This is a genomic window from Actinotignum urematis (genome assembly GCF_051264595.1).
GTDB lineage: Bacteria > Actinomycetota > Actinomycetes > Actinomycetales > Actinomycetaceae > Actinotignum > Actinotignum timonense_A.
Genome location: NZ_JBOZBG010000003.1, coordinates 115344 through 170519, shown reverse-complemented (window position 1 = coordinate 170519; position 55176 = coordinate 115344). Strand labels below are relative to the sequence as shown.

Below are 55176 nucleotides of genomic sequence, written 5' to 3'. Positions count from 1 at the left end.
CCCCCCCCCCCCCCCCGCTGCGGGGCACCCGCTACCGGGTAACCCATCACTACTGAGGTGGATATATCAGTACTGGGTGGATGTACCGATAATGGTGGATTTACTTGTTATCGGAGAGGTTGTCCTTGACGTCCTCGAACTTTTCCTTGGCGGCATCACCAGCATCGGAAGCGGCATCCTTGACCTTTTCGCCAGCATCCTTCGCCTTGTCACCGGCTTCGGAGGCCTTCTCCTCAGCCTTATCGCCGTGGTCCTTGTCCGTCAGTTCGTCCTTGACTTCCTCGAACTTTTCCTTCGCAGCATCGCCCAGCTGGCCCGCCTTATCAGCGGCCTTCTGGCCGAATTCCTTGGCCCGATCAAAAGCCTCGGTTGCGCCTTCCTTAATCTTGTCCACAAATTCGTTCGCCATGGCGACTCCTTTCCATTGATTAATGAAACAAGTCGATCATAGCAAAGTGGTGGCCATCACTTCATATTAAGGTAGTTAAACACTTGGCCGTGCGCGAACGTATCGCGCACGGCCAAATTCTCAGTTCCGGGTAGTTCGTTGCAGAGCCGCACTCCAGTTCCAGAGCGGTACTCCGGCCACGGACTAGTACCCGTTACTTGGGCGTGTTTCCTTACTTCGCGGTGGTCCCGCTCAGCTTGGAGGTATCCACCCGGAAGGCCCGAGCCGGAATCGTGGTCACGAGGGCTTCGGACACCTCGAGGGCTTCATCCAGCTCCAGGCGATGTTCGGCCACCATCCGTGCCAGGTAAACCGAGTCCATCCGGCGGGCGACGTCGTGCCGTGCGGGAATGGAGGCGAAGGCGCGGGTATCGTCGATCATCCCGGAGGTCTTGTAGAAGGTGCCGTAGGGGGTGACCTGTTCGCGGTAGCGCAGGATCGCATCCGGCTCATCGATGAACCACCACGGGGCACCCACGTACACGCTCGGGTAGTACCCGGCCAGCGGGGCCAGTTCACGCTGGTAGACATCCTGATCGATGGTGAAGAAAACAACCTGGAAGTTCGGGTTGTCTCCGTATTCGGAGAGCATGGGCTGCACGTTATTCGTGAATTCCACGGCCATGGGCACATCGCCCCCAACGTCCGCACCCAGGCGCTCGAAGGCCGCCTGGTGATGGTTGCGGTACACGGCCGGATGGAAGGTCATAACCAGACCGTCCTCGCAGGCCAGGCGCGCCTGGTCGTTGAGCATATGCCGGCGCAGGGCCGCGCCATCTTCCGGCGAAATCTTGCCGGCCAGGGCCAGCTTGTAGAGTTCGGCCGCCCGCGCTTCGGGCAGGCGTGCCGTACCCGGATCGCGATGCGAGTGATCGGAGGATACCGCGCCCATCTCCTTGAAGAAGAGGCGGCGCTTGCGCATGGCTTCCACGTAGCCTTCATAGGTGGACACATCCTGGTCAGCTGCCTGGCCGAGCGCCTCCACATTGGCCTTGAAGTCCGGGGTGGCCGGTTCGAGGTACTTATCGGGGCGGAAGGTAGGCGGAATATAGCCTTCCCAGGTGGGATCATCCAGGAGCTGCTTGTGGTAGCGCAGGTCCGAAACCGGATCATCGGTGGTGGCCATCATCGCCAGGTTGAAACGCTTGTACAGCGAGCGGGGGAGGAATTCTTCCGTCTTGAGCAGTGCGTTGATGTGATCGTAGATCTCATCGGCCGTTTCTTCGGAGGGGCGCACATGCACATCGAAGACGTCCACGAATTCGGATTCAAACCAACCCTGCACCGCGGTACCGCGCAAGGTCCACCAGTTCTTGCAGAACAGGCGCCAGGCCGCGCGAGACTTTTCAGGGGAGAGCGGGCTTCCTACCGGCACGCCCAGATCGGCCAGATCCACCCGGCCCACCGCGTGCAGGAGGCGATTGGTGTAGTGATCCGGGGTGAGGAGCATGCTCGTAGGATCGCTGAAGGGAGTATTGAGAGCGAGCCATTCGGGGGGAACATGGCCGTGCGGGGAAATAATGGGATGCTTCTTGGTGACCTCGAAAATTTCGCGCGCCAGTTTCCGCTGCGTCGGATCTGCCGGGAAAAGCCGGTCCGGGTTGAGAGTGAGGGGCGTCGACATTGAATCCTCCTATTTTCGAGCCGGGCGCGGGGCTTTCCCTCGCCTCGGCTTGCTTCTTTTAAGGTACTCCACCCCGCCCGGGGGCACGCGGGCACGGAGACCGGGTGCGTAGCCAACGGCGACGACGCCGCGGCCCGCTCTCTCACTTTACGCGAAAACATGCGGTTTTCGGGAGAGTATTTGAGAGCTAGAAACGGGAATTTCTAAATGTGAAAAATATCATGGTGGCGGAGGGAGGGTGCGCGTCAGCGCCGTCGTCGTGCTAAAAACCGCGAGAATCCGCGGTTTTCAGAGAATCTCCCCGGCGGCACGTTCCTCGTCCACGATACGAACGGGGAGCTAGGTAACTGCTGGAAAGCCGCGGAAACTTATAAGCTTTTGATGCGAAAGAGCGGTAGTGATAGCTTCGCGGCAGTGTAGCGCGGTAACAGCTCGCGCGGGCACAGAAGCCGAGCGTGAGCGCGGTAAGAGTCGATGGCGAACCACAACCGTTCCTCCTTTCACAGAAAGACAAAAGAAAAATGGGAACACACAATAGCGGCGCCCTCGACGCCGATAAGCGCAGTGAGCTGGAGAAGCTCTCTAAGCTGCGCGTGTACACCGCCAAGCCGATCACCATTGGTCGCGGTATTTGTTTCGGGCTGGTGGACCTCATGGGTGGTGGGTGGAATACCATCATCTCCGGTCTGCTGCTCTACTTCTTCACGAACTACGGCGGGGTCACGGCCACTCAGGGTGGTCTGATCCTCGGTATTGCTCGTATCGTTGACGCCCTTATCTCGGTGTTTATTGGTCCGCTCACGGACGGTTTCTACCGCACGAAGCTGGGGCGGCGTTTCGGCCGGCGCCACTTCTTCCTCATGATCGGCGCGCCCCTGCTGCTCATTATTTTCCCGCTGCTGTGGATTCCCTTCGGCGGATTCTGGTACTACCTCGTCATCTACCTGCTGATCGAGGTTATTATCGCGATCATCCTCATTCCGTGGGAAACCCTGCCTACCGAAATGACACGCAAGTACGAGGAACGCACCACGCTCTCCTCGATGCGTATGTTCTGCTCGGCCACCGGTACCTTCGTGGTGTTCTTCATCCCGGCGCTGGTGCGCGGTAACGTCTCCAACCCCTGGGCCTACCTGGGAATCGGCGGCGCCTTCGCGGTGCTCTTCGCCATCGGTGTATTCACCACCTACGCCACCACCTGGGAGCGCCCGCTCACCCCGGAATTCGTGGAAGAACTCGACGCCATGCCGAAGATGAACGGCTTCCAGATGCTCAAGCACACCGCGAAGGAATTCACCTCGGTATTCCGCAACTCTTCGTACAACAAGCACCTGACGGTCTACCTCTTCTCCTTCACCGGGAAGGATGTGTACGCTTCGGCGCTGACCTTCTTCGCGGTCTACGCGGTGGGAATGAGCGAATCCCAGGGCTTCTGGCTGCAGGCCGTGTCCATCGTGGGTATCCCCATGACGATCTGGGCCATGTTCCTCATGCTCTCGCACGGGCCGCGCTTCCTGTGGGCCTTCTCCTTCACCCTGATCCTCGCCTCGCTGGCGGGTGTGGGCGCGATCTACCTCATCGGGCCGGAAAGCAACGCCTTCATCTACCTGCTGGCCACCGCGGTCATTTACCAGTGCGGGCGCGCGCTGCTCGAATACACCCCGTGGAATGTGTACCCCTTCATCCCGGACGTTGATTACATCATGACCCGCGAAGATCGCGCCGGCATCTACGCCGCCGTTATGACCTTCGGGCGTAAGTCCACCGGTGCGCTGGGAACCTTCCTCGTGGGCTGGTTCATGGACCTGGGCGGCTTCGTCAACCCGCTGGAAAAGGGCACGAACCTCGCGGCCTCCGGCTACACCCCGCTGCACGAAGGTGCCTGCAAGGTGGATGCCTCCGGCGCACTGGAAAGCTCCTGCCAGGTGGTTCAGTCCGCCGGCGCTTCCCATATGATCGCCTTCGTGACGGTCATCCTTCCCGCGATCCTCATCGGGGTGGCGCTGCTGGTGTCCCGCTTCGTCAAGCTGGATAAGCGCACCCACGCCATCCTCATGGATGAGATCCACCGCCTGGAAGCGGGCGGGGCGAAGGAAGATGCCACTCCCGAAGCTCGCAAGGTTGCCGAAGACCTCACCGGGCATTCCTGGGACAAGCTCTGGCCTGAGGTTCCCCTCAGCCAGCGCTAAATTCTAGGAACGACGCCGGCGCCGCGTACCGCGGCGCAAGAGCGCTACCAGTAACCTCACAGCGGGGCCGAGTCCATCTCGGCCCCGCTGTTACGCACTTTCGGCGAGTTTGACTAGAATTGACATGGTTAACAACAAGAAAGGCAGCTATGTCCTCACAGCTCAGTCCCCTGGACGAAGCGGGAGTGCAGGCGGCCGTCGCGCAGGCATGTAGCGCTTTTGCGGCGGCCACCACCCTCGAGGAGTTGAAAGCCGCGCGGTTGGCGCACAGCGGTGATAATGCTCCGATCACTCACGCGAATATGCAGATCCGGAACCTCGCCAAAGAAGAAAAGCCCATCGCCGGCAAACTTCTGGGCGCGGCCCGCAAGGAAATCCAGGCGGCCCTCGCCAGCGCCACCGCTCGTATTGAGGAAGCGGAAGCGGCCGCGGCCCTGGCCACCGAAACGGTGGATGTTACCGTGCCGACCAACCGCTTTCCGCGCGGGGCACGCCACCCGCTCACGGTTCTCAGTGAGGACATTGCTGACTTCTTTATTGCCATGGGTTGGGAGATCGCCGAAGGCCCCGAAGTGGAGCACGAGTGGTTCAACTTCGACTCCCTGAATTTCGGGCCTGACCACCCGGCACGCCAGATGCAAGATACCTTCTACGTATCGGGCGTCGTCGGCCCCGATGGTGAGGTTACCGAGGAACGCAACCTGGTGCTGCGCACCCACACCTCGCCCGTGCAATCCCACGCGCTGCTGCGCCGCGGCGCCCCGCTCTACATCGCCTGCCCGGGCAAGGTATTCCGCACCGATGCGCTGGATGCCACCCACACCCCGGTTTTCCACCAGGTGGAAGGTCTGGCAGTGGATAAGGGCCTGACCATGGCCCACCTCAAGGGCACCCTGGATCACTTCGCCCGCCATATGTTCGGGCCGGAAGCGAAGGCGCGGCTGCGCCCCTCCTTCTTCCCCTTCACCGAACCGAGTGCCGAAATGGACCTGTGGTTCCCGCAGAAGAAGGGCGGTCCGGGCTGGATCGAATGGGGCGGCTGCGGGATGGTCAATCCGGAAGTGCTGCGTAATAACGGCATTGACCCGGATGTTTATACCGGCTTCGCCTTCGGAATGGGCCTGGAGCGCACCCTGATGCTGCGTAATTCCATCGCTGATATGCGTGACATGGTGGAAGGCGATGTGCGCTTCTCCATGCAATTCGGAACCACCGGGAGGGGAAACTAATGCCACTGATTCCGCAGGAATGGCTGGGCTCGCACGTGGAGCTGCCCGAGGATCTCAGCCCCGCGCAGCTGGCGGCCGCGCTGGTAAAAGTCGGCCTGGAAGAAGAAACAATCCACCCCGGCGCGGTCACCGGCCCGCTGGTCTTCGGCCGGGTCCTCAGCCGCGAACCGAAGAAACAAAGCAACGGCAAGATCATTAACTACTGCCGCGTGGACGTAGGGCAGTACAATGACGAACCCGGAACCGGGCGGGAACCTTCCGAGCTGCCTTCGCGCGGCATTATTTGCGGTGCCCATAATTTCGAGGAGGGCGATACCGTGGTGGTGTCCCTCCCCGGCGCCGTGCTGCCGGGCGGTTTTGAGATCGCGGCCCGCAAAACTTACGGCCATATTTCCGACGGCATGATGTGTTCGGAACGTGAACTCGGGCTGTCAGATGAAAGCGCGGGCATTATTGTTCTCGACGACGCAGCCGCGGCCAGTGTAGAACTCGGAAGTGACGCCCGGCAATTCCTGGGCCTACCGGGGGAGACCCTGGAAATTAACGTGACCCCGGATCGCGGGTACTGCTTCTCCATGCGCGGGGTAGCCCGCGAATACCACCACTCCACCGGGGCTCGCTTCACCGACCCGGGCCTGGCGGACGCTCCGCTCCCGGAAGCAACTCCCACCGGGTTCCCGGTGCGCGTGGAAGATAACGCCCCGATTCACGGCCAGCCCGGATGCGATCTGTTCGTCACCCGGGTGGTGCGCGGGGTAGACCCGGCAGCGCCCTCCCCGGCCTGGATGGCACGCCGTCTCCAGCAAGCCGGCCAGCGCTCCATCTCCCTGGCGGTAGACGCCACCAATTACGTGATGCTGGACCTGGGCCAACCCCTGCACGCCTACGATCTGGACAAGATCCGCGGCGGCGGGCTGGTGGTGCGCCGGGCCCAAGCCGGCGAAAAACTCACCACCCTCGATGATGTGGAACGCAGCCTCGATCCGGAAGATCTACTTATTACGGATAACGGGGGAGAGCGCGTGCTCGGCCTGGCCGGCGTGATGGGCGGAGCCGATACAGAGATCACCGCGGAAACCAGCAGTGTGCTGGTGGAAGCAGCGCATTTTGATGCGGTATCGGTGGCGCGCAGCGCCCGGCGCCATAAGCTCCCCACCGAAGCCTCCAAGCGTTTCGAACGCGGGGTGGATCCCGCGGTGGCGGCGGTGGCCGCGCAGCGCGTCGTCGACCTTTTGGTGGAATACGGCGGGGGAGAAGCAACCGATGAGGTCTTTGTGTACGGCCAGGTACACCAGTTGCCCGCGCTCGCTTTCCCGGTTGCGGATGTGGAACGCCTGACCTCTTTGCAGTTGAGCGAGGATCGTATCGCGGATATCCTCACGGATATTGGCTGCACGGTGGAACGCGGCGGTGCGGTGTGGAGCGTGCAGCCTCCCACCTGGCGCCCGGATCTGGTGGGCTCGGCTCATCTGGTGGAGGAAATCGCGCGCCTGGAAGGCTATGATGCGATTCCCACCGCCGTTCCGGCAGCTCCGGCCGGGAGGGGGCTGAGCCCCGCGCAGCGTCAGCGCCGCGATATTGCGCGCACTCTGGCGGAAACCGGGTGGGTGCAGGTGCTGACCTATCCTTTCATTCCGGCCGCGCGTTTCGATGAGCTCGGCTACGCCGCCGATGATGAGCGGCGCACCGCTATCGCGCTGGCCAATCCGCTGCAGGATGAGGCCAATCTACTGCGCACCTCCCTGCTCGATACCCTCATTCCGGTGGCCTCGCTCAACGTCAAGCGCGGTAATCCGGCGGTGGCGGTCTTTGAGATGGGCACGGTGAGCCGGCCGGCCGGTATCAGCCCGGCCCCGATTCCGGCGGCGGGTCAGCGGCCCTCGGAGGAAGAGATTGCCGCCCTGCACGCAGCGATTCCTGCTCAGCCCCACCACGTGGCCGGGGTGGCCTGCGGGCCGCGCACCGCAGCTCGGGCCGGTTACCCGGTGGAAACCTGGGATTGGCGGGATGCGGTAGAAGCCGGGCGGCGCGCAGCCGGGATGCTCGCCGAGGTTTCGGTGCGGGCTGCGGACCAGGCACCCTGGCACCCGGGGCGCTGCGCGGCCATCCTCAGCGGAGACCGCGTTGTTGGCTACGCCGGGGAACTCGCGCCGGCGGTGTGCAAGGCCTTGGATATTCCGGCGCGCTCGGTTGCTTTCGAAGTGAATACCGACGCCGCGCTTCCGGAAACCGTGGAACCCGCCGCGGTCAAGCCGGTGTGGACGAGCCCGGTTGCTAAGGAAGATCTTGCCTTTATTGTTGATGCCGATGTGATTGCCGGTGATGTGCGGGCCGCCATCGTGGCGGCCGCGGGGGAGGCCCTCGAAGACATTGAGCTTTTCGATGTATTCACGGGTGATCCCGTTCCGGAAGGGAAGAAGTCGCTGGCATTCGCGCTGCGCTTCCGCACCGATCACACCCTGACCGCTGAGGAAACTGCCCAGGTGCGCCACCGGGTGGCACGCCGGATGCGCAAGGAATTCGGTGCGGAGCTGAGGGCCTAATGGCACAGCAGGAGGTGGAGCGCGTGGATGCCGGTGAACAGGTGACCGGGCAGCAGGTTACCGCGCAGCAAGGGACCGCGCAGCAAGTTAGCGCACCGCAGGAATCGGAAGGACTCGCACCGGCCCGCAGGATTCTCATTACCGGGGCTTCCCGGGGCGTGGGTAAGGAGCTCGCTATCGGCTTAGCGGCGCCCGGACGCACCCTCATTTTGCTGGCGACCAAGCTATCCAATTTGGATGGCACCGCCACCGAATGTGAGATCCGGGGTGCCCAGGTTATTACCCTCGGGTGTGACCTGGCCAAAGAATCCTCGATCCGCGAGATGCTGCGTATCCTCCTCGAGGAAGGCGCCCCCGATATGGTGCTTAACTCTGCCGGGGTGTACGGGGAAGAAGAACTTCCCTGGGATACCAGCCTGGAGGATTTCCAGCGAACCATCGCGATTAACGTGGAAGCCCCGTTCCAGCTGGCCCAAACTTTGGTGCCTATTATGCTCGAGCGCGGCGGCGGGAGAATCCTAGATCTGTCCGCCACCGCGGCATCCCACGATTCCGCGGACGCGGTATCCTATTACACCTCAAAAACAGCGCTATTGCGCCTGGCAGCATCTTTGCATTTGGCCGGTTACCAGCGCGGTTTGCGGGTGCTTTCTCTCAATCCTGGCGCGGTGAAAACCGATATGACGGCGTCTATGAAACGCTATCGGGACCGCACCGAATGGGTACCGCTCGGCGAATCTGTGGCTATCGCCCAGGCTTTCGCGGCCGGTGAGCTCGATGGACTCTCCGGCACCCAGGTGCGGGCCGGAACCGACTCCCTGGAGAAGCTCCGCGAACTCTCCGCGCGCGGGGTCTCCGGGCGGGCGCGCCGCCTGCGGCTCACCGGATGGGATGCCTAAAACCCAGAGTGCGTAAGCAGCGTGCATAAGCACAGCGGACTAAGGGCGGGAGCCTCCTGTATGGAGACTCCCGCCCTTACTCATCTGCTTTTTATCTGCGGTACAGGCTTATCTGCAACACAGACTATCCGCGGCGTACAAAGTGCGCGCCAGGAACACGATCAGCAATTAATTATGTATCGAGACTCGCATCCTCTGCCGGCAGCCGGCCCAATGATTACTGGGTATTAGCCCCGAACTTTTCCCCGCAGACTTTGGCTGCTTCGCCCATAATCGCCTGGTCTTCCTGCGAGAGCAAAAGGATCTGCGCGGCGATATTACGCTGGCCCTGCTCGGATAGGCCACGGCTGAGCCCTTCATCGACCGTGCACTCCACGAGCTTGGGGAGCAGCGCCTTTTGAGCTTCCGGGATATCCTGGGTGTTCTTGAGCAGCTCGGACGTAGCGGCAAGCATGCCGGCGCTCACCTCATCGCGGGTAGGGGCCGGGCCGTCCGTTGCAATAGCTGCCGGGCCCTTATCGGTGATCGGCGCGGAAGGCTGAGCGGGGCTCGCATCCGCTGCCGAGGGAGCCGCCGGCGCCGAAGCGACCGAAGTTTCCGAAGCTGGCGAAGCCGATTCCGACTTATCGCTATTACCCGAGCAGGCAGCCAGGCTCACCGCGAGACATGCCACAGCTGCTGCACCTAAAAGTTTACGCATCTTCACTCATTTCCAGGCGGAATAAAACAAGTAGATACTATCAGTTGCGCGGCTTTCGCCCGGGGGATGCCCGCGTGAGATCCACCGCCTTGCCTAGCCCCGCGGGAGTTGCGCAGCCCCTGGGGTTGTCACGCAATCCCACGGGTGTCGCGTAACTTCGCGGGCGTTTGAGTGAAGATGCGTCACGAGCTGGGCCGTCTCCCCGTTGGGCAGGGTACGACCCGGTGGCTCTTCCCGATGAGTATTACCCCTGGGGCTGCCCGACGAGCTTCGTGGCGCAATTCTCCGTTACCTTTTGGAGGATATCGTTGTCTTCTTTAGAGACTTCATCGAATTTCTTTACGTCACCGTTGGCAATAATCTTGAGGCCTTCTACGGAGACACCTTGTTCGATAGCACCATCGGCCATGCACTCAACGAATCCGGTAACAATGGATTCGTGAAGTCCGGCTGGGAGCTTGTTACCCGCCTCCTCAATAGCGGAATTGAATCCCTTGTTAAGCCCGGCCACAACCTCATCACGCGAGGGGGCGGCATCCTTTCCGGAACCGTTCGAGCAGGCCGTCAGAGTGAATGCGGTGCAGATAGCTGCAAGACCGGCAACAAGTTTACGCATGGAATTCTCCTCGGAAGAGCGGTGATGGATGAAAGATTATCCACCCACGCGCACCCTACCGGGAGATGGTTACCAGCGCGTGAACACCGGGAAGCCTAAACTATGAACGCCGCCACCCGCGCCCGCCGCGGCGCTCTCCGCGGTCATGCCGATCATGGCGCCGATCCGAGCGCCGCTCAGAGCGGTAATCCGAACCGTAATCGCCCTCATCGCCACGGTTGAAAGAACCGCGGCCACGCCCGCGCCGGTCTCCGCGTGCGCCCCGATCCGAACGCCCCGCGCGATCCGAACGGCTGTGGCCGCCGCGGCGCGCGGCGGGAGCGCCACTGTCTTCAGAAATCCGCAGGGCACGCCCGGAAACCTGGGCCTCGGAAATACGCCGGCGGGCTTCCGGAGAAAGCGGCACCCCAATTTCCACCAGGGAGAAGGTGGGGTAAATATCGATATGGCCCAGGTCTGAGCCGCGCAGCCCGCCTTCGTGGGTGAGCGCGCCAACAATCGCGCCCGGCCGTACCCGGTCCTTGTGCCCGACCTCGATGCGGTAACGCTTCCCGCCCTTGAATTCGCGAGCTTCGCGGCGCTTCTTCTTGAAGGAATCGCGGCTGTCCTCCCCGGTGAAGCTTTCCTCTTCATCCGCGGAAGGCCCGGGATCGCGCACCCCCAAGGCCAGCAGCGCCACGATAATATCCTCGAGGCTCATCGGTGCGGGAGCTTCGGTCGCAGCCTCGTTTTCCGCACCGGTTTCTGTCTTGACATCGGTATTGTTTCCGGTACCGGTTTCGTTCTCGAAGCCTTCTACAGTATCGGTAACGACGGCGCCTTCCGAGTCAGCCGGAACCGAGCTTGCTGCCTCAGCAACGCCCTCGTCAAGCGGGAGGATAGCGGTGGAGGCTGCGGCGTCGTCGTTCTTATTCTGCTGCGCCTCCTGCTGGGCGGCCAGGAATTGCTCGAGGACCTCGCGGTAGACCCCGAGGCGCCCGGCGTCGAAACGGGTGCGGGCCTGCTCCATGAGTTTGGCGGCGCGCAGCTTCGAGACTTCGGCCGGGGTGGGAAGATCGATTTCTTCCATCTTCGATTTGGTGGTTTTCGCGATGCGGCGCAGGCGCGGCAGTTCCTTCGGTGTCACGAAGGTGAGCGAGCGGCCCTCGCGCCCGGCGCGGCCGGTGCGGCCGATGCGGTGCACGTAAGTATCGGCTTCGCGCGGCACATCAAAATTGACGACCAGCCCAATGCGTTCCACGTCCAGGCCGCGCGCGGCCACGTCGGTGGCAATCAGAACATCCAGGGTGCCGTCGCGCAGGCGCGAGACCAGGCGTTCGCGATCCTTTTGGGCGACGTCGCCCGAAAGCGCCGCGGTGGCCACCCCGCGGGTACCCAGCTCAATCGCCAAATCCTCCGCGGTGGCGCGAGTGCGCACGAATACAAGGGCGGCGTCGGCCTCAGAAACCGCGAGAACCCGGGCGAGGGCACCCACCTTGCGGCGGGCCGGAACCACCGCGAATTCCTGGGTAATATTCGCAACCGTGGAGGCCGGCGGGGTGACGGTAATCTCCTCCGGATCATTCAGATGAGAGTCGGCTACGCGGCGAATCGCCGGGGGCATGGTGGCGGAGAAAAGTGCCGAGACGCGCTCGGCGGGCAGATCGGAGGCGATCTTTTCCACGTCCTCCGCGAAGCCCATGCGCAGCATTTCATCCGCTTCGTCCAAAACGAAATAAGAAACGTGGTCGAGCACGAGCGCACCGCGATCAATAAGATCCATAATGCGGCCGGGCGTGCCCACCACCACATGCACACCGTTTTCGAGGGCGCGCAGCTGCGGGGGATAGGGCGAACCGCCGTACACGGCCAGCACTTTGGTATCCGTGCCGCGCGCAAAAGATTCAATGGCGTCCGCGCCCTGGAGCGCGAGTTCGCGGGTGGGTGCGAGCACCAGAGCTTGAACGACGGCGCTGCTAGTATCCACCTGTTCCAGAAGCGGCAAACCGAAAGCGGCAGTTTTCCCCGTTCCTGTTTGGGCAACACCGATAACATCCCGCCCGCTCAGCAACAGCGGAATGGCCTGCTCCTGGATCGGGGAGGGGTGTTCAAAACCGAGAGCATGAATAGCGGTGAGCGTTTCCTCAGAAAGACCGAGGTCAGCGAAAGTCGCCGGGGTGGCGGTGGAGGAAGAATCAGACGGCGTATTTTCGCCGAGATGTTCAGACATGAATTCCTAACATAGGCACAGGGGGCGCAAACGCGCCGCTACTAGTTTACTCCGGGGTGCAAGCCCGGCGCTGGATATATGCGGTGAGCTTGCCCTCTGTTCGGTAGGGCAAAGGGGTAGTTCGCTGCTGCCGGGGGCTAGTGAGCACCCGGGCCGGCGCTGGAATCTTCGCTGAGCATATCCGAGCCGCTCAGCTTTTCCCCGCCCGGACCCACGCCGCTCAGGCGCTGCGATTCGGCAAGATTTTCCGCGGCCTCGCTGCCCGCCGGTGGCACAATGCGGCTGGCCACCACCGCGCCGGCAATGGTCAGCGCAATGGACACCGCGATGCCGGCCATCAGCGCAATATCTTGCGGCGGGGTAAGCACCGAATAAATAATCCCAATAATTGCGGCTACCAGCGAAGTCCCCATGGAATCGGCCACCTGGAGCGCGGAAGAAGTGCGGCCCTGGCCCTCTTGGGAGGTGCAGGCGAGCGCATGCACGCTCAGCGCCGGGAACGCGAAGCCGCATCCAATACCCGCGATAGCCCACCCGATAATAACGAGGCTTCCGGGAAGAGCGTGATGCGAGCCGGCCAGCACCAGGCCAAGGCCGATAGCATCGCCAATCGAGCCCCACAGCGGCAGGCGCAGGCGCAGCGCGGCATTGGTGATCCGCCCGGAGAAATACGATCCCACCGCCCAGGTGATCGAACCGACCGACAAAATAAGACCGGCTTCCACCGGGCTCCACCCGTGCACATCCTGGAGCAGGAGCGGCAAAAACATCTCAATTGCCGTGAAGGTACCGAGGAGAACGCGGGTGGCAATAGTTGCGGGCAGCCCGCGCACCCCGCGGAAAGTCCCGCGCGGGAAAAGCGGACGAGCGCAGAAAAGCAAGGCGAATCCACACACCCCGATAATGGCGAAGGTGTGCGCACTATGCTCCGTCGCCCCGCTCATAATTTGCAGGCAAGCGACCAATGCGCCGGTCCCGAAGGCCGGAATGACCATGGTGCGAATATTCATCGGCTTCTTGACGCGATCAATATCCGGGATTTTATTCATCCCAATAAAGAAGAAGGGCCCGATGAGCAGGATGGTGGCCGGCACGAAACCGAAAATCCACCGCCAGGACATTGCCTCAACAATAATTCCGGCGAGCAGGGGGCCGAAAAGCGAGGGGAGGACCCAGGCCGCGGCGAAAGCGGTGAAGAATCCGGGGCGACGACGCGGCTGCACGCTATTGCCCACGATGGTGTAGAAGGGCACAATAATGAGGCCCCCGCCCAGGCCTTGGATGGCGCGGCCGGCCACGAAAATTTCCATGCTGGGGGAGACGGTACAGATCGTGAGCCCCACGGTGAGAAGCACGACGCCGGTGTACAGGCAAGAATGCGGGCCTTTGGAATCGGACCATTCTCCGGCTAGCGCCGTCGTCATTAACTGGGCCGCAAGTACCACGCCGAGCGCGAGGGCATAAAGGTTCTGGCCGTCAAAAGCGCGCGCGACGGTAGGCATGGCCGTGGTGACCGCCATGCTCTCAAAAGCAACGAGCGAAATAAAGCCAACGGAAAAAATACGGAAAAGGCGTTCGCGCTCCGGAGATAGATACCTGCTCATTAGATCCATTAGACCAGCGAAAGGGGGCAGAAAGGAAGAGGCGCAGCCGGGTACATGCGGTGGTGTGTGCCACCGTGGGCCACGGGTGGGGCCGCGTGGGGCCGCCTGGTGCGGTGGCAGAGCGTAATGAGATGTGTTCGGCGGGCGGCCGGAGCGTAACTTTTGCCCGGAGCGTGCCGCGGGTTCTACCATGGAGCCGGTGCTTGCTCGTCTCGCAAGCACCTTAGGACGGCCCGTCTAGCCGTTTCCCACGATAGAAAGAGTGACAAAAGCGTGTTACGTACTCGTTATGCCGGCTCGCTGCGAGCAAGTGATATTGACAGCGAAGTGACGCTGACCGGGTGGGTGGATCGCCGCCGTGACCACGGGGGTATCGCCTTCATTGATCTGCGTGATGCCTCGGGTATCGCCCAGGTGACCGTCCGTGAAGAAATTGCGCACGAGTTGCGTAACGAATTCTGCATTAAGGTGACCGGGATCGTGCGCGAACGCCCGGAAGGCAATGCGAATGCTGCCCTGGCCACCGGCGAGATCGAGGTGGAGGCCACGGACGTTGAGGTCCTCAGCCCCGCCGAAGCTCTGCCTTTCCAGGTCTCCGATCACGCCGAAGGGGCCGGCAAGGTCTCCGAAGATATTCGCCTCAAGTACCGCTACCTGGATTTGCGCCGCTCCTACGAACAGAAGGCCCTGCGGTTGCGCGCCAAGGTGAATCAGGCGGCCCGGCGGGTACTCGACGGCCACGATTTCGTGGAGATTGAAACCCCGACCCTCACCCGTTCCACCCCGGAAGGCGCCCGCGATTTTATTGTTCCGGCGCGCCTCAACCCGGGAACCTGGTACGCCCTGCCGCAGTCCCCGCAGCTCTTTAAGCAGCTGCTCATGGTGGGCGGGATGGAACGCTACTACCAGATCGCTCGCTGCTACCGCGATGAGGATTTCCGCGCGGATCGCCAGCCGGAGTTCACCCAGCTGGACGTGGAAATGAGCTTCGTTGATCAAGATGACGTTATCGCGGTGGCCGAAGAAGTGCTGCGCGAAATCTGGAAGCTTATCGGCTACGACCTGTCCACCCCGATTCCGCGGATGACCTTTAAGGACGCCATGGAAAAGTACGGTTCGGATAAACCGGACCTGCGTTTCGGGCTGGAACTTATCGACCTGACCGAGTACTTCAAGGACACCACCTTCCGGGTCTTCCAGAATCCCTATGTTGGTGCGGTGGTGATGCCCGGTGGGGCTTCCCAGCCGCGGCGCACTTTCGATAAGTGGCAGGAATGGGCGAAGGCGCGCGGTGCGCACGGCCTGGCTTACGTCACCATCGCGGAGGATGGCACCCTGGGTGGCCCGGTGGCCAAGAATATTACCGACGCGGAACGTGCTGGCCTGGCCGAAGCCACCGGCGCGAAGCCCGGGGATTGCATCTTCTTCGCCGCGGGTGAGCCGACCTTCTCCCGCGAACTGCTGGGTGCGGCCCGCTTGGAAATTGGCCAGCGGGTCGGCCTTATTGACGAGGATGCCTGGGCTTTTGTGTGGGTGGTGGATGCCCCCATGTTCAAGCCGGCTTCCCAGGCCGCCGCGGAAGGCGATGTGGCCCTCGGTTCGCGCTGGACCGCCGTCCATCACGCTTTCACCGCTCCCAAGCCCGAACACCTCGATACTTTCGATACCGATCCGGCCGGTGCGCTGACGAACGCTTATGACATCGTCTGCAACGGCAACGAGATCGGAGGCGGTTCCATACGTATCCATCGCCGCGATATCCAGGAACGCGTCTTCAAGGTCATGGGTATCGATAAGGAAGCCGCCGAGGAGAAATTCGGTTTCCTCCTCGAAGCTTTCAAATTCGGTGCGCCCCCGCACGGCGGGATTGCTTTCGGCTGGGATCGCATTGTGTCCCTGCTGGTCAAGGCGCCCTCGATCCGCGACGTTATCGCCTTCCCGAAGATCGGCAACGGCTGGGATCCCCTCACCGATGCTCCCGCGGAAATTACCGCGCAGCAGCGTAAGGAAGCCGGTGTGGATGCCACCCCGAAGGCTCGCTCCGGCGCGGTGGATGCCGCAACCGGGGCACCCCTCGCGGAGGAAGCGCCGGCGGTCGGTGATACTGCCGGGGCAGCTGCCGGAAAGTAGCGGCCCGCGGTTGCCGGGAAGTAGCTGGCAAGTTGCTGGAAAGTAGCCTCTCAGCGGCCTAGCTGCCGCGTAGGCGGTGGCCTGTAGTCGGCAGCCGCGAAGAAGCTAGCGATATGCAGGGAAGACGCCGAGCGTGCTCAGATGCGCTCGGCGTCTTTCACACCCGCGAGCAGGCGCGGATCAAGCGCGGTGGCCGGCCCGGTGAGTACCGATAGCTGCCCGTTGGGTTCGAGGATGACAGCTGCGACGTCGTCCACACACGCAACGCCGCGCAAACGCACGGCCATCATGATTTCTTCCGTGGTGGTCGAGTGCCGCCGTGCCGCGGGCGTGAGTTCCCCGCGCGCCCAAATAACGACGGGCCGCGCGTGCACCCAGGCCTCCCCGCGGTGGGAGAGCGCGATAAAGCGCAGCAGTGCTTGCATGCAGAACAGGGTGAGAAGGGCGACGACGCCGCCGGCCAGGGTGGGAGTATGCCCGAGGGTGACGCGCCCCGCGATCGCCCCAATAACGACGACGGCCGCCATATCCGAGGTGGAGAGCCGGCTCACCACGTTTTGCCCCAGGGCCCGCAAAATCACCACGAGGAAAAGGTAGATGAGGCAGGTGGCCACGGCTATGGCGCCCGCCTGCAACCAGGTGATACCCAGGAGTTCAGGTAGTTTCAGGTGATCGATCTCAGACATGCCTCCATTATGGCGCGGCGTGCCGGCCGCGTGGCGCCGATGCCGCGGTGCTCGCGCTTGCGGTGGCATCGGTGGTGCTGGCGTTTTGCGTTGTAGCGCCCGCGGGAAGCGTTACCGGCGCACTGTCCTTGGTGGCGGTTGCCGGCTCGTGGTGTTCGAGGGTGCGGTGCCCGCCTTCGGACACCCCGAAACGCTGGTAGATACGCGAAAGCCAGCGCGGCGCCCACCAATTCCACTTGCCTAGCACCGTCATGGTGGCCGGAACCAGGAGGATACGGCTGAGGCTGGTATCCGCAATCACGGTGATGGCCAGCAGCACGCCCACTTCCTTGATCGCCAGCATCTGCCCGAAGCAGAAGCCCACGAAAACCGCCACGATAATCGCGGCTGCGGAGGTAATAATCCGCCCGGAACGCTGCAAGCCCAGGGAAACCGCCCGGTCATTCGATTCCCCGGCATCCCAATATTCCTTCATGCGGGCCACCAGGAATACCTCGTAATCCATGGAAAGCCCAAAGCCGAAGGCCAGGCCGCAGGCCACCACCACCGCCGTGAGCCCGTCGGTTTCCGGCAAGCCCAACAGGCCGTTATCGAAGAGGAAAGCGGTGAGCCCAAGGGAGGCCACCAGGGAGAGCGAATTAATAATGATGGCCTTGAGGGGGATCAGCACCGAGCCGGTCATGAGGAAGAGCAAGATGAGCACGGCGAGTAGCACCACCGCGAAAGCAATGGGCGCGCCCTCGCGTAGCACCCGATTGAAATCAATCTGGATGGCCGCGCTGCCGCCCACCAGGATCTCCGTATTCGCGGCGCTTTCCGCGTGGGCGCGAATATCGCGAACGGTGTTACTGGCCTGGGCGGAGGTGGGATCCCCACCGCTGACAAATACCCCGAGGTTATGCCAGCCGTTATCCATCTTCGTGGATTCCCCGACCTTGGATACCGCCGGAAGCCCGGCAATCCACTCCGATTGCTCGCGCAGCGCGGCGGCATCGCCCTTCACCAGGACGGTAATGGCCGGCTGGCTCAAATCTGGGTAATCGCGTTTGAGAATCTCCTGGGTGGTGCCCGGCGAGGAGCTCACCGGAATATATTCGCTGGTATCCGTGCGTAAAGTGGTGTCCTTAATAGGAATAATCATGACCACGAGGATTGCCGTTACCACGGTCATAATCACCCACGGGCGGCGCTGCACCCATCCGGCAATCCGTGAGAACACCCCGTGATCGGTATGGGTATCACCCACCGCGCGCATGAGATGCCCCAGCCCGGGAATTTTCGCGAGCACAGAAGGCTGGGCCAGCCGCGGCCCGGCAATGCGCAAAAGGGCAGGTACCAAACTTACCGCGGAAATAACCGCGAGCAGCACGACGACGAAACCGCCCATGGCGATCACCCGAATAATGCGGGAATTGAAGGCCAGCAGCCCGGCAATGGCAAAAGCAATGGTGACGGCGGAGAAGATCACGGTGCGCCCGGCGGTGCGGACCGTGGTGGCCAGCGCCCCTTCCATAATGACGGCCAGGTCTTTCTTCTCCGGGCGGGCGCCCGGCCCGTAGCGTTTCTCAATACCGCGGGTGATTTCTTCCCGGTAGCGGGAAACTACCAGCAGGCCGTAATCGATGGAGAGCGCCAAGCCGATAATGGAGACCACATTGAGCACGAAGGAATCCACATCCGCCACGAAGGTGAGGAGCCAAATACCGCCTAGGGTAATAATGATGGCAACAATAGCTCCGGCCAGCGGCATGAGAGCGGTGAGGACCCCGCCGAAGACCAGCACCATGAGGATGAGGGCCACGGGCAGGCCAATGGCTTCCCCGCGCACCAGATCGTGGCGGGCCACATCGTTAATAGCGGTCATCGCGGCGTTCGCGGAGGTGGCATCCACCTGGACAGAGTGAGCGGTCGCAAAAGAATCAAGCGCCTGCTGGACTTCGGCCTCGGTGGCTTCGCTCTTCGCATCCGAGGTGAAGGTAATGACGAGGGCGAAACCGTCCGCGGCGCGCAAACCGGCCGTTTCCTCGCTCGCCTGGGTACGGGCTTGCGCTATACCTTCTTCACGCGCGGAAGCGATGACTTCTTCCTCACTGGGTTGGCCCGCCTGGGCCGCGGCCGCCGCGGCGCTTACTTCCTGGGTGGCGCGGGCCTGGGCTGCCTCGCGCGGCATACCGGCGCGCATGAGCTGCGCGGTAGCCGCCTCAATCTGGGCGGTGAGTTGCTGTTGGGCCGCGGCGGCGGCTTTCTGGTATTCCGCGCGCGCTTTCTCCTCCGCCTGGGCTGCGCCTTCCACTTCGGCTTCCCGCACGAGGGAGGGCGAGCTCACCGCGCTGGCAACACCCGGGATTTTCGCGATGTTTTCACTGAGATCAGCAATATCAGCGGTGAGTTGCTGCGGTTCGGTGGCGCCGTGGATCACGGCCACCATGCGGTAATCGCCCTGGGAATCGGTGAGTTCCAGGACGCGAGCGGATTCCGTTCCGGTGGTGAGGCCCTGGGTGGAGGACATGCGGGAGAACAGGCCTCCCTGACCGAAACCTGACAGTGCGGCGATACCGGCAACAACGGCGCACAATATCCAGGTGATGATGACTCTCCACGGGTGGCGAATAGAGGCACGCGCTAACAACTCTGTCATGCCTCTATTATCGCTCATTTTCCCGAAAAATAGCGGTTTTTAAGCCATCTTTGAACGCTTGACCTGGAGCTTTCGCGCGCGCTGCCCGTAGTGCCACCCGTACCCGCCACCAGTATCCGGTGCTCGGCCCGCACGTGAGCCGGCGCCCACCCCGCGCGTGCGCCCAAGCGCCGAGCTCGTAGACTGGGAGGGTGGATCTCTTCGAAAGTAGCCAAGTTGATGCCCGCGGGGTGCCCGATTCCGATACCGGCCCGCTGGCGGTCCGGATGCGCCCGCGCACGGCCGCCGAGGTAGTAGGTCAGGATGAGGTGCTCGCCCGCGGTGCGCCCTTGCGCCGCCTCATTGACGCGGAGGCCGGGTCTGCGCCGTCGTCAGTATTTTTGTGGGGACCACCCGGGGTGGGGAAAACAACTCTCGCGTACCTCATTGCCCGGTCCGGGCAGCGCGATTTTATTGAGCTCTCCGCGGTGAGCGCCGGGGTGAAGGACGTGCGGGCCGCGGTGGAGAGCGCCCGGCGCAAACTGGTGAGCAGCGGCACCGAAACCGTGCTTTTTATTGACGAAGTGCACCGGTTCTCGAAAACGCAGCAGGACGCGCTGCTGCCGGCCGTGGAAAACGGGTGGGTGATCCTGGTGGCCGCGACCACCGAAAATCCGGCCTTTTCCGTGGTGGCGCCGCTACTCTCGCGCTCGCTTCTCGTCACGCTACGCGGTTTGAACGACGACGATATCCGCGCCATCATCAATCGGGCCCTCACCAGTGAGCGCGGGCTGGGCGGGGCATATACCCTGGACGAGGATGCGGAATATAACCTGGTGCGCCTGGCCGGGGCGGACGGGCGGCGCAGCCTGACCCTCCTGGAAGCCGCGGTGGACGGGGCGCGCGCCCGCGGGGAACACCGGGTGAGCGTGGAGGATGTGGCGCGGGCCGCCGATGGTGCCACCGTGCGCTACGACCGCGATGGCGATGAGCACTACCAGGTGATTTCCGCCTTTATCAAGTCGATCCGCGGCTCGGATGTGGATGCAGCAATGCATTATCTGGCGCGCATGCTGGAAGCGGGGGAGGACCCGCGATTTATCGCGCGCCGCCTCATGATTTCCGCGGCCGAAGATGTGGGGATGGCCGATCCTTCCGCATTGCAAACCGCCACCGCGGCGGCCCAGGCCGTGGCGCTGGTGGGGATGCCCGAAGCGCGGATCATCCTGGCGGAAGCCGTGGTTCACCTGGCCACCGCCCCGAAATCCAACCGGGCCTACCGCGCGATTAATGCCGCGATTGCCGATGTGCGGGCCGGGAAAAGCGCCCCGGTGCCCCTGGCGCTACGCAATGCTTCCTTCAAGGGAGCTGCCGAACGCGGCTACGGGGAGGGCTACCGCTACGCCCATGATTACGAGGAAGGTATCGCCCCCATGCAATTTATGCCGGAGGGCCTGGAAGGCACCCGGTATTACGAACCGACCACCCGCGGCTACGAGGCGAATATCACCCCGCGCCTGGCCCGTAACCGCGAGGTGCTGGGCCGGGAGAACTGATACACTAGTTCGGTTGCTTTGCGAGAAGTAACACCTGGGGTCTTAGCCGATTGTGTTGGCCCCGAACCGGCGCCGCTCGGCGCTGGAACGTACATCTACAGGAGATTATTCATGGCAGGAAATCGTTCTCGTAAGGCCGTGCGTCAGTCGCGCGCCCTGGGCATCGCCCTCACCCCGAAGGCTGAGCGCTATATGCAGCGCCGCCCCTACCGTCCCGGTGAGCACGGCCGCGGCCGCACCAAGGATTCCGACTACTCGGTCCGCCTCAAGGAAAAGCAGCGCCTGCGCGCCCAGTACGGCATCCGCGAAGCGCAGATGCGCCGCGTGTGGGAAGAAGCGCGCCGCCAGGATGGTCTGGCCGGTGAAAACCTCGTGGAGCTGCTGGAAATGCGCCTCGATGCCCTGGTGCTGCGCGCCGGCTTCGCGCGTACCATCGCCCAGGCTCGCCAGGTTGTGGGCCACTCCCACGTGATGGTGGACGGCAAGATCGTCAACCTCCCCTCCTACCGCGTAACCCCGGGTCAGGTTGTGCAGGTCAAGCCGAAGTCGCAGGCCTCCCCGCAGTTCCTCGTGGCCGCGCAGGGCGCGCACCGCGATGTGCTCCCCGCGGTTCCCGAATATCTTGATGTTGACCTGGAGAAGCTGAAGTTCACGCTGGTGCGCCGCCCGCGCCGCGTGGAAGTTCCGGTCCAGGCTGATGTCCAGATGATCGTCGAATACTACTCCCGCTAAATCAGTGGGACGTCAGGAAGGGTGCACCCGGAAAGGTGTGCCCTTTCTTTATTTCGTAGCTTGGTAGCTATGTGACAGCGATGCCCGCCGCTGCTTGCAGTGCCCACGCAGGCAGCCGCGGCGTCGTCGTAAAAAATATGCCACTCCCGCCCGTGCCTCGAAAATAGCGGGCGGGAGAGCCTGTACCATAGGTGCGTGGCCGGCTCGGCCACATAAGTCATAAGGAGACAAATACGTATGCGCACCGCTGAGATTCGCCGGCGCTGGCTGGATTACTTCGCGAAGCACGACCATCATATTGAGCCGTCCGTGCCCCTCGTGTCGCCCGATCCGTCCATTTTGTTCACGATTGCCGGCATGGTTCCCTTCATTCCTTATATCGTGGGAACCCAGCGAGCTCCGTGGCCGAGGGTAGCCTCGGTGCAGAAGTGCATTCGTACGAATGATATCGATAACGTGGGCAAAACCACGCGGCACGGTACCTTCTTCCAAATGTGCGGCAATTTCTCCTTCGGGGACTACTTCAAGGAAGGCGCTATCGACCTGGCCTTCGGGCTGCTGTGCGCGCCGCTGGACGAAGGCGGTTACGGCCTGGAAATCGAGCGGATGTGGGTGACCATCTGGGAAGAAGATGAGGTCTCCTTCAACAAGCTCGTTGAGGTGGGCGTCAATCCGGCCCATATCGTCAAACTGACCCGGGAAGAAATTTTCTGGTCCACGGGCCAGCCCGGACCGGCCGGCCCCTGCGCGGAAATCCATTACGACCGCGGCCCCGAATACGGGCCGGACGCCGTGGGCGGAACCGTAGACCCGGGCGGGGACCGCTACCTGGAAGTGTGGAACCTCGTTTTCGACCAGTACCGGCGCGGGGAAGGCTCCGGAAAGGACTACCCGTTGCTCGGGGAGCTGGACCAAACCGCTATCGATACCGGCGCGGGCCTGGAACGTATCGCCTTCCTGCTCCAGGGCAAAAATAATATGTACGAAACCGATGAGGTCTGGCCGGTTATTGCCCGCACCCAGGAACTCACCGGGCGTACCTACGGCGCGAACGAAGAAGACGACGTCCGCATGCGCGTGATCGCCGACCACGTACGTTCGGCCATGATGCTTATTAACGACGGCGTGCGCCCGGGCAATGACGGACGCGGTTACGTGCTGCGCCGGCTCATGCGGCGGGCCATCCGCTCGATCCGCCTGCTCGGGGTGGATGCCGCGGTCCTCGGCGACCTGGTGGAAACCTCGAAGAACGCCATGAAGGAGTCCTACCCCGATCTGGAGGAAAACTTCGGGCAGATTCGCCAGGTGGCGGTGGAAGAAGAAGCCGCCTTCCGGCGCACCCTGGCCACCGGCGAACAGATTTTCGCGGCGGCCGTGGATAGCGCAAAGAGCGCGCCGCATACCGGCAAGGTGATTATTCCCGGCTCGGCGGCTTTCACCCTGCATGACACCTACGGATTCCCCATTGATCTCACCTTGGAAATGGCGGCCGAAAAGGGTGTGGACGTGGACGAAAAGGGCTTCCGGGCCCTCATGACCGAGCAGCGCGAACGCGCGCGGGCCGATGCGCAGGCGAAGAAAACCGGGCACGTGGATGCCCACGTGTACCATGAGATTCTCGATGCGCAGGGCGGGCCCACCTCCTTCCTCGGCTACTTCGAGAAAGCCGCGGAAGCGCGCGTGGTGGCCATCCTCGAAAACGGGGTGCCGGTGCCGGCGGTGAGCGCACCCTCCGACGCCGATGTTATTTTGGACAAGACCCCCTTCTACGCTGAAATGGGCGGGCAGCTGGCCGATCACGGCACCATTAGCGTGGCCGGGGGCGGGATGTTCGACGTCGTTGACGTGCAGGCGCCCGTCAAGGGACTGCATGTGCACCGCGGCTCGCTGACCGAAGGGACCATCGCGGTGGGCGATATTGTGCACGCGCAGATCGATACTCTGCGCCGCCATCGGATTGCCCAGGCGCATACCGCGACCCATATGATCCACAAGGTGCTCCACGAGTTCATCGGTGAGCAGGCCACCCAGGCCGGCTCCGAGGATGCTCCCTCGCGGTTGCGTTTCGACTTCCGGCACGGTTCGCAAATCCCGGTGGATGTGATGACGCAGATCGAAGCACGCGCCAATGAACGCCTCCAGGACAACCTGGAAGTCACGTGGGCCGAATACCCGATTGAAGAAGCCAAGAAACTCGGGGCGCAGATGCTCTTCGGGGAGAAATACGGCGATATCGTGCGGGTGGTCTCCATTGATGATGCCTGGTCGCGGGAATTCTGCGCCGGCACCCATGTGGCGAATACCGGGGAAATCGGGATGATTACCGTGCTGGGTGAATCCTCCATCGGTTCCGGGGTGCGCCGTATTGACGCGCTGGTGGGTGAAAGCGCCTACGCGCAGGGGGCGCGCGAACGCGCCCTGGTTTCCCAGCTCACCGCGATGATGGGGGTGCGCCCGGAGGAACTCCCCGAGCGTATCGACACCATGCTCGGCAAGCTCAAGGCGGCCGAAAAGCAAATCGCGGCGCTGCGCCAGAAGGATATTGTGGGGCAGGTGGACACGGTTATTTCCCAGGGCGTGCACCTGGGCAATCGCACCCTCTACCGCGCTCACCTGGGCGTGGTAGAAAGCGCGGATGACCTGCGGGTGCTCGCCACGGAAGTGCGCGGGCGGCTGGCCCCTTCCGATGATTTCATCGTGATTATTACCGGGATTAGCAATGAGCGGCCCCTCATCGTGGTGGCGGCGTCCGAAGCGGCGCGCAGTGCCGGGATGAAGGCCGGGGCGCTGGTCTCGCGCGCGGCGAAGATCCTGGGCGGGGGCGGCGGCGGTAAGCCGGACCTCGCGCAGGGCGGCGGCTCGGACGTGACGAAGCTGGATGAAGCCCTCGCGGTTCTGGAAGCGGAGCTGCGCGGCTAATGCGGCGAGGCGTACGGATCGGAGTGGATGTAGGGCGGGCACGCACCGGCGTGGCCAGTTGCGATAGCGACGGTATCCTCGCCACTCCGGTCGCCACGCTCCCGGCGAATGGCACGGACGTGAGTGAGGTTGCTCGCGAGGTGCGCGAGCGTGGCGCCATTGAGGTGATCGTGGGCTTGCCGCGCAATATGGATGGGAGCGAAGGGGCCTCCGCGCGGTATTCGCGCAGGTGGGCGCGGCGTTTAGCCCGGCGTATCGCTCCGGTGCCGGTGCGGCTATTCGACGAGCGCCTCTCCACCGTGGCCGCCCACGCACAGCTGCATGAGGCGGGGCGCAGCTCGCGGCGCCACCGCGCCGTTGTTGACCAGGTTGCCGCGACCGTTATTCTTAATAATGCGTTGGAAGCAGAGCGGCTCACCGGCGCACCTGCCGGCGAACTCGTGGCGGCGACAACCGAAGCGCAAAGCGAAGCGAAAGGCGATAATGAGTGACGTTTTTGACCGCTTGAGTGCGGACGACGCCGATACCCCGCGCCGTCGCCAATCGGGTGCGCGGGGGAGGTCTCACGGGGCTGGCTCGCAGCGAGGCGGCGAGTTGCGCGGCGCGGCGTCGCGAAGCGGCGAGTTACGGGGCGGCTCCCAGCGGGGCACGGCGCGCGGAAACCATCCGCACGGGCGCGGCTCGCAGGGGCGGGGAAGCTCCGGGCGGGTACCGGCCGGGCGCAGCTCATCGGGGCGAAATTCAGAAGGCCGCAATGCCGCGGAGGCGAGGCGCCGAGCCGCGGCGCGGCGCAATGAGCGGGCCCGCTTGCGTAGGCGCCGTCGTATCACCACCGGAATTATTACTGTTCTTCTTGTCACCGCGCTCACCGCGGCGGCTGTTATTTTCTTCCCGCGCCTGCTCCACAGCTCCGATACCGTGCGCGATTACAGCGGAGAAGGAACCGGCCAGGTCGTGGTGCGGATTCCGGAAGGAGCCACCGGGCGGCAGATCGCCGCGGTGCTCGCCGAAAAAAATATTGTTGCCACCGAAGGCGCATTTATTGATGTCTTTTCCCGCGACCCGCGCTCCACGGGTATCCAGGCCGGGGCCTATACCTTGCGCGAGCAGATGTCCGCATCGGCCGCGCTATCCGCGCTACTGGACCCGGCCAATGCCGCCACAATTAAGGTGACGATTCCCGAAGGCTTCACAAAATGGCAGGTGCGGGACCGGCTCGGCAACCTCATGGATATCGATGTTGGCGTGGTCGAAGATGCGATGAACGACGCCGCAGCTCTCGGGCTGCCCGCGGAAGCCGGCGGGAATGTGGAAGGCTGGCTGGCGCCCGCCACCTATGATTTCGACCCGAATACCACGGTGACCGAGGCACTCCAGCAGATGGTGGAGGTCCAGGTGGGGCGCCTGGAAGCTAGCGGTGCGGAGCGGAGCCGGTGGCAGGCGGTGCTCACCACGGCCTCTATCGTGGAACGTGAAGGGCACCCGGCTGATTATCCGAAAGTTGCCCGGGTTATCGAGAACCGGCTCGGGGATAACGCCCCGGAGGTCGCCGGGCGGCTCCAGATGGATTCCACCGTGCTTTACGGGGTGGGTAAATCCGGCGGGGTACCCACCCGGGCCGAACTGGACGCGGATAATCCCTATAACACCTACCGGGTGAAGGGCCTACCGCCCACCGCTATCGGGGCACCCGGGGTGGAGGCCATTGAAGCGGCCGTCAATCCGGCCGAGGGCAATTGGCTCTACTTCACCACCGTGAATCTGGAAACCGGGGAAACGAAGTTCACGGCCGATTACGAGGAACAGATGCGTTTCCAGGCCGAATTCCGCGAGTGGTACGCCGCGCATCCGGACGGAGAGAAAAAGGACCATTAGCGCAGCCGCGTATAGGTACGACGGCGCAAGCTGCTTTGGCACGTGCCGATTCGGCGGTGCCGGTACTTATCCCCAGGTTGCCCAAATGGCGGTGCTATCCACAGGGGGCAAGCTGGGGCTGGTTGAGGCGCTGGGTCATCCGTAATCTGAGCGCATGACCTTCTTTTCTCGCGAGCGCATCCTGCGCGGTACCCTCAGCCCACCGGTAGCGGTCGTGCTCCTGCTGGGCCTGAGCCTGTGCTGGGCAGGGCTGGGATGGTCGCGCGCGGTAGGTGCGCTTGCCAGTGGGCGCCCGGTTAGTGATGCTGGTGCTGCTGGCGCTGCTGGCGCGCTCCTGGCGGCCGGAACACTTTTAGGCGCCGGTGCGCTTGCGCTTCTTTGTGAGGGCGTGTGCGGGGCATTCCTGGCGCTTGCCGCGGTGGTGGATGCGCGGGTGCAGCTCCTTCCCGATCCGCTGCTGGCCGCGGCCGGGGGAGCTGCCCTCACGGGGATAGCGCTGCGCGGGCAGTGGGAGGATCTCGCTATCGGAGCCGTGGCCGGCCTGGGCGGCTACGTGGCGCATCGCTTCGCCCAGCTCGGCTGGGGTGATGTCAAAATGCTTATCGTGCTGGGATGGTGGACGGGCCCGCAGCTCGGGCTCACCCTACTCCTCAGTGTGCTGGGCGCGGGTATCTTTGCCGCGGTACGGGTGCTGAGCGCTCGGCTCACCCTGGCTGATGCGGTGCCGCTCGGGCCGTGGCTCATGGGCGGTGGCGCCCTCGCCTGGCTTGCCGGGCTAGGATAGGTAGGCGCCTGCATCCCGGTAGCACTGGGCTACAGCGGGCGGAACGGAACCGCTTACTCATCTGGTATCAGAACGGGTAGCGGGACCTATGAACATAGGAACGGGGAAGGACGGCGCATGATTCGGTGGTCAACAGCGGGGGAATCCCACGGAGCAGCCCTCGTGGCACTCATCGAGGGGATCCCGGCGGGCCTGAGCCTGAGTTCGGATACCATTCGCGATCAATTGGCCCGCCGCCGGCTCGGCTACGGTCGCGGTGCCCGCCAGAAATTCGAACAGGATAAGCTGCACGTTCTTACCGGATTGCGGCACGGAGCCACCCTCGGTTCACCCATTGCCCTCGTTATTGAGAATTCCGAATGGCCCAAATGGGAAGCGGTCATGTCCGTTGATCCGGTCCCACCCGAAGCCCTGCTGCGTAATGCCGGGCGGGGAGATAGCCAAGAACTTGCCCGTAATAAGCGCCTCACCGCGCCCCGGCCCGGGCACGCCGATCTCACCGGCATGAATAAATACGATCACAGCGATGCTCGGAATGTCCTCGAACGCGCCTCGGCCCGGGAAACCGCGGCCCGGGTGGCTCTGGGTGCCATCGCCCGCGAGTACGCGAACCAAAGCGCCGGAATCACCATTCTTTCCCGGGTGGTAGCCATCGGCTCCGTGAGTGACACTTCGGATACCGTTCCGGGGCCGGGCGATGCCGCGGCTCTCGATGCTTCGCCGGTGCGCTGCCTGGATGAGGCCACGGCGCAGGCCATGATGGATGAAGTTGATCGGGCGAAAAGCGCGGGGGATACCCTGGGCGGCGTCGTCGAAATTCTTGCCTACGGCGTGCCGCAAGGCTTGGGCAGTTACGCAACCCCCTACGGGCGTCTTGATGCGGAACTGGCCCGCGCCATGATGTCGATCCAAGCCGTCAAAGGCGTGGAAATCGGGGACGGATTCGCCACCGCCAGCAGGCCCGGCAGCCAGGCCCATGATGAGATTGTCCGCACGGAAGATGGCGTGCACCGCCTGACCAATCGGGCGGGTGGCATCGAAGGCGGCATGTCCAACGGCGAAACGATCCGGGTACGGGTTGCTTTCAAGCCGATTTCTACCGTCCCGCGGGCCCTGCGTACTATCGATACCGAAACCGGGGAAGCCACCACCGCGCTCCACCAGCGCAGCGATGCCACCGCCGTGGTTCCCGGAGCGGTTATCTGCGAAGCGATGATGGCCTTGGTACTCGCGGAAGCACTCCAGGATAAATTCGGAGGGGATACCCTCGGTGATACCCAAGCGGCGGTGCACGCCTACCTGAACCGCATCCCGGAGGAACGCCGATGAGCGTGCGGGCAGTGCTGGTCGGGATGCCGGGAGTGGGCAAATCGACCGTGGGAAAGCTGCTGGCCAAGGATCTAGAGCTTCCTTTCGCCGATTCGGACGCTCTTATCGTCAGCGAAACCGGGCAGAGCATCCCGGAGATTTTCCAGACGGTAGGGGAAGAGGGATTCCGGCGGCTGGAAGCCGATATTATCGCGCGCACTCTCGCGGATTTTGACGGCGTGCTCTCCCTGGGGGGAGGCGCTATTTTGAGTGAGGCCACCCGCCGGGCACTGCGCGGCTATCCCGTGGTTCTTATCGAAGCGCGGATGGATATTTTGGTGCGGCGTATTACCGGATCACGCACCCGCCGCCCGCTCCTCGAGGATAATCCGGCGGCGCGGCTGCGCGAACTGGACCGGGAACGCACTCCGCTCTACCGCGATATCGCCAGCGTGACGGTGACCTCCGACGGGGGCTCCCCGCACCGGGTGGTACGCCGGATCCGCGCGGCTTTGGAGGCGTGTGCGTCGCAAAGATGAAACTCCCCGTGTAAACTTGGGGAGGACTATTTCTGAAAGGATACCTTGTGGCAACAACCAATGATTTGAAGAATGGCATGGTCCTGGTATTCGACAACCAGCTGTGGCAGGTTGTTGAGTTCCAGCACGTCAAGCCGGGCAAGGGCCCCGCTTTCGTGCGGACCAAGCTGAAGAATGTCCTCTCCGGCAAAACTGTGGATCGCACCCTCAACGCGGGCATTAAGGTCGAAACCGCCACCGTGGACCGCCGCGATATGCAGTACCTCTACCATGACGGCACCGATTTCATCTTCATGGATGAGGATACCTACGAACAGGTTCCCGTCACCGCTGAAGTTATGGGCAATCTCGCGAACTTCCTGCTGGAAAACCAGAAGGCCATCGTCGCTTTCCACGAAGGTAATGTGCTGTTCGTGGAACTGCCGGCTTCGGTGATCCTCGAAGTGACGGAAACCGAACCGGGTCTTCAGGGCGACCGCTCGAATGCGGGCACCAAGCCGGCCACGGTGCAGACGGGTTACGAACTCCAGGTGCCGCTCTTCCTCAATATTGGGGACAAGATTAAGGTTGATACGCGCACCGGTGAATACATTTCCCGGGCGAACGACTAATGGCTAAACAGAAGAAACGCCGGTCCACGGGCCGTTCCACCCAGCGCCATCGCGCCTTGGATGTGCTTTTCGAAGCTGATGAAAAGAACATCACCTCGGAAGCGGGTATTCTCGAGCTCCTTGCCGAACGCCAGCGTGTCTCCACGGCCCAGGTTCCCATCGGGGAATTCGGCTCGCAGATCGTGACCGCTTACGCGCAGCAAATCTCGCAGGTGGATACCCTCATTGAGGCCTCCTCGGAAGATTGGTCGCTCGAGCGCATGAACGCGGTGGATCGCAGCGCTTTGCGCGGTGCGGTTGCCGAACTCATGTACCTGGGGACTTTCCGCGGTGCCGTGATCGTGGAGTGGACCAACCTAGTGCGCGAATTCTCCACGGACCGCTCGGTCGGTTTCGTGATGGGCGTGCTCAACAAGGCTGCCGATATCCGCGAACGTGAGGAAAGCGGCAGCACACCCATTCTTCAGAACGACGACGCCGCTAGCGCGGTGGAATCTGGCGAAGAAAGCGAGCCTTCGGAATCCGATGAGGCGGGCCTCATCGCCGCTATCCGCACCGGCCAGTTGGATACTCCCGAAGCCGGCGAAGTTGGCGTAGAAGAATAAGAGTTTCTCTGACAACCAGTACCTCATGGCGAGTTTCCGTGAAAATCTCACGGAAACTCGCCATTTTGTGCATGTGAAATTTCGTTACGCAGCCCCTGGTGTCCTATAGGCCACGATAGTTGTGCATCCCCGGGATCCGCGGGGTTACCGGCGGCCGTAATTGGAATTGCGGCCGAAAAGGCGGTCGAGTTCGCGCCGTTCTTTCTTCGTGGGGCGGCCGCTACCAGGATCGCGGCGCATCACCGGCAGATAAACTTTCTCCCGCACCGGGGTGAGATCCTCGTAATTTTCCCGGGCCAGCGGAGCGCTCGTCCGCTTGGTAATAATTCCGGTAACTTTGAGGATCCGATCAAAACCTTCCACCCGGTAGCGCACCACATCACCGACACGGACTTTCGCGGCGGGCTTGACCGGTTCATCGTTGATGCGCACGTGGCCAGCCTTGCATTCGGAGGTGGCGAGCGAGCGGGTTTTGCACTGGCGCACACTCCATAGCCACACGTCAATCCGGGTCGTTTCCATGGCTGTAGCCTACCCGGACGCCGCTACTGGTCGCGAACTTCGTCACAAGCCGCGGCGCTGACCTGCCGCGATGGTTTTATAAAAAAACAAGGGCGTGGCTTCTTATATTATTTAGCGCTATTTCGCTCTACGCTACTAACAAGACGAAGAAGTTTCGTAGCGTCAGCGTCGCCGTGACTGATGTTGACGGAATTGTTATGAGCACCAGGGTATATCTGATGCGCTAGAAAGGGGACACTGTGGAGGTACCACCACTTACTCCGGAGCAGCGTCTCGCCGCTTTGGATAAGGCCGCCGAAACACGGCGGCGCCGCGCGGAACTTTTGCAGCAACTGAAATCCGGACAGCTGCACCTTTCGGAGGTTTTGGCTCAGCGTGATGACCCGGTCGTTGCGCGCACCCGCGCCAGTGTGCTGCTGCGGGCACTTCCCGGTATCGGTGAAGCCAAGGCCGCGCGGGCCATGGCCGATATTGGGATCGCTCCTTCCCGGCGCGTGCGCGGGTTGGGTGTACATCAAACCGCGGCCCTCATCGCGCTTTTCGGTTAAAGGCTGAGCCCGGGCAGGACTCAACTACTCCCGGCGGCCGGCACAGAAAAACGCGAGCGAAAATTGTGTCGTAGGGCTGTGGCAGAATAAATGTCATGACACCTGAGGATCATCGCCGTATCTGCGTGCTTGCCGGCCCTTCCGGGGTAGGGAAAGGAACCGTGGTTGCGCAGCTCCTTGAGCGGGAGCCGCGCATCTGGCTCTCCATTTCTGCCACCACGCGCGCCCCTCGCCCGGGGGAACGCGAAGGGGAATCCTACTTCTTCGTGGATGATGAACACTTCGATCACCTCGTGGAAAGCGGGGAGATGCTCGAATGGGCCGTTGTCCACGGGAAGCACCGTTACGGAACCCCGCGCCAACCCGTGCTGGAAGCATACGCAGCGGGAAAAATTCCGCTTCTCGAAATCGATCTGGCAGGGGCGCGCCAGGTTCGCCAGTCGCTGCCCGAAGCTTTCCAGATTTTTCTAGCCCCGCCGTCGTTCCAAGAACTTGAGGCGCGGCTTCGGGGGCGCGGTACCGAAACCGAGGAGGCCATCGACCGCCGCCTGGAAACCGCCCGTGGCGAATTAGCTGCGCAGGAGGAGTTTGACGCCGTCGTCGTAAATGACACCGTGGCACGTGCCACCGGCGAAATCCTCGACCTCATCGCCCCAAAGCGTTAGAATAAAAGGCCGAAGCTTCACGGTGGTACCCGCACGCGGTGCCACGTTTATCCAGAAGGGAACTACATGTTCGGAACTGTTCCGGAACCCGAAGGTATTACCAACCCGCCCATTGATGATCTTCTCGCAAAGATTGACTCGAAGTACGCGCTGTGCGTGCTTTCAGCGGATCGTGCGCGTCAGATCAACTCCTACAAGCAGGAAATGGCGCGCGGGGACGGCAATATCGAGCATTACGGTGCGCTTGTCTCGGCGGAACCGGAAGAAAAGCCCCTGTCCATCGCGCTGCGTGAAATCGCCGAGGACAAGCTCGAATGGCAGCTGGACGAAAAGTAGAGCACACGCCGCGCGTCGTTATCGGCGTGACCGGAGGTATCGCCGCCTATAAAGCGGCCTACCTCGTCCGGCTTTTTGTGAAAGCCGGTGCGGATGTGCATGTTATTCCCACCCCGGCCGCCCTGGAGATGGTCGGGGCCACCACGTGGGAAGCTCTCACCCACCATCCCGTTCTGGTGCGCACCAGCGAACACGCTGATGAAGTCGCGCATGTTCGGCTCGGAAAAGAAGCCGATCTCATTGTGATTGCCCCGGCAACTGCGAATACCGTCGCGAAAGCCCGGGCAGGCATAGCCGATAACCTCCTCCTCAACACCTTGCTGGGGGCGCAATGCCCGGTCGTCATGGCACCGGCGATGCATACCCAAATGTGGGAACATCCGGCCACTCAAGAAAATATTGCGGTGCTCCAGGCACGCGGGGTGCATATTATTCCACCCGCCACCGGGCGCCTCACCGGGGCGGATTCAGGGCCCGGGCGGCTGCCCGAACCGGAAGAGATCTTCGCGCACGCCTGGGCTATCCTCACCGGCGACAACCCGGAAACGCGCGCCATGCAGGATACTGCTGAGCACGTGTCGCTGCGCGGGCGGCATATTCTCGTTACCGCGGGCGGTACTCACGAGGCTCTCGACCCGGTTCGTTTTATCGGCAACCGCTCCTCGGGGCGCTTCGGCTTGGAAATTGCGCGCGCCTTGTTAGAGCGCGGCGCGCAGGTCACCGTGCTAGCGGCCCATGTAAGCCGCGATATTACCGCACTTGCTCCGGGAGCTGAGATTGTTCCGGTCAGTTCGGCACGCGATCTTCACGAAGCGGTTCTGGCGCGGGTGAAGGATGTGGATGGCGTGGTCATGAGCGCGGCGGTGGCAGATTTCCGCCCGGCCGAAACCGCCGCGAGCAAACAGAAAAAAGACGGCAGCGGCACGCGCGTTGTCGAACTGGTGGAAAACCCCGATATTTTGGCTGATATTTCACATAAACGGCGCCGGACTGGCCAGCTCATCGTGGGTTTCGCGGCGGAAACCGGGGACGCGGGCGGAACCGTCTTGGATTACGGACGGGAAAAAGCGCGGCGCAAAGGCGCTGATTTACTTGTCATCAACCGGGTGGGGGAGAAAGCAGGATTCGGCGAGGTACCTACCGAGATCACCGTGGTCACGCCAGCGGGTGAGATCATCGCGAGCGGAGCGGGCACCAAAGCCCAGATGGCTGTTATCATTGCGGGCCTTATAGCCGATCACTTCACCACCGAGCGCGTATAGAATAAGGCTTGCCTTACCTGCCAGCCGCTGGTGACTAATACTGACGAAATAGTTTGAAATAGCGAGGGGATACGATGCATTACCGGCAACCGTTCACGTCCGAATCGGTCACGGAAGGACACCCCGATAAGGTGTGTGACCTCATCTCCGATTCCATTCTTGACGCGCTGCTCGCGTCGGATGAGAATTCGCGCGTCGCCGTGGAGACCATGGTGACCACGGGATTGGTGCACGTGGCCGGTGAAGTGACCACGGATGCCTACGCGGATATCGCTCATATTATCCGCAATGTGGTGACCGGGATCGGGTACAACTCCTCGCAGGTCGGCTTTGACGGAAATTCTTGCGGCGTGACGATTTCCATCGATGAGCAAAGCCCGGATATTGCCGCTGGCGTGAATACCTCCCTGGAACGGCGGGAAAGCCAGGAATCCGAATACGATCATTTCGACCTGCAGGGCGCCGGAGACCAGGGCCTCATGTTCGGGTACGCCTGCAATGAAACCAAAACGCTTATGCCCGCGCCCATTCTGCTCGCCCATCGCTTTGCCGAACGCCTGGCACTCGTGCGGCGCGAAGGCGTGGTCCCCGGGCTGCGCCCCGACGGGAAAACGCAGGTCACCATTGACTACGAAGGCGCGCGGCCCGTGGCCCTCAATACCGTGGTCATCTCCAGCCAGCACGATGAAAATGTGCAGCGTGACTGGCTCACGGAAACCCTGCGCGACCACGTGGTCACACCCGTCCTCGAAGAAGAAAATATCGATATTGATACCGATAAATTCTCGCTTCTCGTTAACCCCTCGGGGCGTTTCGTGGTGGGAGGACCGATGGGCGACGCCGGAGTGACCGGCCGCAAGATCATCGTGGACACCTACGGCGGGATGGCCCGGCACGGCGGTGGGGCTTTTTCCGGTAAAGACGCCTCCAAGGTGGATCGCAGCGCGGCCTACGCGGCGCGCTGGGCGGCCAAGAATGTGGTTGCCGCCGGGCTCGCTTCCCGGTGCGAACTCCAGCTGGCCTACGCGATCGGGCGCGCCCACCCGGTATCCGTGCGCCTGGATACTTTCGGCACGGAAACAGAAGAACTGGGCCGCATCGAAAACGCGGTTCAGAAGGTCTTCGATTTCCGCCCCGCGGCGATTATCGACGCCCTGGAACTCAAGCGCCCCATTTTCGCGAAGACGGCTTCCTACGGTCATTTCGGGCGGGAACTTCCCGAATTCACCTGGGAGAAAACGGATCGGGTTGAAGAACTTCTCCGCTCTATCTAGGGATGACTGAGGTAGGGCGACCTGAGGTATCTCAGATATCTGAGGTCTCTAGGCCCTGAAGTTTCGCGGCGGATTTTTCTGTCGTAGGGCCGGGATATCCTAGGTTGCATGGAGAGCACACTCTTTGATTTCGATGCCCTCCCCCTCATGGGGGAGCAGGGCGCCCTGCTTGAGGCGCGCCCTGCACGCACCCGCGTGCGCTCCAAGGTGCCCAATCCCGTGGCGCATGTTCATGTGCTTCATTCCCAACCCCATATGGACCGGGTATTTGACTACCTTATTCCCGAAAAATTCGCGGATAGTGCCCGGGTGGGAACCCGGGTGGTGGTAGATCTCGGTGCGCAACGGGTGGGCGGATTCATCGTTGCCCGGGATGCCACCACGGAAGGCAGCGGGCGGCTGCGCCCCCTGTACCGAGTAGTCTCGGAACACCCCGTTCTCACCGCATCGGTGTACTCGGTTGCCCGCACTCTTGCCGATAAATACGCCGGAACGGTTGCTGATATTTTGCGGGCCGCTATCCCGGAACGGCACGCGCGCGCCGCGAAAGAATTCTTGGCCGATGCCCAGGAGGCTATTCCTTTGGCCAGCCCGCGCCCGGCTCCTGAACCGGGGCCCTGGGAAGCCTATCGGGGTGGGCCGGAATTCCTTGCGGCGCTCGGGGCCGGGAAAGCCGTGCGGGCCTGCATGGCTGCGCTACCCGGGCCCGCCGGGGGAGTAGAGCTCCTGGTTCGGGCCGTGCAAGCAGTGCGGCGCGCCGGGCGTAGCGTCCTCCTGGTTGTTCCCACCACCCGCGCGGCACGAACGCTGCTAGCTACCCTCGCTACCCGGGTGGGGGAAAAGCCCACCCTCATGGTCTCCGAAGAATCGCATGAAAAACGCTACCGTGCTTTTTTGAGCGTGCTTTCGGGGCAATCACGTATCGTAGTGGGCACCCGCGGGGCCGCCTGGGCACCGCTCACTGACCTGGGGCTTGCCATCATCATGGATGATGCCGCCTCCACCCTGCGGGATATCCGCGCGCCCTATCTGGCCGCGCGTGACGTGGTACTGGAACGGGCACGGCGGGAAAACGCTGCGTTCCTCGCTTTCTCACCCTATGTGAGTGAAGAATGCGCGCAATTGCTATCCGAACACCGCATCACCTTGCTGGATGGTACCGCGGCAGCGCGCCGCGCCGCGCTTCCGAATATTTCCGGCCCGCACCAGTGGCCCGGGGGAGAAGCGGATCATTTACGCCTTCCCCAACCAGCGTTCCCTATTCTGCGGCGGGCCCTGGAAGATGGCCCGGTTCTTATTGTGGTGCCGCGCAGCGGGTACATCCCGGCACTGTGCTGCGCCTATTGTGGGGAGCGTGCCCTATGCGCGATCTGCGGAGGGAACTTGGCCCAGGGCAGGCCGCATGATCCTCTGCAATGCCAACGGTGCGGGGTGCGGGTCCACCCGTGGCGCTGCCAGCACTGCCACAACGGGAAACTGCGAGCTATCCGGATTGGTTCAGCGCGCACCGCAGAAGAAATCGGGCGGGCTTTCCCCGGGGTGGGCATTATTCTCTCCGGAGCCCACTCCCCGGAGGGCATTATTGGGAAGGTCTCCCAGCGCCCGCGGATCGTGGTAGCAACCCCGGGTGCGGAACCGGAAGCCGAAGGTGGATTCGCCGCTGCATTGGTGCTGGATGCACGCTACCTTCTCGGGGAAGGCCTGGGTGCTGAAACGCGTTTTATTCGGGTGCTCGCGCGGGTCGCGGCCCGGGTGCGCTGCGCGGGAGAAGGCGGCCATATGTTGGTAGCCGGGGGAGCGCCACCTGAACTCCTCAACCGGATCGCCCGATGGGAATTGGGCGAATATGCCGCTGAGCTGCTCGAACAACGGGCCGAACTGGATTTGCCTCCCACCGCAACCTGGGTGGGAATCACCGGGGCCAGTGGGGATGTGCGTACCTACCTTGCCATGCTGCGCGCCGCGCTCAATCGCGGGGAAGTCGCGGCGGCTGTGAGAAGCGCGGCCGGGGCGCGCGGTACGCAGGGAACGCAAAGTGCCCAGGATGCGTATGGTGAGCATCTCTTCACCCAGTTTTCCCCCGGTACCGGTACCAAAGAATGGCAGCCGGAGAGCGGGAAAGAAACAGAAGCTGATCTGCTTACCGGAGGAGCCTTCGAGCTAGCCTCCGGAATCGTCCTGCTTGGCCCGGTGCCGGGGGCGCGCCCGGCAGAAATCACTGTGTATGCCCGGGCAGAACTCTCCCGCGGAATCACCCTGACCCGGCAGGCACGAAAAACCTACGGCGCCTACTCCGCCCAACGCTTGGGCGGCTCACTGCGTTTACAGGTCAATCCGCCCCTGTAACGAGCCCGGATGAGATAGGCACAGAAAAGAACTAGGTAGGATTGACACGTGAGAATATTATTCGCAGGAACACCGGAGACCGCAGTCCCGGCCTTGCAACTACTGCATGATGAAGGCTTCGATATCGCTGGGGTGCTCACTCGCGCCCCGGCACCCCAGGGTCGCAAACGGGTGCTCACACCTTCGCCGGTACACCGCGCGGCAACAGAACTAGGTATTCCCGTGCTCACTCCCCGCACCTTGAAAGACGGCGCGATTCAGGAACAGATCGCTGAACTTGCTCCCGAAGCCGTCGCGGTGGTTGCCTACGGGCTCATTATTCCGCCCGCGCTACTCAACGTGCCGCGCCACGGCTGGCTCAACCTGCACTTCTCCCTCCTGCCGCGCTGGCGCGGGGCAGCGCCAGTCAATTACGCGATTGCCGCGGGGGATACCACCACCGGAACCAGCGTCTTCCAGATAGAACAAGGCCTGGATACCGGCCCCGTTTTCGCGAGTGAAGCCACTCAGATCGGGGCTGAGGAAACCGCTGGAGAGCTGCTCGCCCGCCTGGCACAATCCGGGGCGCGCCAGTTGAGCGATACCCTCCACGCCATTGCCGCCGGCAGCGCCCACGCGCAGCCTCAAAGCGGGGAGGTGACCCTCGCCCCGCAATTCGATTCTTCCTGGGCGCGGGTGAACTGGGAGTGGCCCGCCCAGCGCATCGCGGATCGCGTCCGCGCCGCCAATCCGGCCCCCGGTGCCTGGACCACTCTCAACGGGCAGCGCTTCAAAATCGAATCGGTGCGCGTCATTGCGCCCGAAACGTCTGAAACACCCGAAACACCCGAAGCCCCCGCCACACGCGTGACCCTGGCACCGGGCGAAATCGGTCCGGGCGGCGTGGTCGGCTGCGGGGAAGGAACAATCCAGTTACTGCGGGTTGCCCCGCCTGGCAAAGCACATATGGAGGCCTCTGCCTGGCTCAACGGCGCCCGGCTGGCCGAGCACACCCGTTTCGATGCCGAGGTGAAGGAGGGCCAGCATGAATGAGCGCCCCGCCGGCTGGGTACCACGCCGCCAGTCATCGAACCACGCCCGCCTCGTTGCCTATGACGCACTGCGGGCAGTCCATACCGAAGATGCCTACGCTAATCTCATCCTCCCGGGCATGGTCAGCCGGGCGCGCCTCAATCGGAGCGACGCCGCCTTCGCCACCAACCTCGCCTACGGGACCTTGCGGCTTCAAGGCCGCTGGGATGCCATGATCGCCCGCTGCTCCCAAGGCCGTACCCTCGCAGAAATTGACCCGGGTGCCCTCGATCTGCTCCGCCTGGGCTGCTACCAGCTCATCGAACTGAAAACACCACCCCACGCGGCCATTAACGAAACAGTTGCGCTAGCCCGCAATGAACTCGGGCAGGGAATCGCCGGTTTCGTCAATGCCGTGCTGCGCCGAGTCTCCGAGCGCCGGGATGCCTGGCGCGGAATTATCGAAAACAGCACCGCATCCCGGGAAGAATTCCTGGCGGTCTGGCATTCCCACCCACGCTGGATTGTGCGCCAGCTGGAAGCCTCTCTCGCGGCCGCTGGGCGCTCAACCGAAGTAGAAGCCGTTCTCGAAGCTAATAACACGCCAGCGAAAGTGGCGCTGGCCTGCCGCAATATCTCACCCGAGCACCTCAAAGCCCGGATTGAACGTGCCAAAATGACGTGGGAAGATCCCTACCTGGTGCCCAGCGCAGTGCTGCTAGCCTCCGGTGACCCGCATCGGCTCTGGCCCGTGCGCGACGGGGTCGCCGGCGTCCAAGATGAGGGCTCACAGTTGATCTCCGCTGTTGTTACCGAGTCCTCCATTTCCGGGAAGGATGAATCCTGGCTGGATATGTGCGCCGGCCCGGGCGGGAAAACCGCAACTATCGCCGCTACGGCGGCCCGGCGCGGGGCCCGGGTATTCGCGAATGAACCCCAGGCTCACCGCCTCGATCTCGTGGAAGAAAACGTTGCACCCTGGGCGGCTACCGTGGCGTTGCGGGAAGGCGATGGGCGGGATATTGGCGCTCAGGAACCGGATAGCTATGACAGGATCCTCGTGGATGCCCCATGTTCTGGCTTGGGAGCGCTGCGTCGTCGCCCTGAAGCGCGGTGGCGCAAAAAAGAAAGCGACCTGGGCGCACTCACGCAACTCCAAGGCGAACTCCTCGACTCCGCCTACCGGGCCCTGCGCCCCGGCGGACTGCTGCTCTACACCACCTGCTCTCCGGTACTCGCGGAAACCCGCGACGTCATCTCCGCCTTCCTGGAACGCACCGAAGGAGCGGAACTCGGAGACGTGACCGTCACCGCGAACCGGCGGGCCCTGCGCCCGGTCGCCTCCCGCGGAATGACCGTGCAACTCTGGCCTGATATCCATCACACGGACGCCATGTACATGGCACGCATCCTCAAACCCGCAACCGCCCCCGCGCCCGCAGCGCGGCGCTCTTGAAAGGACCATCATGGACGTGAAGATTTCCCCCTCAATCCTCAACTGCGATTTCGGGCATCTCGCTGATGAACTGGAGAAAATCTCCAACGCCGATTTCGTGCACGTGGATATTATGGACAATCATTTTGTCCCCAACCTCGCGCTCGGCCTGCCCATTTTTGAGGCGGCGGCGCAGGCAACCAGTGTTCCACTGGACGCGCACCTCATGATTGAGAACCCGGATCGGTGGGCCCCCGCCTACGCTGAGGCAGGAGCCGCCTCCGTCACCTTCCATGCCGAAGCCTGCCAAGCCCCGCTGCGCCTCGCCCGCGAACTGCGCGCGCAGGGCGCCCGCGCCGGACTCGCCCTCAAACCAGCCAGCCCAATCGAGCCGTATCTCGATATCCTCAACGAATTCGACATGATCCTCATCATGACCGTGGAACCGGGATTCGGCGGGCAGAGCTTCATCGAAACGATGATGCCGAAAGTCACCCGCACCCGGCGCGCAATTGAAGCAGCCGGCTTGGACGTGTGGATCCAGGTAGACGGCGGCATTTCCCGCTCCACCATCGAACAGGCTGCGGCTGCCGGAGCCAATAACTTCGTGGCGGGATCGGCGGTATTCCGCGCGGAGGACGCCTACACCGAAGTGGAGAAGCTCCGCGAACTCGCCGCGGGCGCGTGCCAGCACGCCTCAATCTAGGGACGCGCGCCTGCACGCAGAAAACTAAGCACACGCACGTTGCAGCACGCCGCAAATTAACCACGGGTGCGCGCCAGCACCCGAAGGGCTAATATAGAACACGATGCACCGGGGTCAGTGAAAGTCTGAACCGGCGGTAACAGTCCGCGAACCACGCACGTGGCCGATGGGGTGGAATTCCCCAACCGACGGTAACAGTCCGGATGGGAGGCGCATCGAAGGGCTCCAAGCCCTGCTTCGGCTACTCTATTTCGGTGTGCCGCGGCGTCAGCGTCTCCCGGTTTCATCATTCCCGGCCATCGGGAAGGTCAGGAACCAGGACGTGAACACTGTGCGCCGCAACTCTCACCCACGCCCGCGCTCGCCTCGCACCGCGTGGGTACCCGCCACCCTTTCTCTCCTCGCGGTTTTTCTCCTCTGGGTGGTGGTCACGCGTGCCCACCTGGTGCCCGAACATCTCCTTCCCACACCCGGCGCGGTCGGGCAGCGCCTGGCCACCGCACTCCTCGGAATCGGCGACCACCCGCCCTACCTTCTCAGCGCACTGGCCAACACCCTCACCGCGGCCCTCACCGGTTGTGCCTGGGCGGCCCTCCTCGGAATTCCCCTCGGCATCGCCCTCGCCCGCTGGCACCTCCTCAACAGCGCACTCCAACCCTTCCTCGCCGCCTCACAAGCCGTCCCCGCAGTGGCCCTTGCGCCGCTCCTCGTGGTGTGGATTGGCTACGGGATGCCCTCCATCGTCGTGCTCTGCACCATCATGGTGATTTTCCCGATTATCGTCTCGACCTCGGTGGGCGTGCACGCTATCGACCGCGACGTCATCGCCGCAGCTCGGCTCGACGGCGCCGCTGGGCTCACCCTCCTGTTCCCCATCATCGTGCCCCTGGCCGCGCCTTCCATCCTGGCCGGCCTGCGCACCGGATTCACCCTTTCCATCACCGGCGCCGTCGTCGGCGAAATGATCATCGGGGGAGCGGGCCTGGGCACCGAACTTTCGCGCGCCCAACCCACCGGAGATATCACCGGGATGTTCGCTGTCATCGTCGTCATGGCCGCCGCCGCCATCAGCATCTACCTGCTTATCTTTACCATCGAAAAACACGTGACCGCGGCGGTGCGGTAACGATGCCGTGCGGTAACGATCCGGTGCGATAACGCTCGCCGCCAAAACCCAACCCAAAGCCCCAGCTCACGCCCCAACAAGACCCCAGCGCATAGAAGCGCACCACACAAGAAAGGACACCCATGAAACGACTCATTGCCACACTCGCGGCAGCTACCCTCGGCTTGGCCGGATGTGCGGGAGGTGGCGCGGATAAAAACGGTGAAAGCACCTCGCCCGCCGCCGTGCAGCCAACTACCGCGAGCGCCTCCGCTTCCCTCACCGTTGGCCTCACCTATGTTCCCGATATCCAATTCGCGCCCTTCTACGTGGCCGAAGACCAGGGTTATTTCCGCGAGGCCGGGCTTGATATCACGCTGCGTCACCACGGCGCCCAAGAATCCCTCCTCGGCGCGCTTTCCAGCGGCAGCGAGGATGTGGTCTTCGCGGGCGGCGATGAAATGATGGAAGGCCGCTCCAACGGCATCAACGTGGTCAATTGGGCCACGATGTACCAGGATTACCCCGTCACGCTCATCGTGCCGGCTGATTCCCCGATCAAGAGCGCCGCTGACCTGGCCGGCCGCCGCGTCGGGCTGCCCGGCCCGTATGGGGAAAACTACTATGCGCTCCAGGCGCTCATGGCCGCCCACAACTGGAGTGAATCGGATATTAGCGTGAACTACATCGGTTACACCCAGGCCGCGGCCCTGGCCAGCGGGGAAGTGGACGCGATTATCGGCTTCCGTAACTCCGATGTTCCCAGCGTGGAACGCCAGGGGGTGCCGGTGCGCACTATCGAGATGCTCCCGGGCGGGCTGCCGCTCGTGGGCGTGGGGCTCGGTTCGCTGCGCTCCACCGCGGATGCCCATCGCGATGATTTCACCCGCATGCTCGCAGCTCTTGACCGCGCGGTGAACTTCGCGCGCAGCAACCCGAAGGAAACCGTGGAGATCACAGCAAAGCATGTGCCGGCTCTGCGCGAAGCGGATAACGCGGCCGCGGCTGAGAAAGTCCTCGCGAATACCATTGAGCTTTACGCCGGGCGCACTCCGCTCGGGGTGCAGGACGCGCAGCGTTGGGAGGCGATGGCCGCGTTCATGTCCGAGAAGCTCTTGCGCGAACCGGTCGCTGCGGCCGATGCTTTCGTTGATCTGACCGTTGGTAGCGCGCATTAAGAACGACGACGCAGCTGCGCGCCACCGGCCCATCAGGCGCGCAGCTCACCTCGGGCATGCAGCTCACCTCGGCCGTGCCCGCGCCACCAGCTCCCCGGCCGCGTAGCTGGCCGAGTCCGCTGGAACGAGGTTGGTGTTAGCCGCCTATACCCTACCGCGCACCGCTATTCTGGTAACCAAAGCACGGTGCATAAATATAGAGGAAAATCAAAGATGTCCCGGAAGAAGATCGCGGCGATTATTGCCGGCGTTATGGCTGTAGTGCTGCTGGGGGCTGGCCTATGGGCGGTTGTGGCCCATAACAACCGCGCTAAAGCGCTCGATGAAGCTACGGCCGCCTACACCAAGGCTGGTACAGCCCTGGAAAAAGTGGTGTCCGGTGTGGATACCGCTGGCTGCACCGATAACGGCGGGGACGCTGAAACCTGTTCCGCCCTGGAAAAGGCGGTCGCGGATGCTAAGGCCGGGCTGGCCGAAAAGCCGGGCAAAGACGCGGCCAAGGTAAAAGAAGCTACTACCAAGCGCGAGAAGCTCGCGGGTGAGCTGGCCGAGCTTTCGAAGAAGATGACTACCGAACAGGCCAACGCCGTAGCCACCTACCTGGATAAGGAGTGCCCGGCCAGCCTCGACCCCGAATGCGACAGCCTGCGAGGGGCCGGCTTGAAGCTGCCCGAAGCCAAGTCCAAGACCGAGGCTGTCAAGGCGCGCGTGGCCGCTGCGGCTCCTGCACCTGAAGCACCGGCTGCGGATGCCCCGGCCAGCGACAGCCGCGCTGAGGTAAGTGGGGATGCTGGTTATAGCGGCGGCGATGAGAGCTATTCCGAGCCGGCTTATGAAGCACCCGCGCCCGAGCCTGTCTATGAGGCACCAGCTGCGCCGGAACCTGCGGTGAATAGTGGCGGTGGGCGATGGGTGGAGTCTTGGGAGCCTAACGGCACTGACGATTGTTGGCAGCTTGATACGAAGGGTAACGCCTGGCGTTGCCCTTAGCCCTCATGTACGAAAAACACCCGCCTTGACCCAGCCAAGGCGGGTGTTTTTCGTACCCCACACAAAACCCGAACAGTTGCGCACACTAGATATGCGAAGCACCCAGTTGGGTGTTTGTCACGCACGATCTAGGAGGTTTGCGGATGTTCCGCACGTATCCTTCGCCCAAGAAGCGCATACCCGGCAACCGCTAAGGTCGCCTCACATCAGTCCTCAGGAATTGCTAGGGCAATCACGACGCAGCTGCGCGCCACCGGCCCACCGGCCGCGCGGGTCACCTCGGGCATGTAGCTCACCTCGCCCGCGCCACTAGCTCCCCAGCCGCGTAGCCGGCCGCGCTGGCCGCTAAGAAATTGAGGGGATCTTCGGTGAGCGAACGCCCCATCGTAGACAGCCGTACCGGGAAGTTCGCGAGGGCGCTCGCCACCGCATCCACCTCCACGTCCACGCGCTCTAGGTGCGGGGCCTGGAAAAGCTCGTCCAGTTGCTCGGTCAGCCGCACTCCCACCTCAGCGGGAACCGCGCGGGAGAGCGCATCCTCACCCAGCACCGGCACCGGGCAGCTTACCCGGCAGCGCGCCACCCGCCTCAAGGCGGTCACGCTGTGATGGGAAAGCCCCAGGTGGCGCTCCCGCTGATCCGCGCTCGACATGCGCAAGGCCGCAATCGGGATTCCTCCCAGGGTATCCGCGGCATTGAGATGCTCACCGACGCGCGTGCCAGAAAATCCCCATCGGGTATCCGTGCCTAAATTCCCCGGCCCTTGTGCCACCACGGCTACATCGGCCTGCCACACCAGGCGCGCCGCCAGCAAGGCAGTGTAGATCGTGACAGCTTCGAGCTTCCCCCCGAAGGCCTGCCCGCACGAAATTGTGCCCAGGATAAGGCCGAGATCTTCCAATTGCGCAGCGGTGCGGGAGAACCACGCTGGCAGAGCTCCGCCGTCGTCCATCACATACGCAATACGCGCCTCCGGCACGCGCGCACGCACCCCGGCAACAATGGCGGGAAGCGCCGAATGCAAATCCGCAGCCACCACCGGCATCCCGGCAATGGAATCGGCCTCGCGCAGCAGCTCGTGGTACGGGGAATTCTGTTCATCCACACCCAGGGTGAGGTACTGGAGCGGCGTGTAGCGGGCCTTGACGATATGGCCGGGCGTGGGGGAGTCGGCGGGGAGCCGCTCGGGAATCGCGCACACGAAGAAATACCCGCCGGTGCCCAGCCCGCGCGCGGCGGCACTCGCCTGGAGCAGCACGGTATCACCGGCGGCCGGTTCGCCCACAAGATCGGGATAGGCAAGCGCCCGAGCGCGACTGCCGTCCTCAAGCTCGACCTCGGCTTCGCGCGCCCCGCGCCATGTTTTCCCCAGGGAAAGAATTTTCCCTCTGCGCCACATCATCACGGCTTTAACTCTACCGTCGGCTAGGCTGGGTACGTGAAGCAGAAAGAGACACGCCGGCACCGCGAACGCCAGCTCGCGCTCCTCCACACGATTCGCCGCGGCAGTTTCCTCACCGCGGCCGAACTCATGGAGCGCATCCCGGCCTACGCCGAGGCGGGAATCGATCTGCGCACCTTCCAACGCGATATTGACGCGCTGCGCGAAGCCGGATATCCCATTATTTTTGACGACCAGTGGCGTTATTCATACGATTCCGCGGCGCCGGTGCTCGCGCGGGTCACCGGCATCGGGGCCGGGGTGCTCCACGCCCTGCGCTCCAGTATCGACGCGGGCGATCCCCAAGGCGAATCGGCGCGCCTGGGGGTGGCGAAACTTCTTGCGGGCGCACCTCCGGAAAACGGCGACGCCGCAGTCCCCACCCACCTGCGCGTCCGGATTCCGGGCGGCGCGGCAGCACGGGTGGTTGCGCGTGCCTTGCAGTACCGCCGCCGGGTCAGCTTTGATTATCGCAGGGGTGCTGACCGGGTCAAACATTATGAGGTAGAGCCGTGGAACTTCGCTGAGCACTACGGCATGTTCTATGTTTCCGGGCTGGCACGCTCGCGGGAGAGCGGCGGTAAGGATTTCGGCTCCTGGGCTGAGCGCACTTTCCGTCTTAGCCGCGTGATTTCCGGAACCCTCAGCGTGGGTGAGCGGTGTGAGTTCCCGCGCGGGGAGGTGAGCGGGGAGCATTTTGATGTGGATATTATTCTGCATATTCGCGACGGCGCCGCGGCCGGCCTTGCCGCCCGCGGGGAGAAATTCAGCTGCGCGGATGCTCCGGCTGTAGCAGGTGCGCCGGCTGCAGCGGATGTGCCAGCTCTAGCAGATACGCCAGATCCCGCGCACGCACCGGCCCCCGCGGGTTGGACGGCCTACCGATTCTCCACCGTGGGCCTTAATCGTATTTTCGAATACCTGGCTTTTTACGGGGTGGATGTACGCCTGGCCGCACCTAGTGAACTGCGCGAAGAATGGGAGCGCCGGGTGAACAATCTCATTAACCTGGGTGAAGCCACCGCGCTGGAGGCGGGAGGAGCGCGATGAGTGCCGATATCGTCACCACCCTCGGGATGCTGATCTACCTGCATGAACGCCCCCAGGGCGCCACTTTGGCCGAGCTCACCACCCATTTCCAGTTCCCCTCCTGGAAACGCACTCTGGACTATCTTTGGGATGCCAATCTGGCCGAAACCGCTGATTTTGATGTCCCCTTCGAATTGGAGCTGCCCGAACGCGGTGCTTGCGCGGGGAGCACGGCGCCGGCGGATACCGCGGGCCGTTCGGGTAGTACGGAGCTGCCGGAAAACATGGCGGAGGCGAATACTGTGGCCGGCCCGGAGAGCCGCGTCTACCTGCGCTCCATGACCGACGACCCGGTTATTCCCTTCACCCTGGACGATGCTATGGTGGTGGCCGCGCTGCTTGACGCCGCCCGGGATGTGACCGCCCCCGGGCCGGCCGCCGCGACCCTCACTGCCACCCGCGCCGCACTGGGGGAGGCGGTACGCGAAGCCGGATACGAAGGCGCGCTCTGGCCGCCCACCCGCCCGGCCGCCGATGCGGCCACCATGGAGGCCGTACACGCCGCCCTCGAAGGTGGCTGCTACCTCGATTTCAGCTACGAACGCGCGCTCAGCGATCCGCTTCCGCACGCGCGGGCCGGGCGCGAACACGTTATTCCCCTCGTCATCCTGGCCGGTGATGCCCCGCTGCTGCGCGCCCTCACCGAGCAGGGCCTGCGTCATTTCCGCCTGGATCGCATCACCGCGGCCCGCCCCGGCGCGAAGCTCAGCAGGTCGGAACGCGCGGCGGCTCGCCGGGCGCTCGCCGAGGTGGAGAAAAACGAGAAAGCACAGCGTTCCCGCGGGGAAAATACCTGGGAGCCGAGCGGCACGGATGTGCGCATCACCGTCACCGGAGCCTCACGCTGGGTGGCGGAAACCCTGCCCGGCGCACGCCTGCGCGAAGCGAATGATGAACTCAGCACCGCGAATGCGCGTGGCGAGGGCAACGCGCTCAGCACCACGAATGCGCGCGGGGAGTCGAATGAAGATCACGGCAACGCGAATGCGCACGGCATCGCGAACGCGCGTGACGGCGAGGAGCTGCTCACCATTGAGGTCCGCGCCCGCTCCCTTCCCTGGCTCGTCTCACTCCTCGTGCAAATTGACGACGTGATCGCCCTAGAACCACCGGAAGTTGCGCGCGCGGTGGCGGATTATTGCGCGCGTTTACGCGCGCAGGAGGGCGACGCCGCCGCTACGCCGGCCATCCGTGAACATACACCGGAAAGCACACCGGAGGGGGAGCAATGACGGATCTGCTACTCGAGGACTATCGGGAAAGCTACGCTAGCCGCGGGATCCACCTCGATGATTTCCAGCTGGAGGCCTGCGCGGCTCTGGGACGCGGCCATGATGTGCTGGTATGCGCACCTACCGGTTCGGGGAAAACAGTGGTGGCCCACTACGCCGTGTATCTGGCTTTAGCGTCGTCGAAAAAATGTATCTATACCGCACCGATAAAAGCGCTCTCCAACCAAAAATACGCTGAATTGGCGCGCGAGATCGGCGAGGAGCAGGTGGGGCTGCTCACCGGGGACCAGAGTATTAATCGCGAGGCGCAGATTCTGGTGGTGACCACCGAAGTGCTGCGCAATATGCTGCTGCACGAATCCCCGGATATCCTTGACGTGGGCTACGCGGTTCTGGACGAAGTGCATTTTTTGGCCGATCCTGATCGCGGGCCGGTATGGGAAGAAACGATTTTATCGCTGCCCGATCACGTGCGTTTGGCGGCGCTCTCCGCCACGGTGGCCAATACTGAGGAACTCGCGGCGTGGATGCGCTCCGTGCGCGGGCCAACGGACGTCGTGGTATCCACGAAACGGCCCGTTCCCCTCGCGCAATACGTTAATGTAGGCCGCAAACTCTTCCCGCTCTACCACGCGAATACTCTGGAGCCCGATCCGGCCCTCGTCAATGCGCTGGATCGGCGCAGTGCGGAACGCAAGAAACGGGTATCGGATCGTGAACGCCGTGCCATTATCGACAAGCTCGGCGAGCGGGGCATGCTCCCGGCTATCGAATTTATTTTTTCCCGCAAAGGCTGCGATAAAGCGGTTGAAGCTTTGCTGCGCCATAACGAGGTCCTCACCACCCGCGCCCAACGCGCGGAGATTAAACAAGAAATCGCGGCCCTGCGCGAAACGCTCACGGAATCAGATCGGCGCGCCGTGCATTTTGAGCGGGCTGCCGCGGCGCTGGAGCGCGGCTACGGGGCCCACCACGCCGGGGTTTTCCCCGCGATTAAAGAGCTAACTGAGCGGCTCATGGAACGCGGGCTCCTGAGCATCGTTTACGCCACCGGCACCCTGGCCCTCGGTATCGATATGCCGGTGCGTACGGTGGTTCTGGAGGAGCTTCAGCGTTGGGACGGGCACGGTTTCGTGGATCTGAGCGCCACCGAATACACCCAGCTCATCGGGCGGGCCGGGCGGCGCGGGCGCGATACCGTGGGCTACGGGGTGGTCCTCGCTGATGCGGAAACCGATCCGGAACATCTGGCTGATCTGGCTTCGGGGCGGGTGGAGCCACTCATATCCGCTTTCCAGCCCTCCTATAACACCGTGACGAATCTGCTGGCTCGCATGAGCTACGCGGCGGCGCGTGATCTGATGGGTCGCTCCTTCGCGCAATTCCAACGCAATGCGGAGCTGGGTGGCCTGGCGGCGCGGCGCGCCCGGATTCAACGCCGGGTGGAGACCGAAGAAACCCGCTTGAGTTGCTCGCGCGGTGATCTGCTTGACTACCTGCGCTTGCGCGGCAATGCCGGGCGGGCCGCGAAAGCCGAACGTAAAGCCGCGAAACGGCGCTATCGGGAGCGCATCGCAAAGAGCTTCGCGGCCGTGCGCCAGGGCTACGTGTACGCCTACGCGATTAGCACCGATCTCGTTTACGCCCTGGTGCTTTCTGCCGCTCCGGACCGCGTGCGCGTGATCGATTGGTTCGGGGACCTGGCCTGGCTATATGAAGATTCCCTCGCCTCGGAAATGCGGGAAATTGGCCCGGTCACGGTGCCTTTCGGCATGTCCACCAAAAAGCCGGCGGTGCGCGAACAGATCGCCGAAGATATCCTCGACCTGGTGGGTGGGCGCGCCGATCTGGGCATCGACCGGGACCTGCTGGCATCCTGGGCGCGTTTCGCCACCCCGCGCGATCCTAAAGTCGCCGCGCATCCGGTGGCATCCTGCCCGCATCTGTACGCCCACCTCGACGAGGCCCAAACGTGGATCTCGCTGCACCACCGCATTGAAGAACTCGATCAGCGCATCGCCGCCTTCACCGATTCGGCCGGGCGGGAATTTGATGCCACGGCTGCCGTCTTACGCGAAGTGGGGGTGCTCCAGGGCGATAATGACGCGATCCGCATGGGCCCGGGCGCCGCGCAATTACGCGAATTGCACACCGACGCCGACCTGCTCATGTACCAGTGCTTGGCGCAACTCCCCGAAGGCAGCCTGGACGCGCCGGCCCTAGCTGGATGGGTCTCCATGTTTTTGGCCGATGACCGCCTGGGAAGTGCGCTGCCGCGCGAGGCCCGGCTTGTTGATACCGCCCGCGTAGCGCGCGCGGAAGTCCAGTACCTGCAATCCCTGGAGCTTCAATACGGGATTACGCGCACCCCGGATCTGAGCCCGGGCTGCGCGGACGTGTTCGCGGCCTGGGCCGGGGGAGTGGGCTTGGAAGCCTGCCTAGAATCAGCCCACATGACCGCAGGGGATTTCATCTCCGCCGCACGCCGTATTATCGATATCCTCGGGCAGGTCACGGTAGCAACCGAAGGAACCTGGCTGAGCGATATCGCGCGCCAGGCTCGTGACCTCATGCGGCGATCGGAGCTCATGTGAGCGGTGCTCTTTTACGGCTGTGCGGCGCGGTACTGGCCGGGCTCGGGCTTTTCACATCCTTCCCGCCCCTGAGCTACGGGATCCTCGCACCAGTGAGCATCGCCTTGCTTCTCCTCGTTGCGGCACACTGCCGCCCCAGTGCCGGCTTCGGATACGGACTCCTTTCCGGATTCATATTTTTCTCCCTGCATTTTTCCTGGGCCGGGGAAGCCTCCGGGGATCTTATCCCCCAACTCGCCCTCGCTTTTTCGCAAGCACTGTTTACCGGGCTGGTAGTGGCCACCTGGAGCGCTATGTGCCGGGCGCGCTGGACCCGCTGCCCGCTTATCTACCTCTCCGCGGTAGCCCTGGTGTGGGCGGGCGCGGAACTGGCCCGCTCCCTGTGGCCCTTCGGCGGGATCGCCTGGGGAACCCTCGCCTTTTCCCAGGTAGATAGCCCGCTGGTGCGGCTAGCGCCCTGGGGTTCCACCATGCTGGTCTCCGCCGCGGTGGTCATCTGCGGGGCCGCCCTCAGCCTGGCCCTGATGCGAGTGCGCAGCGGGCGGCTCTTCGCGGGGGCGAGTCTAGCCCTCAGCGCAGCACTACTCTTCGCCCTACCCTGGGCGCTTCCGCTTCCCGCCACCGCGCCCACCGGTTCGCTGCGCATCGGCTACGCGCAGGGGATCGTCCCGCGGGCGGGCAGCCTTCCCGAGGGCCGCGATCAAGCTCTCACCGTGACCGAGAATCTCAGCGCCGCCACCCGCGCAATTACCCCGGGGGATGTGGACCTGGTGGTATGGCCGGAATCCGCCTCCGACCACGATATTCGCGAACACCCGCGCGCCCGCGCCCTGGTCAGCGAAACCTCCACCTACCTGGGTGTCCCGCTGCTCTTGGGTACCCAATCCTATGAGCGCGATGCCACCGGGCAAGCAGTCAGCCGTACCAATGACCTTGTTGTCTACCTGCCCACGGAGACCGGGGGAGAGGTAAGCGCTGTTTACAGCAAGCAGCATCCGGTTCCCTTCGGGGAATATATGCCCTACCGGGATTTCTTCCGCAAATTCAGCTCCGCCGTTGATCTGGTCTCCGTTGATATGCGGGCCGGCACCACACCGGCGGTTCTTGATATTCCGGTGGGGGAGCGCGCGCCAGTGGAGGAGCCAGCCCCGGCAGAGAGCCCCGCCGGTGGCGAAACCGGCACCACGGGCGCGCAGGGTACTACCGTGCGCCTGGCCACACCCATTTGTTTCGAAGTGGCGCTGGGAGATGTAGGATCTGAGGCAATCCGCCAGGGCGCCCAACTTTATGTGGTGGCCACCAATAATGCGTCATTCGGGGATAGTGCCGAATCGGCCCAACAATTCGATATGGTTCGTTTCCGGGCGGTCGAATACCAGCGTATTGCGCTCCAGGTTTCCACCGTGGGAATTTCCGGCGTCGTCGAAACAAATGGTGCGGTACGCGAACGCACCGAACCGTGGACGCAAGCAGCGCATACCACCACGGTCGCCCTGCACGAAGGTCTCACGCCGGCGGCGCGTTTCTACCCGTACTACCGGGACGGACTTCTGGCTGCGGCGGCCGCGGCTGGCGGTATAGCATGGGTGTGGTACGCAAGGCTGCGCTGGAAGAAAGGTTAGTCGTGCACGTTCTCATCACGATTCCCACGTACAACGAGGCGGAGAATCTTCCGCGGATCATTGAGCGGGCCCGGCGGGCCGTACCCGAGGCGGATATCCTCGTGGTTGATGATAATTCACCGGACGGTACCGGGAAGATCGCAGATGAGCTGGCCGGGCGCGATGAGCACATCCACGTGCTGCACCGCACCGAAAAAGACGGGCTCGGGCGGGCCTATATCGCGGCTTTCGGCTGGGCCATGGAGCGCGGCTACAGCCACGTGGTGGAGATGGACGCCGATGGTTCGCATCATCCCGAACAGCTGCCCTTGCTGCTCGAACGCGCCGCGATGTCCGATGCGCCGGATTTGGTCATCGGTTCGCGCTACGTGCGGGGCGGGAAAATTGACGGCTGGTCCAAGCCCCGGGAGGCGCTTTCGCGCCTGGGTAACCTTTATATTCAAGGGATGCTCGGGCTGCCGGTGCGCGACGCCACCGCGGGCTACCGCGTCTACCGCACGGATATCCTCGAGCGCCTCAACCTGGACACCGTGGAAGCGCGTGGCTATTTCTTCCAGACCGATATGACGGATCACGTGGCGCGCTGCGGGGGCCATATCGTTGAAATGCCCATCACTTTTTCGGAGCGCGAGGCGGGGGAGTCGAAGCTCTCCGGCTCGGTCTTCACTGAATCCCTCAAGCGCACCACGGTGATGGGCGTCACGCGGCGGGGGTGGCAGCTGGGCAATCTCGCGAAACGCGTGGTTACTCAGCTGCGCCGGCCGCGGGACTGAGCGGCGCGGTAGTGGAGTACAGCGCCGCGAATCTGAAGCGCGCGGCCGGCACGCCGCGGAACTGAGCGCGATTAGCGATTGCGCCGCAGCCGCAGCTTGCCTTCACGCAGCAGCTCGAGGCGTTCTTCCAGCAGCACCTTGAGCTCATCTTCGTTGCGGCGTTCCAGGAGCATATCCCAGTGGGTCCGCACCGGCTTGGGTGGCTTGCGGTCGTCCACGCCTTCGCCTTCGATGAGCTCAGCTTCCACGCCGCAGCGGCAGGTCCACGCGGTAGGAACTTCGGCGTCCACCGCCATCGCCACGCCAAATTCGTGGCCGTTCTTGCAGCGGTATTTCACCTGCTGGCGGTCCACAAAAACCACATTGTCATCGGTTTCGAGCGAATTAGCTCCGATGCGCATGCCGCGCAACGAACGTTCAGCCATCGTGCTGTCCTTCCTCGCGAGCGTGTCTGCTCGCGTTACGTTTCTCCGTTTCCATATTAACGACGACGCCGCGGGCCCCGGTGGTTACGTCCCCGAATCGGGCGCCATGACGCCTTAAAGAGGGGCTGGACAGGAATCCGGCGCCCTTGCACTACTTGCCGATAATGTACATTATGTCAAAATACGCTCTGGCGGCGCCGCGCGAAGCGTATGTTGAGCCCCACCCGTCCCCTGCTCTCATTCCCTGCCTGCCGGTCGTTCACACTCTGGACTATCAATTTTGATTATTTAAGATATTCGGCAAAATTGCTGGCATGCCGTTGACCTGGGTACATATCTTCACGCTCGGGCCTGCGGTCAGTTATCAGGAAGGAAATGTATGGCTGAGCAACCACGCTGGCGCCGATTGGGCGTCACCTGTGCGTGTGCCGCACTCATGGGCGGCGCTCTCGCTCCCGCAACCGCCGTGGCCACGGAGTCGGATGGGCACGCGCCCCGCGACATCCGTGCTACGGTCGCCGCGGCGGAAAGTGATCCGAATTTCACCGGGAAATGGTTTATTGAGCTTAAGAGCGAACCTCTTATTCGCGGTGGTTCCTCCGCCCGCATCGCGGGTGAACAGCGGGAATTCACTCAGACGGTCGAAGATGACGGTGGCGAGGTAGACACCTCCTACCAGCACGTGTGGAATGGCGTGACCGTCGAAGCTGATTCGGTGGAACTCGCGCGCTACGTTAACGACGCTAATGTCATCGGTGTTTACCCGGTCCTCACGGTGGAACGGCCCGCCGAGGTGGACTCGAATGCGGAAATAAACCGCCCCGGCGAAACTCCCGATATGTATTCTGCGCGGGAGATGACTGGCGCGAGCGTGGCCAATGAAGAATTTGGAGTCACCGGCAAAGGCGTGCGCGTGGGAATTATCGATTCCGGCGTGGCCATTGATCACCCGGCCTTTGGTGGGAATGGTGTCAAGGGCGAGCGTGCTTTCCCCAATGACAAGATCGTGACCGGCTACGATTTCGTGGGCGATTCCTTTAATACCGATCGCAGTGACCCGAATTTCCAGCCGGTCCCCCACCCGGATGCTCTTCCCGATGATTGCGGAGCCGGCGGCGGGCACGGTTCGCATGTTGCCGGTATCGCCGCAGGTAATGACCCGGAAAGCAAGTTCAAGGGCGTGGCTCCCGATGCTGTGATCGGTGCTTACCGAGTGTTCGGGTGCACGGGTTCCACCAGCTCCGAAGTCATTCTTTCCGCTCTCGAACGCGCTCAGCGCGACAAGATGGACGTTGTCAATATGTCTATCGGCGCGGCTTTCGCCACCTGGCCCAACTACCCCACCGCGGTGGCATCGGAAAATCTCGTTGCCGCCGGCGTGGTCGTGACGGCTTCGCAGGGTAATTCCGGTGCGAAGGGCATTTTCTCCGGTAGTGCTCCGGCGGTGGGCCCCTCGGTTATCGCGGTGGGTTCGGTGGACAATACCCACGTACTACGCCCGGTTGTTATGTTCAACGGCGCGGCCGAGGGATTCGATAATGTAACGGAATCACCGGCGGTACCCACTGCGGGTAGGCTCGACGTCGTCGCCTATCCCGAAGGGCAAAAAACCGGTGCCGTTGATCTGCCTGGAACACCGTTTACCGGGAAAGCAGTGCTGGTCTCGCGCGGAACCTCGACCTTCTACCAGAAGGCGCGTGCCGCGCAGGACGACGGCGCCGCAGCGGTTATCATCTACAACAACCAGCCCGGTACCATCAACGCAACCATTGCCGGTAGTCCGGCCGTGACCATTCCGGTCATCGCGGTTACCCAAGAACAGGGCGAGCGCTTCGAAGAAGCCGCAGCTGCTGGAAACGCGAGCCTTGAATGGACGGACGCGAAGCGAGTGGCCGCCTCCCCCACCGGTGGGAAGATTTCCGATTTCTCCTCGTGGGGCCTGGCAGCGAATCTCCAGCTCAAGCCGGATGTAGTCGCCCCGGGTGGCAATATCTATTCCGCGTGGCCGGTCGATGATGAGGTGACGCCCTCGTGGAAGACGATTTCAGGTACCTCGATGGCTGCCCCGCACGTGGCCGGGAGTGTCGCTTTGCTCCTCCAAGCCAATCCGAAGCTCACGCCGGCGCAGGTGCGCACGGCTTTGCAGAATACCGCTGATCTGGTGACCGTGGATGGCAGCGCGGATGCCCTGAAGCTTGC

The 55176-nt window shown here is 63.1% G+C and carries 43 protein-coding genes, 1 pseudogene and 1 riboswitch (1 of these 45 cut by a window edge); of the genes and pseudogenes, 33 read left to right on the top strand and 11 right to left on the bottom strand.

Annotated elements, in window-relative coordinates:
- Positions 1–100: 100 nt before the first annotated feature.
- Positions 101–409, bottom strand: a complete 309-nt coding sequence (locus tag ACRQDJ_RS03250; RefSeq protein WP_101594883.1) for a hypothetical protein — start codon at positions 407–409, stop codon at positions 101–103.
- Between the two features lie 211 nt (positions 410–620).
- A complete protein-coding gene (gene uxaC / locus ACRQDJ_RS03245; protein WP_435706204.1) occupies positions 621–2072 on the bottom strand; it encodes a glucuronate isomerase in 1452 nt (483 codons plus the stop codon).
- 521 nt (positions 2073–2593) lie between these two features.
- Between uxaC and ACRQDJ_RS03240 the strand changes: the two genes are divergently transcribed.
- The 4 genes from ACRQDJ_RS03240 to ACRQDJ_RS03225 all read left to right on the top strand — a co-directional run bounded on the left by ACRQDJ_RS03240 (position 2594) and on the right by ACRQDJ_RS03225 (position 8932).
- On the top strand, positions 2594–4261 hold the full coding sequence (locus tag ACRQDJ_RS03240) for an MFS transporter (RefSeq protein WP_284903345.1): 1668 nt from the start codon (positions 2594–2596) through the stop codon (positions 4259–4261).
- A 149-nt stretch (positions 4262–4410) separates the two neighbouring features.
- Positions 4411–5490 carry a phenylalanine--tRNA ligase subunit alpha gene (gene pheS, locus ACRQDJ_RS03235; protein ID WP_101594874.1) on the top strand — a complete coding sequence of 360 codons (1080 nt, stop codon included), beginning with the start codon at positions 4411–4413 and terminating at the stop codon, positions 5488–5490.
- Complete coding sequence (pheT, locus tag ACRQDJ_RS03230; protein ID WP_284903343.1) at positions 5490–8033, top strand: phenylalanine--tRNA ligase subunit beta; 2544 nt, start codon at positions 5490–5492, stop codon at positions 8031–8033. Before pheS ends, pheT begins: the two co-directional genes overlap by 1 nt.
- Positions 8033–8932: an SDR family NAD(P)-dependent oxidoreductase gene (locus tag ACRQDJ_RS03225; protein ID WP_284903342.1), complete on the top strand. Its 900-nt coding sequence runs from the start codon at positions 8033–8035 to the stop codon at positions 8930–8932. Before pheT ends, ACRQDJ_RS03225 begins: the two co-directional genes overlap by 1 nt.
- A 217-nt stretch (positions 8933–9149) precedes the next feature.
- Here ACRQDJ_RS03225 and ACRQDJ_RS03220 read toward each other — a convergent pair whose 3' ends face one another.
- The 4 genes from ACRQDJ_RS03220 to ACRQDJ_RS03205 all read right to left on the bottom strand — a co-directional run bounded on the left by ACRQDJ_RS03220 (position 9150) and on the right by ACRQDJ_RS03205 (position 14061).
- Complete coding sequence (locus ACRQDJ_RS03220; protein WP_284903340.1) at positions 9150–9632, bottom strand: hypothetical protein; 483 nt, start codon at positions 9630–9632, stop codon at positions 9150–9152.
- A gap of 244 nt (positions 9633–9876) precedes the next feature.
- Entirely contained in the window at positions 9877–10248 is a 372-nt protein-coding gene (locus tag ACRQDJ_RS03215; RefSeq protein WP_435706203.1) for a hypothetical protein, read from the bottom strand.
- 100 nt (positions 10249–10348) lie between these two features.
- Complete coding sequence (locus ACRQDJ_RS03210) at positions 10349–12457, bottom strand: DEAD/DEAH box helicase (RefSeq protein WP_284903336.1); 2109 nt, start codon at positions 12455–12457, stop codon at positions 10349–10351.
- 137 nt (positions 12458–12594) lie between these two features.
- A complete protein-coding gene (locus tag ACRQDJ_RS03205) occupies positions 12595–14061 on the bottom strand; it encodes an MFS transporter (protein WP_435717778.1) in 1467 nt (488 codons plus the stop codon).
- A gap of 273 nt (positions 14062–14334) precedes the next feature.
- On the opposite strand from ACRQDJ_RS03205, the gene aspS reads away from it, so the two are divergent.
- Positions 14335–16191, top strand: a complete 1857-nt coding sequence (gene aspS, locus ACRQDJ_RS03200; protein ID WP_087070830.1) for an aspartate--tRNA ligase — start codon at positions 14335–14337, stop codon at positions 16189–16191.
- 137 nt (positions 16192–16328) lie between these two features.
- Here the strand turns inward: aspS and ACRQDJ_RS03195 are convergent, their stop codons facing one another.
- Together ACRQDJ_RS03195 and ACRQDJ_RS03190 are read right to left on the bottom strand one after the other, a co-directional pair.
- A complete protein-coding gene (locus ACRQDJ_RS03195) occupies positions 16329–16877 on the bottom strand; it encodes a DUF421 domain-containing protein (RefSeq protein ID WP_159455016.1) in 549 nt (182 codons plus the stop codon).
- A 7-nt stretch (positions 16878–16884) separates the two neighbouring features.
- Positions 16885–19515 (bottom strand): MMPL family transporter, encoded by a 2631-nt coding sequence (locus tag ACRQDJ_RS03190; protein WP_234984505.1) that lies wholly within the window; start codon positions 19513–19515, stop codon positions 16885–16887.
- A 191-nt stretch (positions 19516–19706) separates the two neighbouring features.
- On the opposite strand from ACRQDJ_RS03190, the gene ACRQDJ_RS03185 reads away from it, so the two are divergent.
- From ACRQDJ_RS03185 to ACRQDJ_RS03140, 10 genes are all read left to right on the top strand, one after another.
- Complete coding sequence (locus ACRQDJ_RS03185; RefSeq protein ID WP_087070827.1) at positions 19707–21050, top strand: replication-associated recombination protein A; 1344 nt, start codon at positions 19707–19709, stop codon at positions 21048–21050.
- A gap of 111 nt (positions 21051–21161) precedes the next feature.
- Complete coding sequence (rpsD, locus tag ACRQDJ_RS03180; protein ID WP_016442833.1) at positions 21162–21782, top strand: 30S ribosomal protein S4; 621 nt, start codon at positions 21162–21164, stop codon at positions 21780–21782.
- 237 nt (positions 21783–22019) lie between these two features.
- On the top strand, positions 22020–24701 hold the full coding sequence (alaS, locus tag ACRQDJ_RS03175; RefSeq protein ID WP_087070826.1) for an alanine--tRNA ligase: 2682 nt from the start codon (positions 22020–22022) through the stop codon (positions 24699–24701).
- Positions 24701–25192, top strand: a complete 492-nt coding sequence (gene ruvX / locus ACRQDJ_RS03170; protein ID WP_087070825.1) for a Holliday junction resolvase RuvX — start codon at positions 24701–24703, stop codon at positions 25190–25192. The genes alaS and ruvX overlap by 1 nt, the downstream gene beginning before the upstream one ends.
- Complete coding sequence (mltG, locus tag ACRQDJ_RS03165) at positions 25185–26576, top strand: endolytic transglycosylase MltG (protein ID WP_284889042.1); 1392 nt, start codon at positions 25185–25187, stop codon at positions 26574–26576. Before ruvX ends, mltG begins: the two co-directional genes overlap by 8 nt.
- A 154-nt stretch (positions 26577–26730) precedes the next feature.
- A complete protein-coding gene (locus tag ACRQDJ_RS03160; protein ID WP_087070823.1) occupies positions 26731–27360 on the top strand; it encodes a prepilin peptidase in 630 nt (209 codons plus the stop codon).
- A gap of 117 nt (positions 27361–27477) precedes the next feature.
- Positions 27478–28689, top strand: a complete 1212-nt coding sequence (aroC, locus tag ACRQDJ_RS03155; protein WP_087070822.1) for a chorismate synthase — start codon at positions 27478–27480, stop codon at positions 28687–28689.
- Positions 28686–29207, top strand: coding sequence for a shikimate kinase (locus ACRQDJ_RS03150; protein ID WP_087070821.1), 522 nt, complete (start codon positions 28686–28688; stop codon positions 29205–29207). Before aroC ends, ACRQDJ_RS03150 begins: the two co-directional genes overlap by 4 nt.
- 47 nt (positions 29208–29254) lie before the next feature.
- A complete protein-coding gene (gene efp, locus ACRQDJ_RS03145) occupies positions 29255–29818 on the top strand; it encodes an elongation factor P (RefSeq protein WP_016442826.1) in 564 nt (187 codons plus the stop codon).
- Positions 29818–30423, top strand: coding sequence for a transcription antitermination protein NusB (locus tag ACRQDJ_RS03140; RefSeq protein ID WP_026429390.1), 606 nt, complete (start codon positions 29818–29820; stop codon positions 30421–30423). Before efp ends, ACRQDJ_RS03140 begins: the two co-directional genes overlap by 1 nt.
- A 144-nt stretch (positions 30424–30567) precedes the next feature.
- Here ACRQDJ_RS03140 and ACRQDJ_RS03135 read toward each other — a convergent pair whose 3' ends face one another.
- Positions 30568–30945 carry an RNA-binding S4 domain-containing protein gene (locus tag ACRQDJ_RS03135; protein ID WP_087070820.1) on the bottom strand — a complete coding sequence of 126 codons (378 nt, stop codon included), beginning with the start codon at positions 30943–30945 and terminating at the stop codon, positions 30568–30570.
- A gap of 239 nt (positions 30946–31184) precedes the next feature.
- Between ACRQDJ_RS03135 and mihF the strand changes: the two genes are divergently transcribed.
- The 12 genes and pseudogenes from mihF to ACRQDJ_RS03075 all read left to right on the top strand — a co-directional run bounded on the left by mihF (position 31185) and on the right by ACRQDJ_RS03075 (position 43801).
- A complete protein-coding gene (mihF, locus tag ACRQDJ_RS03130; protein WP_026429388.1) occupies positions 31185–31493 on the top strand; it encodes an integration host factor, actinobacterial type in 309 nt (102 codons plus the stop codon).
- Between the two features lie 95 nt (positions 31494–31588).
- Entirely contained in the window at positions 31589–32158 is a 570-nt protein-coding gene (gene gmk / locus ACRQDJ_RS03125) for a guanylate kinase (protein ID WP_087070819.1), read from the top strand.
- Between the two features lie 66 nt (positions 32159–32224).
- A pseudogene (gene rpoZ, locus ACRQDJ_RS03120) lies at positions 32225–32473 on the top strand (DNA-directed RNA polymerase subunit omega); the annotation flags it as partial.
- Positions 32473–33756, top strand: a complete 1284-nt coding sequence (coaBC, locus tag ACRQDJ_RS03115; RefSeq protein ID WP_087070818.1) for a bifunctional phosphopantothenoylcysteine decarboxylase/phosphopantothenate--cysteine ligase CoaBC — start codon at positions 32473–32475, stop codon at positions 33754–33756. The pseudogene rpoZ and the gene coaBC, both read left to right, overlap by 1 nt.
- Positions 33757–33830: 74 nt before the next feature.
- Positions 33831–35030, top strand: a complete 1200-nt coding sequence (metK, locus tag ACRQDJ_RS03110) for a methionine adenosyltransferase (protein WP_087070817.1) — start codon at positions 33831–33833, stop codon at positions 35028–35030.
- A gap of 108 nt (positions 35031–35138) precedes the next feature.
- Positions 35139–37376, top strand: a complete 2238-nt coding sequence (locus ACRQDJ_RS03105) for a primosomal protein N' family DNA-binding protein (RefSeq protein ID WP_087070816.1) — start codon at positions 35139–35141, stop codon at positions 37374–37376.
- A gap of 48 nt (positions 37377–37424) precedes the next feature.
- On the top strand, positions 37425–38408 hold the full coding sequence (fmt, locus tag ACRQDJ_RS03100; RefSeq protein WP_087070815.1) for a methionyl-tRNA formyltransferase: 984 nt from the start codon (positions 37425–37427) through the stop codon (positions 38406–38408).
- Complete coding sequence (locus ACRQDJ_RS03095) at positions 38401–39843, top strand: RsmB/NOP family class I SAM-dependent RNA methyltransferase (protein ID WP_087070814.1); 1443 nt, start codon at positions 38401–38403, stop codon at positions 39841–39843. The genes fmt and ACRQDJ_RS03095 overlap by 8 nt, the downstream gene beginning before the upstream one ends.
- A 10-nt stretch (positions 39844–39853) precedes the next feature.
- Entirely contained in the window at positions 39854–40528 is a 675-nt protein-coding gene (gene rpe / locus ACRQDJ_RS03090) for a ribulose-phosphate 3-epimerase (protein WP_087070813.1), read from the top strand.
- A gap of 100 nt (positions 40529–40628) precedes the next feature.
- Positions 40629–40747: riboswitch (FMN riboswitch) on the top strand.
- Between the two features lie 103 nt (positions 40748–40850).
- Positions 40851–41654, top strand: a complete 804-nt coding sequence (locus tag ACRQDJ_RS03085) for an ABC transporter permease (RefSeq protein WP_087070812.1) — start codon at positions 40851–40853, stop codon at positions 41652–41654.
- A gap of 122 nt (positions 41655–41776) precedes the next feature.
- Entirely contained in the window at positions 41777–42811 is a 1035-nt protein-coding gene (locus ACRQDJ_RS03080; RefSeq protein WP_435717777.1) for an ABC transporter substrate-binding protein, read from the top strand.
- Positions 42812–43024: 213 nt separating this feature from the next.
- On the top strand, positions 43025–43801 hold the full coding sequence (locus ACRQDJ_RS03075; protein WP_284903298.1) for a hypothetical protein: 777 nt from the start codon (positions 43025–43027) through the stop codon (positions 43799–43801).
- A 292-nt stretch (positions 43802–44093) separates the two neighbouring features.
- Here ACRQDJ_RS03075 and ACRQDJ_RS03070 read toward each other — a convergent pair whose 3' ends face one another.
- Positions 44094–45203, bottom strand: a complete 1110-nt coding sequence (locus tag ACRQDJ_RS03070) for a DUF3866 family protein (RefSeq protein ID WP_435717776.1) — start codon at positions 45201–45203, stop codon at positions 44094–44096.
- 36 nt (positions 45204–45239) lie between these two features.
- On the opposite strand from ACRQDJ_RS03070, the gene ACRQDJ_RS03065 reads away from it, so the two are divergent.
- Genes ACRQDJ_RS03065 through ACRQDJ_RS03045 form a run of 5 tightly spaced genes read left to right on the top strand, consistent with a single transcriptional unit; the run spans position 45240 to position 52552 of the window.
- On the top strand, positions 45240–46292 hold the full coding sequence (locus tag ACRQDJ_RS03065; RefSeq protein WP_284896413.1) for a helix-turn-helix transcriptional regulator: 1053 nt from the start codon (positions 45240–45242) through the stop codon (positions 46290–46292).
- A complete protein-coding gene (locus tag ACRQDJ_RS03060; RefSeq protein ID WP_284896414.1) occupies positions 46289–47563 on the top strand; it encodes a WYL domain-containing protein in 1275 nt (424 codons plus the stop codon). The genes ACRQDJ_RS03065 and ACRQDJ_RS03060 overlap by 4 nt, the downstream gene beginning before the upstream one ends.
- Positions 47560–50157, top strand: coding sequence for a DEAD/DEAH box helicase (locus ACRQDJ_RS03055; RefSeq protein WP_435706577.1), 2598 nt, complete (start codon positions 47560–47562; stop codon positions 50155–50157). Before ACRQDJ_RS03060 ends, ACRQDJ_RS03055 begins: the two co-directional genes overlap by 4 nt.
- Complete coding sequence (gene lnt / locus ACRQDJ_RS03050; RefSeq protein ID WP_435717775.1) at positions 50154–51779, top strand: apolipoprotein N-acyltransferase; 1626 nt, start codon at positions 50154–50156, stop codon at positions 51777–51779. Before ACRQDJ_RS03055 ends, lnt begins: the two co-directional genes overlap by 4 nt.
- 2 nt (positions 51780–51781) lie before the next feature.
- Positions 51782–52552: a polyprenol monophosphomannose synthase gene (locus ACRQDJ_RS03045; protein ID WP_435717774.1), complete on the top strand. Its 771-nt coding sequence runs from the start codon at positions 51782–51784 to the stop codon at positions 52550–52552.
- A 71-nt stretch (positions 52553–52623) separates the two neighbouring features.
- On the opposite strand, the gene ACRQDJ_RS03040 is transcribed toward ACRQDJ_RS03045, so the two are convergent.
- On the bottom strand, positions 52624–52977 hold the full coding sequence (locus ACRQDJ_RS03040; protein WP_016442806.1) for an RNA polymerase-binding protein RbpA: 354 nt from the start codon (positions 52975–52977) through the stop codon (positions 52624–52626).
- A gap of 379 nt (positions 52978–53356) precedes the next feature.
- Here ACRQDJ_RS03040 and ACRQDJ_RS03035 point away from each other — a divergent pair, with 379 nt between their 5' ends.
- A protein-coding gene (locus tag ACRQDJ_RS03035) for a S8 family serine peptidase (protein WP_435717773.1) crosses the window boundary here: on the top strand, positions 53357–55176 show its 5' portion. Its footprint extends 1819 nt past the window's final position; the window shows 1820 of its 3639 coding nt (coding positions 1–1820); the start codon lies at positions 53357–53359; the stop codon falls past the right edge of the window.

Bases quoted from the DNA above. Each gene is read 5' to 3' on its own strand.
- ACRQDJ_RS03140 (WP_026429390.1), top strand. From the start codon at position 29,818: ATGGCTAAACAGAAGAAACGCCGGTCCACGGGCCGTTCCACCCAGCGC.
- ACRQDJ_RS03220 (WP_284903340.1), bottom strand. From the start codon at position 9,632: ATGCGTAAACTTTTAGGTGCAGCAGCTGTGGCATGTCTCGCGGTGAGC.
- alaS (WP_087070826.1), top strand. From the start codon at position 22,020: ATGCGCACCGCTGAGATTCGCCGGCGCTGGCTGGATTACTTCGCGAAG.
- aroC (WP_087070822.1), top strand. From the start codon at position 27,478: ATGATTCGGTGGTCAACAGCGGGGGAATCCCACGGAGCAGCCCTCGTG.
- ACRQDJ_RS03040 (WP_016442806.1), bottom strand. From the start codon at position 52,977: ATGGCTGAACGTTCGTTGCGCGGCATGCGCATCGGAGCTAATTCGCTC.
- ACRQDJ_RS03095 (WP_087070814.1), top strand. From the start codon at position 38,401: ATGAATGAGCGCCCCGCCGGCTGGGTACCACGCCGCCAGTCATCGAAC.
- metK (WP_087070817.1), top strand. From the start codon at position 33,831: ATGCATTACCGGCAACCGTTCACGTCCGAATCGGTCACGGAAGGACAC.
- pheS (WP_101594874.1), top strand. From the start codon at position 4,411: ATGTCCTCACAGCTCAGTCCCCTGGACGAAGCGGGAGTGCAGGCGGCC.
- ACRQDJ_RS03210 (WP_284903336.1), bottom strand. From the start codon at position 12,457: ATGTCTGAACATCTCGGCGAAAATACGCCGTCTGATTCTTCCTCCACC.
- ACRQDJ_RS03105 (WP_087070816.1), top strand. From the start codon at position 35,139: ATGGAGAGCACACTCTTTGATTTCGATGCCCTCCCCCTCATGGGGGAG.
- ACRQDJ_RS03215 (WP_435706203.1), bottom strand. From the start codon at position 10,248: ATGCGTAAACTTGTTGCCGGTCTTGCAGCTATCTGCACCGCATTCACT.
- ACRQDJ_RS03055 (WP_435706577.1), top strand. From the start codon at position 47,560: ATGACGGATCTGCTACTCGAGGACTATCGGGAAAGCTACGCTAGCCGC.
- pheT (WP_284903343.1), top strand. From the start codon at position 5,490: ATGCCACTGATTCCGCAGGAATGGCTGGGCTCGCACGTGGAGCTGCCC.
- ACRQDJ_RS03190 (WP_234984505.1), bottom strand. From the start codon at position 19,515: ATGACAGAGTTGTTAGCGCGTGCCTCTATTCGCCACCCGTGGAGAGTC.
- ACRQDJ_RS03135 (WP_087070820.1), bottom strand. From the start codon at position 30,945: ATGGAAACGACCCGGATTGACGTGTGGCTATGGAGTGTGCGCCAGTGC.
- ACRQDJ_RS03060 (WP_284896414.1), top strand. From the start codon at position 46,289: ATGAGTGCCGATATCGTCACCACCCTCGGGATGCTGATCTACCTGCAT.
- ACRQDJ_RS03150 (WP_087070821.1), top strand. From the start codon at position 28,686: ATGAGCGTGCGGGCAGTGCTGGTCGGGATGCCGGGAGTGGGCAAATCG.
- ACRQDJ_RS03160 (WP_087070823.1), top strand. From the start codon at position 26,731: ATGACCTTCTTTTCTCGCGAGCGCATCCTGCGCGGTACCCTCAGCCCA.
- ACRQDJ_RS03205 (WP_435717778.1), bottom strand. From the start codon at position 14,061: ATGAGCAGGTATCTATCTCCGGAGCGCGAACGCCTTTTCCGTATTTTT.
- rpe (WP_087070813.1), top strand. From the start codon at position 39,854: ATGGACGTGAAGATTTCCCCCTCAATCCTCAACTGCGATTTCGGGCAT.
- gmk (WP_087070819.1), top strand. From the start codon at position 31,589: ATGACACCTGAGGATCATCGCCGTATCTGCGTGCTTGCCGGCCCTTCC.
- mltG (WP_284889042.1), top strand. From the start codon at position 25,185: ATGAGTGACGTTTTTGACCGCTTGAGTGCGGACGACGCCGATACCCCG.
- ruvX (WP_087070825.1), top strand. From the start codon at position 24,701: ATGCGGCGAGGCGTACGGATCGGAGTGGATGTAGGGCGGGCACGCACC.
- coaBC (WP_087070818.1), top strand. From the start codon at position 32,473: ATGGCAGCTGGACGAAAAGTAGAGCACACGCCGCGCGTCGTTATCGGC.
- uxaC (WP_435706204.1), bottom strand. From the start codon at position 2,072: ATGTCGACGCCCCTCACTCTCAACCCGGACCGGCTTTTCCCGGCAGAT.
- ACRQDJ_RS03080 (WP_435717777.1), top strand. From the start codon at position 41,777: ATGAAACGACTCATTGCCACACTCGCGGCAGCTACCCTCGGCTTGGCC.
- ACRQDJ_RS03225 (WP_284903342.1), top strand. From the start codon at position 8,033: ATGGCACAGCAGGAGGTGGAGCGCGTGGATGCCGGTGAACAGGTGACC.
- ACRQDJ_RS03195 (WP_159455016.1), bottom strand. From the start codon at position 16,877: ATGTCTGAGATCGATCACCTGAAACTACCTGAACTCCTGGGTATCACC.
- ACRQDJ_RS03250 (WP_101594883.1), bottom strand. From the start codon at position 409: ATGGCGAACGAATTTGTGGACAAGATTAAGGAAGGCGCAACCGAGGCT.
- ACRQDJ_RS03075 (WP_284903298.1), top strand. From the start codon at position 43,025: ATGTCCCGGAAGAAGATCGCGGCGATTATTGCCGGCGTTATGGCTGTA.
- ACRQDJ_RS03240 (WP_284903345.1), top strand. From the start codon at position 2,594: ATGGGAACACACAATAGCGGCGCCCTCGACGCCGATAAGCGCAGTGAG.
- rpsD (WP_016442833.1), top strand. From the start codon at position 21,162: ATGGCAGGAAATCGTTCTCGTAAGGCCGTGCGTCAGTCGCGCGCCCTG.
- ACRQDJ_RS03070 (WP_435717776.1), bottom strand. From the start codon at position 45,203: ATGATGTGGCGCAGAGGGAAAATTCTTTCCCTGGGGAAAACATGGCGC.